The organism is Vibrio sp. 11-4(1), assembly GCF_013048625.1.
In the GTDB taxonomy this organism is placed as follows: domain Bacteria; phylum Pseudomonadota; class Gammaproteobacteria; order Enterobacterales; family Vibrionaceae; genus Vibrio; species Vibrio diabolicus.
This window is the reverse complement of the sequence record NZ_VHSY01000001.1, coordinates 115,344-173,014: the sequence shown is the minus strand read 5'-3', so window position 1 is coordinate 173,014 and position 57,671 is coordinate 115,344. Positions and strand designations below refer to the sequence as shown.

Annotated in this window: 53 protein-coding genes and 1 pseudogene (2 of these 54 cut by a window edge); 34 read left to right on the top strand and 20 right to left on the bottom strand. The window is 44.2% G+C overall.

Annotation, left to right across the window (positions count from 1 at the left end; genetic code table 11):
* The 7 genes from FKN16_RS00760 to yegS all read left to right on the top strand — a co-directional run.
* A protein-coding gene (locus FKN16_RS00760; RefSeq protein ID WP_170901759.1) for a DUF4381 domain-containing protein crosses the window boundary here: on the top strand, nucleotides 1-371 show its 3' portion. Its footprint begins 208 nt before the window's first position; 371 of the gene's 579 nt are visible here — the last part of the coding sequence; its start codon lies beyond the left edge, outside the window; it ends in the stop codon at nucleotides 369-371.
* Nucleotides 364-1,434 (top strand): VWA domain-containing protein, encoded by a 1,071-nt coding sequence (locus tag FKN16_RS00755; RefSeq protein ID WP_170901758.1) that lies wholly within the window; start codon nucleotides 364-366, stop codon nucleotides 1,432-1,434. The genes FKN16_RS00760 and FKN16_RS00755 overlap by 8 nt, the downstream gene beginning before the upstream one ends.
* Entirely contained in the window at nucleotides 1,427-3,157 is a 1,731-nt protein-coding gene (locus FKN16_RS00750) for a VWA domain-containing protein (RefSeq protein WP_170901757.1), read from the top strand. The genes FKN16_RS00755 and FKN16_RS00750 overlap by 8 nt, the downstream gene beginning before the upstream one ends.
* Nucleotides 3,154-4,470 carry a BatD family protein gene (locus tag FKN16_RS00745; protein WP_170901756.1) on the top strand — a complete coding sequence of 439 codons (1,317 nt, stop codon included), beginning with the start codon at nucleotides 3,154-3,156 and terminating at the stop codon, nucleotides 4,468-4,470. Before FKN16_RS00750 ends, FKN16_RS00745 begins: the two co-directional genes overlap by 4 nt.
* 49 nt (nucleotides 4,471-4,519) lie before the next feature.
* Complete coding sequence (locus FKN16_RS00740) at nucleotides 4,520-4,945, top strand: bifunctional diaminohydroxyphosphoribosylaminopyrimidine deaminase/5-amino-6-(5-phosphoribosylamino)uracil reductase RibD (RefSeq protein ID WP_005498583.1); 426 nt, start codon at nucleotides 4,520-4,522, stop codon at nucleotides 4,943-4,945.
* A gap of 173 nt (nucleotides 4,946-5,118) precedes the next feature.
* Complete coding sequence (locus tag FKN16_RS00735) at nucleotides 5,119-6,024, top strand: LysR family transcriptional regulator (protein ID WP_170901755.1); 906 nt, start codon at nucleotides 5,119-5,121, stop codon at nucleotides 6,022-6,024.
* An 8-nt stretch (nucleotides 6,025-6,032) separates the two neighbouring features.
* Nucleotides 6,033-6,935, top strand: coding sequence for a lipid kinase YegS (yegS, locus tag FKN16_RS00730; protein ID WP_048624961.1), 903 nt, complete (start codon nucleotides 6,033-6,035; stop codon nucleotides 6,933-6,935).
* Between the two features lie 77 nt (nucleotides 6,936-7,012).
* On the opposite strand, the gene FKN16_RS00725 is transcribed toward yegS, so the two are convergent.
* The 4 genes from FKN16_RS00725 to FKN16_RS00710 all read right to left on the bottom strand — a co-directional run bounded on the left by FKN16_RS00725 (nucleotide 7,013) and on the right by FKN16_RS00710 (nucleotide 11,077).
* A complete protein-coding gene (locus tag FKN16_RS00725) occupies nucleotides 7,013-7,348 on the bottom strand; it encodes a NirD/YgiW/YdeI family stress tolerance protein (RefSeq protein WP_170901754.1) in 336 nt (111 codons plus the stop codon).
* 15 nt (nucleotides 7,349-7,363) lie between these two features.
* Complete coding sequence (locus tag FKN16_RS00720) at nucleotides 7,364-8,011, bottom strand: AcfA family outer membrane beta-barrel protein (protein ID WP_170901753.1); 648 nt, start codon at nucleotides 8,009-8,011, stop codon at nucleotides 7,364-7,366.
* Nucleotides 8,012-8,163: 152 nt separating this feature from the next.
* On the bottom strand, nucleotides 8,164-9,777 hold the full coding sequence (locus FKN16_RS00715) for a VRR-NUC domain-containing protein (protein WP_170901752.1): 1,614 nt from the start codon (nucleotides 9,775-9,777) through the stop codon (nucleotides 8,164-8,166).
* Between the two features lie 67 nt (nucleotides 9,778-9,844).
* A complete protein-coding gene (locus tag FKN16_RS00710) occupies nucleotides 9,845-11,077 on the bottom strand; it encodes an OFA family MFS transporter (RefSeq protein ID WP_065645935.1) in 1,233 nt (410 codons plus the stop codon).
* Between the two features lie 577 nt (nucleotides 11,078-11,654).
* Here FKN16_RS00710 and FKN16_RS00705 point away from each other — a divergent pair.
* Entirely contained in the window at nucleotides 11,655-12,011 is a 357-nt protein-coding gene (locus FKN16_RS00705; protein ID WP_005398137.1) for a hypothetical protein, read from the top strand.
* Between the two features lie 68 nt (nucleotides 12,012-12,079).
* Here FKN16_RS00705 and FKN16_RS00700 read toward each other — a convergent pair whose 3' ends face one another.
* The 4 genes from FKN16_RS00700 to FKN16_RS00685 form a co-directional block, all read right to left on the bottom strand.
* Nucleotides 12,080-13,969 carry a M48 family metallopeptidase gene (locus tag FKN16_RS00700; protein WP_170901751.1) on the bottom strand — a complete coding sequence of 630 codons (1,890 nt, stop codon included), beginning with the start codon at nucleotides 13,967-13,969 and terminating at the stop codon, nucleotides 12,080-12,082.
* Nucleotides 13,969-14,559, bottom strand: a complete 591-nt coding sequence (locus tag FKN16_RS00695; protein WP_006742324.1) for a LemA family protein — start codon at nucleotides 14,557-14,559, stop codon at nucleotides 13,969-13,971. The genes FKN16_RS00700 and FKN16_RS00695 overlap by 1 nt, the downstream gene beginning before the upstream one ends.
* A gap of 226 nt (nucleotides 14,560-14,785) precedes the next feature.
* Nucleotides 14,786-16,153, bottom strand: a complete 1,368-nt coding sequence (gene dcuC / locus FKN16_RS00690; RefSeq protein ID WP_005398199.1) for an anaerobic C4-dicarboxylate transporter DcuC — start codon at nucleotides 16,151-16,153, stop codon at nucleotides 14,786-14,788.
* 355 nt (nucleotides 16,154-16,508) lie between these two features.
* Nucleotides 16,509-17,633: a fatty acid desaturase gene (locus FKN16_RS00685; protein WP_170901750.1), complete on the bottom strand. Its 1,125-nt coding sequence runs from the start codon at nucleotides 17,631-17,633 to the stop codon at nucleotides 16,509-16,511.
* Nucleotides 17,634-17,905: 272 nt separating this feature from the next.
* Here FKN16_RS00685 and FKN16_RS00680 point away from each other — a divergent pair, with 272 nt between their 5' ends.
* Nucleotides 17,906-18,454, top strand: a complete 549-nt coding sequence (locus FKN16_RS00680; RefSeq protein WP_005398196.1) for a GNAT family N-acetyltransferase — start codon at nucleotides 17,906-17,908, stop codon at nucleotides 18,452-18,454.
* Between the two features lie 87 nt (nucleotides 18,455-18,541).
* On the opposite strand, the gene FKN16_RS00675 is transcribed toward FKN16_RS00680, so the two are convergent.
* Nucleotides 18,542-19,159 carry an HAD family phosphatase gene (locus tag FKN16_RS00675; protein WP_114323677.1) on the bottom strand — a complete coding sequence of 206 codons (618 nt, stop codon included), beginning with the start codon at nucleotides 19,157-19,159 and terminating at the stop codon, nucleotides 18,542-18,544.
* Between the two features lie 367 nt (nucleotides 19,160-19,526).
* On the opposite strand from FKN16_RS00675, the gene FKN16_RS00670 reads away from it, so the two are divergent.
* Entirely contained in the window at nucleotides 19,527-21,572 is a 2,046-nt protein-coding gene (locus tag FKN16_RS00670) for a hybrid sensor histidine kinase/response regulator (protein WP_104972490.1), read from the top strand.
* A gap of 103 nt (nucleotides 21,573-21,675) precedes the next feature.
* Here FKN16_RS00670 and cqsA read toward each other — a convergent pair whose 3' ends face one another.
* Complete coding sequence (cqsA, locus tag FKN16_RS00665; protein WP_170901749.1) at nucleotides 21,676-22,857, bottom strand: alpha-hydroxyketone-type quorum-sensing autoinducer synthase; 1,182 nt, start codon at nucleotides 22,855-22,857, stop codon at nucleotides 21,676-21,678.
* A 340-nt stretch (nucleotides 22,858-23,197) separates the two neighbouring features.
* Entirely contained in the window at nucleotides 23,198-24,142 is a 945-nt protein-coding gene (gene ylqF, locus FKN16_RS00660; protein ID WP_005376521.1) for a ribosome biogenesis GTPase YlqF, read from the bottom strand.
* 678 nt (nucleotides 24,143-24,820) lie between these two features.
* On the opposite strand from ylqF, the pseudogene FKN16_RS00655 reads away from it, so the two are divergent.
* The 4 genes and pseudogenes from FKN16_RS00655 (at nucleotide 24,821) to FKN16_RS00640 (ending at nucleotide 28,521) form a co-directional block, all read left to right on the top strand.
* A pseudogene (locus FKN16_RS00655) lies at nucleotides 24,821-25,975 on the top strand (EAL domain-containing response regulator).
* A gap of 4 nt (nucleotides 25,976-25,979) precedes the next feature.
* Entirely contained in the window at nucleotides 25,980-26,129 is a 150-nt protein-coding gene (locus FKN16_RS00650) for a hypothetical protein (RefSeq protein ID WP_170901748.1), read from the top strand.
* 6 nt (nucleotides 26,130-26,135) lie between these two features.
* Nucleotides 26,136-27,497, top strand: a complete 1,362-nt coding sequence (locus FKN16_RS00645) for a GGDEF domain-containing protein (RefSeq protein WP_170901747.1) — start codon at nucleotides 26,136-26,138, stop codon at nucleotides 27,495-27,497.
* A gap of 136 nt (nucleotides 27,498-27,633) precedes the next feature.
* Entirely contained in the window at nucleotides 27,634-28,521 is an 888-nt protein-coding gene (locus tag FKN16_RS00640) for a LysR family transcriptional regulator (protein WP_046876026.1), read from the top strand.
* Here the strand turns inward: FKN16_RS00640 and FKN16_RS00635 are convergent.
* Nucleotides 28,518-29,126: a response regulator transcription factor gene (locus FKN16_RS00635; protein ID WP_168187758.1), complete on the bottom strand. Its 609-nt coding sequence runs from the start codon at nucleotides 29,124-29,126 to the stop codon at nucleotides 28,518-28,520. The genes FKN16_RS00640 and FKN16_RS00635 overlap by 4 nt on opposite strands.
* 478 nt (nucleotides 29,127-29,604) lie before the next feature.
* Here FKN16_RS00635 and FKN16_RS00630 point away from each other — a divergent pair, with 478 nt between their 5' ends.
* The gene (locus FKN16_RS00630) at nucleotides 29,605-30,585 is read left to right on the top strand and encodes a chemotaxis protein (RefSeq protein WP_025998672.1); all 981 of its coding nucleotides are present in this window, start codon (nucleotides 29,605-29,607) and stop codon (nucleotides 30,583-30,585) included.
* Between the two features lie 48 nt (nucleotides 30,586-30,633).
* On the opposite strand, the gene FKN16_RS00625 is transcribed toward FKN16_RS00630, so the two are convergent.
* The gene (locus FKN16_RS00625) at nucleotides 30,634-31,164 is read right to left on the bottom strand and encodes a prepilin-type N-terminal cleavage/methylation domain-containing protein (protein ID WP_046876029.1); all 531 of its coding nucleotides are present in this window, start codon (nucleotides 31,162-31,164) and stop codon (nucleotides 30,634-30,636) included.
* Nucleotides 31,165-31,610: 446 nt separating this feature from the next.
* Here FKN16_RS00625 and FKN16_RS00620 point away from each other — a divergent pair, with 446 nt between their 5' ends.
* The 4 genes from FKN16_RS00620 (at nucleotide 31,611) to FKN16_RS00605 (ending at nucleotide 34,482) form a co-directional block, all read left to right on the top strand.
* Complete coding sequence (locus tag FKN16_RS00620) at nucleotides 31,611-32,333, top strand: sulfite exporter TauE/SafE family protein (protein ID WP_005395248.1); 723 nt, start codon at nucleotides 31,611-31,613, stop codon at nucleotides 32,331-32,333.
* Nucleotides 32,334-32,434: 101 nt separating this feature from the next.
* Entirely contained in the window at nucleotides 32,435-33,361 is a 927-nt protein-coding gene (gene rarD / locus FKN16_RS00615; protein WP_170901746.1) for an EamA family transporter RarD, read from the top strand.
* Between the two features lie 207 nt (nucleotides 33,362-33,568).
* On the top strand, nucleotides 33,569-33,955 hold the full coding sequence (locus tag FKN16_RS00610; protein ID WP_170901745.1) for an MAPEG family protein: 387 nt from the start codon (nucleotides 33,569-33,571) through the stop codon (nucleotides 33,953-33,955).
* A complete protein-coding gene (locus FKN16_RS00605) occupies nucleotides 33,949-34,482 on the top strand; it encodes a DNA mismatch repair protein (RefSeq protein ID WP_170901744.1) in 534 nt (177 codons plus the stop codon). Before FKN16_RS00610 ends, FKN16_RS00605 begins: the two co-directional genes overlap by 7 nt.
* Before the next feature lie 292 nt (nucleotides 34,483-34,774).
* On the opposite strand, the gene FKN16_RS00600 is transcribed toward FKN16_RS00605, so the two are convergent.
* The gene (locus tag FKN16_RS00600) at nucleotides 34,775-36,139 is read right to left on the bottom strand and encodes an endonuclease/exonuclease/phosphatase family protein (RefSeq protein WP_170901743.1); all 1,365 of its coding nucleotides are present in this window, start codon (nucleotides 36,137-36,139) and stop codon (nucleotides 34,775-34,777) included.
* Between the two features lie 352 nt (nucleotides 36,140-36,491).
* Here FKN16_RS00600 and FKN16_RS00595 point away from each other — a divergent pair, with 352 nt between their 5' ends.
* Nucleotides 36,492-38,597, top strand: a complete 2,106-nt coding sequence (locus tag FKN16_RS00595; protein WP_170901742.1) for a M4 family metallopeptidase — start codon at nucleotides 36,492-36,494, stop codon at nucleotides 38,595-38,597.
* 150 nt (nucleotides 38,598-38,747) lie between these two features.
* On the top strand, nucleotides 38,748-39,062 hold the full coding sequence (locus FKN16_RS00590) for a multidrug efflux SMR transporter (protein ID WP_170901741.1): 315 nt from the start codon (nucleotides 38,748-38,750) through the stop codon (nucleotides 39,060-39,062).
* An 82-nt stretch (nucleotides 39,063-39,144) separates the two neighbouring features.
* On the opposite strand, the gene FKN16_RS00585 is transcribed toward FKN16_RS00590, so the two are convergent.
* Complete coding sequence (locus tag FKN16_RS00585; protein WP_005395238.1) at nucleotides 39,145-40,050, bottom strand: DMT family transporter; 906 nt, start codon at nucleotides 40,048-40,050, stop codon at nucleotides 39,145-39,147.
* Between the two features lie 184 nt (nucleotides 40,051-40,234).
* On the opposite strand from FKN16_RS00585, the gene FKN16_RS00580 reads away from it, so the two are divergent.
* From FKN16_RS00580 to FKN16_RS00570, 3 genes are all read left to right on the top strand, one after another.
* Nucleotides 40,235-40,693, top strand: a complete 459-nt coding sequence (locus FKN16_RS00580) for an NUDIX domain-containing protein (protein WP_170901740.1) — start codon at nucleotides 40,235-40,237, stop codon at nucleotides 40,691-40,693.
* Nucleotides 40,694-40,807: 114 nt separating this feature from the next.
* A complete protein-coding gene (locus tag FKN16_RS00575; protein WP_170902003.1) occupies nucleotides 40,808-41,380 on the top strand; it encodes a GNAT family protein in 573 nt (190 codons plus the stop codon).
* A 125-nt stretch (nucleotides 41,381-41,505) separates the two neighbouring features.
* Nucleotides 41,506-42,918 carry a coniferyl aldehyde dehydrogenase gene (locus tag FKN16_RS00570; protein ID WP_170901739.1) on the top strand — a complete coding sequence of 471 codons (1,413 nt, stop codon included), beginning with the start codon at nucleotides 41,506-41,508 and terminating at the stop codon, nucleotides 42,916-42,918.
* Nucleotides 42,919-43,088: 170 nt separating this feature from the next.
* Here FKN16_RS00570 and FKN16_RS00565 read toward each other — a convergent pair whose 3' ends face one another.
* On the bottom strand, nucleotides 43,089-43,568 hold the full coding sequence (locus FKN16_RS00565; protein WP_006742302.1) for a YbaK/EbsC family protein: 480 nt from the start codon (nucleotides 43,566-43,568) through the stop codon (nucleotides 43,089-43,091).
* Between the two features lie 157 nt (nucleotides 43,569-43,725).
* Here FKN16_RS00565 and FKN16_RS00560 point away from each other — a divergent pair, with 157 nt between their 5' ends.
* The 4 genes from FKN16_RS00560 (at nucleotide 43,726) to FKN16_RS00545 (ending at nucleotide 48,726) form a co-directional block, all read left to right on the top strand.
* Entirely contained in the window at nucleotides 43,726-45,267 is a 1,542-nt protein-coding gene (locus FKN16_RS00560) for a glutamate synthase-related protein (RefSeq protein WP_170901738.1), read from the top strand.
* A gap of 185 nt (nucleotides 45,268-45,452) precedes the next feature.
* Nucleotides 45,453-47,624: a catalase/peroxidase HPI gene (katG, locus tag FKN16_RS00555; protein WP_170901737.1), complete on the top strand. Its 2,172-nt coding sequence runs from the start codon at nucleotides 45,453-45,455 to the stop codon at nucleotides 47,622-47,624.
* Between the two features lie 177 nt (nucleotides 47,625-47,801).
* Entirely contained in the window at nucleotides 47,802-48,254 is a 453-nt protein-coding gene (locus FKN16_RS00550; RefSeq protein ID WP_006742299.1) for an antitoxin Xre/MbcA/ParS toxin-binding domain-containing protein, read from the top strand.
* 1 nt (nucleotide 48,255) lies between these two features.
* Entirely contained in the window at nucleotides 48,256-48,726 is a 471-nt protein-coding gene (locus FKN16_RS00545) for an RES family NAD+ phosphorylase (protein WP_005376497.1), read from the top strand.
* Between the two features lie 79 nt (nucleotides 48,727-48,805).
* On the opposite strand, the gene FKN16_RS00540 is transcribed toward FKN16_RS00545, so the two are convergent.
* Nucleotides 48,806-50,656, bottom strand: coding sequence for an acyltransferase family protein (locus tag FKN16_RS00540; protein ID WP_170901736.1), 1,851 nt, complete (start codon nucleotides 50,654-50,656; stop codon nucleotides 48,806-48,808).
* Nucleotides 50,657-50,897: 241 nt separating this feature from the next.
* Between FKN16_RS00540 and FKN16_RS00535 the strand changes: the two genes are divergently transcribed.
* Nucleotides 50,898-51,173, top strand: coding sequence for a nitrogenase-stabilizing/protective protein NifW (locus tag FKN16_RS00535; RefSeq protein WP_005498697.1), 276 nt, complete (start codon nucleotides 50,898-50,900; stop codon nucleotides 51,171-51,173).
* Nucleotides 51,174-51,291: 118 nt separating this feature from the next.
* Here FKN16_RS00535 and FKN16_RS00530 read toward each other — a convergent pair whose 3' ends face one another.
* The gene (locus FKN16_RS00530; RefSeq protein WP_170901735.1) at nucleotides 51,292-52,392 is read right to left on the bottom strand and encodes an alkene reductase; all 1,101 of its coding nucleotides are present in this window, start codon (nucleotides 52,390-52,392) and stop codon (nucleotides 51,292-51,294) included.
* A gap of 11 nt (nucleotides 52,393-52,403) precedes the next feature.
* Nucleotides 52,404-52,790, bottom strand: a complete 387-nt coding sequence (gloA, locus tag FKN16_RS00525) for a lactoylglutathione lyase (RefSeq protein WP_164665583.1) — start codon at nucleotides 52,788-52,790, stop codon at nucleotides 52,404-52,406.
* A 211-nt stretch (nucleotides 52,791-53,001) separates the two neighbouring features.
* Between gloA and FKN16_RS00520 the strand changes: the two genes are divergently transcribed.
* Nucleotides 53,002-53,430 carry a PaaI family thioesterase gene (locus FKN16_RS00520; RefSeq protein WP_170901734.1) on the top strand — a complete coding sequence of 143 codons (429 nt, stop codon included), beginning with the start codon at nucleotides 53,002-53,004 and terminating at the stop codon, nucleotides 53,428-53,430.
* A gap of 26 nt (nucleotides 53,431-53,456) precedes the next feature.
* Complete coding sequence (locus FKN16_RS00515) at nucleotides 53,457-53,846, top strand: MazG nucleotide pyrophosphohydrolase domain-containing protein (RefSeq protein ID WP_170901733.1); 390 nt, start codon at nucleotides 53,457-53,459, stop codon at nucleotides 53,844-53,846.
* A 45-nt stretch (nucleotides 53,847-53,891) separates the two neighbouring features.
* Here FKN16_RS00515 and FKN16_RS00510 read toward each other — a convergent pair whose 3' ends face one another.
* The gene (locus FKN16_RS00510) at nucleotides 53,892-54,767 is read right to left on the bottom strand and encodes a universal stress protein (RefSeq protein ID WP_005395202.1); all 876 of its coding nucleotides are present in this window, start codon (nucleotides 54,765-54,767) and stop codon (nucleotides 53,892-53,894) included.
* A gap of 212 nt (nucleotides 54,768-54,979) precedes the next feature.
* Between FKN16_RS00510 and FKN16_RS00505 the strand changes: the two genes are divergently transcribed.
* The 3 genes from FKN16_RS00505 to FKN16_RS00495 all read left to right on the top strand — a co-directional run.
* Nucleotides 54,980-56,326, top strand: coding sequence for a magnesium transporter (locus FKN16_RS00505; RefSeq protein WP_170901732.1), 1,347 nt, complete (start codon nucleotides 54,980-54,982; stop codon nucleotides 56,324-56,326).
* 288 nt (nucleotides 56,327-56,614) lie between these two features.
* Nucleotides 56,615-57,151: an AAA family ATPase gene (locus FKN16_RS00500; protein ID WP_170901731.1), complete on the top strand. Its 537-nt coding sequence runs from the start codon at nucleotides 56,615-56,617 to the stop codon at nucleotides 57,149-57,151.
* A 113-nt stretch (nucleotides 57,152-57,264) separates the two neighbouring features.
* Nucleotides 57,265-57,671, top strand: partial view of an N-acylglucosamine 2-epimerase gene (locus tag FKN16_RS00495; protein ID WP_170901730.1) — the 5' end (the start) only. Its footprint extends 1,039 nt past the window's final position; 407 of the gene's 1,446 nt are visible here — the first part of the coding sequence; it begins with the start codon at nucleotides 57,265-57,267; its stop codon lies beyond the right edge, outside the window.

Here is a 57,671-nt window from a genome sequence, read left to right as displayed (position 1 = left end):
CGCAAATCAAACCGAGCGACAAAGGCATGCCTAAAGCATTGTTCTCTGTGCTTAAAATTGTGTTGATTCATGTTGATAGCCGTAACGCGAAATTGTTTGATACCGCCTTTTTGCGCAAGCTCGATGCGCTATATCCGCAAACCGGGGATTCTCAAGCAAACTCGCAAGTGGTCTTTAACGATGAGCTTTCAAAGCGCTGGCTACAAAGTATTGTTGACCCAAGCGTTACGCTAACCAACGAAGAGCGAGTAACGCTTATTGCTCGTGCGAAAAACTGGGTGAGTGAACACCGCTGTGATGCTCAAAAAAGCGCGGCAAAGAAATCTCCATTATTGAAACGCAAAGCAAATCAGGGAGGTCAACATGAATGATCTTCTTGTATCGCTAACTGGTTTGTCTGGTTTTGAATTTGCTCACCCAATGTGGTTTCTGATTTTGCCGCTGCCATTGGTGGTGTACTACTTGGTGCCTGCATATCGCACTAAGCAAATGGCGATCAAAGTGCCGTTTTTTAGTCAGTTGGTGGAAGCGATTGGCGAGACGCCATCAGAAGGTGCAAGCCAGTTAACCCCAAGCTGGTGGCAACGAGCAACGTTAATTCTCTCATGGCTTTTGGTGGTGTGTGCGATGGCCAAACCCACCGTGTTAGGCGAGCCTCAAGTTCGCGAGAGTTTAGGGCGCGATGTGATGGTGGTGGTGGATCTTTCGGGTTCCATGGCTGAGCCTGATTTCACGTCTCGTACAGGTGAAAAAATTTCTCGCCTTGATGCGGCGAAAGAAGTGCTGACGGAGTTTGTTCAGTCTCGTAAAGGTGACCGATTAGGCTTGGTTCTTTTTGGTGATGCCGCTTTTGTACAAACGCCATTTACCGCAGACCAAAAAGTGTGGCTCGAACTTCTTAACCAAACCGATGTGGCGATGGCAGGGCAGAGTACCCATCTTGGTGATGCAATTGGCTTAGCGATTAAAGTTTTTGAGCAAAGCGATAAGTCGCGTGGTGCTTTAGAACAAGATCAAAACCGTGAAAAAGTCGCGATTGTATTAACCGATGGTAACGACACGGGCAGCTTTGTCGAACCGATTGATGCGGCGAAAGTTGCGAAAGCCAAAGGCGTGCGAGTGCACGTGATTGCGATGGGTGATCCGGAAACGATAGGTGAAACCGCGTTGGATATGGACACGATTCATCGCATTGCGAAAGAATCCGGCGGTGAAGCGTTTGAAGCACTCAACCGTGATGAACTGTCGGCTGCCTACGACGAGATTGGCAAACTGGAACCTCAACTTTACGAAAGCACCACATACCGGCCGAAACAAAGTCTTCACCATTACTTGATGGCGTTAGTGGTCATCATGCATTCACTCGCGTTCAGCGTCGCGACACTCAAAAGAAGGGCTGCAACACGATCATCATTAGGAGAGAGCGATGTTTGATTCTCTTAGTTGGACGCAATTCTTTACGCAGTTTCATTTTATCCGACCGCTGTGGTTACTGGCTTTGATCCCTATGTTTTGCTTGGTGTGGTTGCGCTGGCGAGAAGAAAGCAAACCAAGCTGGAAGGATATTCTGCCCGAACATTTACGCAATGCTTTGACGATAGGCGAGCGAGGTTGGCGTAAGCAACTGCCGCTTAAGCTCTTGATGCTGATTGTGCTAATCGCCATTGTGATTTGTGCAGGCCCAACGTGGCAACGTGAATCTTCTCCCTTTGGTGAAGATAAAGCCTCTCTGCTTGTGGTGCTTGATAATAGCGACTCGATGCTGCAAAAAGATCTCCCACCAAGCCGCCTTGAGCGTTCCAAACAGAAAATACGCGATTTGTTAGTTGCGCGAAAAGGCGGAAAAACGGGTTTAGTCGTGTTTGCGGGCAGTGCTCATGTGGCGATGCCTGTGACTCAAGACAGCAAAGTATTTGACCCATTCTTGGCGGCCATTACGCCAGAAATCATGCCCGTGCAAGGTAAGCTTGCTGAAAAAGCCTTGCCGTTAATTGATCAACAATTGCAAGGTCAACCAGGCTCCACCGTTTTGTTGGTGAGCGACGGCGTGAACCCGGCCACAATTAAGCAATACCAAGCGTATTTTGCAGGCAAACCTTATCAACTGTTAATTCTTGCTGCGGGGAATGCAGACATCGTGAGTAACAACCCGATGGATTTGGATTCTCTGCAAAAACTGGCCAGCCAGACCAACGGTCGATTGGTGGAAGTGACGGTCGATAACAGTGATATCGAACAACTGAATCGATACGTTGAGCGCAATATGCAGCTTAATGGCGAATCTTCAATGCCTTGGAAAGACATGGGTTATCAACTGCTGTTCCCAATCGCGTTGATCATGATGCTGTGGTTTAGAAAAGGGTGGTTAGTGCAGTGGTGCGTGATTGCAATGGTGAGCGGTACACTGTTGATGCCGACCAGTGCAATGGCAGAGAACATTTCTGTGAAAGCCGAACAGCCACAAGTTGTGCAAAAAGTGACGACCTTCGACAAGGTGGCGCAATGGTGGTGGGATTTGTGGCTGACGCCAGACCAACAAGGACAGCGTTTGTTCAACCAACAAGCGTATTTAGACGCTGCAAAACACTTTGTCGATCCATTACGCAAAGGCACGGCGTACTACTACGCTAGCGAGTTTGAGCTCGCGCACAGTGCGTTTTTGGAAATGCAAAACGACCCGTCCGAAGAGGTTAGAGATTACGGTCTTTACAATGCGGCGAGCGCATTGGCGCGCCAGCGTGAATATTTGGCTGCACGTGACTTGTTAAAATCCCTAGCCAGCAAGACAACGTTGAGCGAGTCGTTAAGACCTGATGTTGAGCACAACTTGAAAGTGATTGCTGGCATCGTCGATGAGATAAATCAGATGAGTGAAAGTCAAGCCGGAACAGAGCAAGAGGCGTCAACCGAGCTAGGCGACAACCCTCAAACCGCAGAAGGAGCGGATGAACAAACGTCAGCAGAGTTGATGATTAAAGAGACGTTAAGCGCAGACGACATCTTAGGTAGCCAAGAATTAGCCGACAAGTGGCTAAAGCGAGTCGAAGCGGATCCGAAGTATTTCTTACGCGCTAAATTTCAAATTCAATTACGCTCGCCAACAACGGGTAGCTCAACTACGACAACGGAAAACAATACAGAGGAGGCGGCCCAATGATGATGAATGTCCATCGCGTTACCTCTTTTGCACTTCCTGCAAGGATAGTGGCATGGTTAGTGGTTTGTTTGAGTCTGTTCGTAAGTCGTCACGTTTTTGCTCAGGATATTTACGATGTTCAACGCAATCATGGTGTTGAGTTGCAAGCGTGGGTTGGTCAACAACCAACGGCTGGGGAAAAGCGTAAAACGCCAAGTTTTAGTGTCAACGAGCAAGTCATTTTAACCATCGAAGTGGCAACGCCGCGCTGGTTTACGGGTGGAACGCGAATTGGCAGTATTGAAATGCCCAATGTTATCGCCAAACAGCGTAATCAGTTAGCCACTAACTTCACGGAGCACAAGGGCGGCCAAACTTGGTCGCGTCAACGCTGGGAAGTGACTTTGTATCCACAAGCATCTGGTGATTTTGTGATTCCACCTGTCGCTGTGGGCGTTCAGGTGTCGGCGCCGGACGGCGAGAAGGTGTCAGGCACACTTTACACGCAGCCGATTAAGTTCAAAACTGTCTTGCCATCGGGATTGTTGAGCGGTGACACGCCTTGGTTTTCTGCAACGTACGTAGACGTAAAACAAGAGTGGGAAACCTCCACTGAGTCACTCAAAGTTGGGGATGCAATCACGCGTAAAATCACCGTTTCAGCTCAAGATTCGCTATCTGTGTTGCTACCAGACTTGTTGAAAGGAGAATCAACAACCCGTTACCAAGCGTATCCTCAACCGCACCGTCTTACAGATACGCAAACACGTGGTGATTACCAGTCAACACGCACAGAAGAGAGCGTGTACGTGATTCAACAAGGTGGTGAACTAACCCTGCCAGATTATGAGTTCCGTTGGTGGAACAGTAAGACTCAACAAGTGGAAACGGTGGTGTTAGAGGGCAAAACATTTGCTGCGAAGCACACGTTGAAATCCTTCATCAATACGTACTTTGCATGGATTGTATCCACGCTTGTATTGCTGGGTTTTGTGACTGTTTCATTGGTAGCCATTAAACGTTACTACCGCAACAAACCGACACCAGCATGGTTGACGTTCCACCGTTTGTTAAAGGCTAAACGTTGGTCTGAAGCAAGGACCGTATTGTACAAACAATTGCGTTTAAATACGGCAGAGCTGGAAATGACCAAAGCCGATACGAGTGAATCGTGGCAAAAAAGTGCGTCGCGAATGCAAAATGGTGAAAATAGCGCTCATTTAATGAAGTCGATGTGGCGCAAGATCCAGACCAAACAACAACGCTTTAAATTCCGTATACCGCGAGCGTTACCAGATCTGGACAAAGTCATTGGAAGAGATGGCAATGAATAAAACGGGGCGCTAATATAGCGCCTCGTTTTTATTAGAGAATAGAGTTCAAATGAGCCAAGAGTTTATGCGCCGCGCATTGGAAGTGTCCAAGAATGCGCTTCCTGAATGTCAACCCAACCCGCCGGTTGGCTGCGTGTTAGTGAAAGATAATCAAATCGTTTCAGAAGGTCATACTCAAGCTATTGGTGGCAACCACGCGGAAGTAGAAGCGCTGAATGCATATCAAGGCTCGTTAGAATCGGTGACGGCATACGTTACGCTCGAACCGTGTTCGTTTGTAGGTCGCACGCCTGCTTGCGCGGTGACATTAGTAAAATCCGGTATTGGCAAAGTCGTCGTAGCCATGTTGGATCCAGATCCGCGCAACAGTGGTCGAGGTATCGAGATTCTAAAACAAGCCGGTATTGAGGTAGAAATTGGTTTATGCGGCGAGGAAGTCAGCGAGTTTCTTACCCCATATTTAGGCAAATCTTAATGTAAGTTTTGGCTTGCACGTTAGCTACTCACTTATGCGGTGAGTGGAGTACGTCAAAATTGAGTTAAAACTCATTAAAACAGGTCGTACCGCCCATTTCTTGTACTTGGTTGCGTTAACTATCATGCTGTTAGATTAAAATAGAAAAAGTGATTTTCGAAAAATTTAATAGCATGAAACCGACCGATCTTAATCTCATCCCCATCTTTATTGCCATTTATGAAGAGGGGAACTTATCTAAAGCGGCAGCACGTCTCAGTATCACGCAGCCCGCAGTCAGCAAAGCATTGGCACGCCTTCGTGATATTTATGACGAACCTTTATTTCATCGCTGTACCAAGGGGGTAGAACCTACCTCTTTTGCTATGGATATTTACCCTGCGCTGCTTACTTCGGTGCAAAACTTTACTTCAACTCTGGCGGCTTCTAGCGAATTTGACCCTAAAGTATCGAATCGAGTGTTTTCCATTGCTTGTGTGTCTGTTGCAAGTTTTGAGTTGCTCCCTCAAGTCATGAAACAGATCCGTGAGTTAGCACCACATATTGCTTTAGAGGTTCATCCACTCTTTACGGAAGATTTTGAAAGCGATCTACGTTTGCAACGTTACGACTTGATCATTGATATCGCGCCAAGAGCACGAACGGTTTTAAAAGTTGAAACTGTGCTTACTGAGCGCTTGGTGGTGGTGTGTAGCGAGGAGCACCCACGCTTAAAGGGCGAGATTACGGCTGAACAATTTTTTGAAGAAGAACATGTGGTGGTTTCGCAGTGGCAGAGTCGTAAAAGCTTGTTAAACGCCGATGATATTGTCGACTTGGACAAAAGAAAGATAAAGTATCGAGCTTCTGGCGTGTTGGAAATGCTACCTGTTATCTGCGGTAGTGAATATATTGGTTTAATGCCCGAGTCGATGATCAACTTGTTCAACAACACCTATCATGTTAAATCTTTATCTATGCCATTTGATGAACAAACCTATGAGCTCTGCACAATATGGCATCCTAGTCGGACAAACGACAGTGCCCATCAATGGTTGCGATCACAGATTAAACGAGCAGGGAAAACCATCAACCAATAGGAAGTGCAATGAAGAAGACAATACGTGCCATCCTTAACGGCAAAAAAGCTGGGAACCCAGAGTTAAGAGATGCAATCATGAAAATGAGAGACAAGGGCGTCGATGTGCAAGTGCGAGTGACTTGGGAATCTCAAGACATGCCGCGCTTGGTGAAAGAAGCGGTTGATGAAGGGATTGAACGTATTGTTGTCGCTGGTGGCGATGGGACCGTCAATGAGGCGGCTTCTGCGATTATCCAAATTGAAGAAGAAAAACGCCCTGAGTTAGCCATTATCCCTCTTGGTACCGCAAATGATTTTGCCACCGCGATTCAAGTGCCAGCTTCTATCAAGGCGTCTTTATCTCTCGCCGTAGAAGGGCAGTCTGCTTTGGTTGATTGTGTCAAGGCTAACGATCGCTACTTTATTAACGTGGCAACAGCAGGGTTTGGCGCAGAAGTTACGGCAGAAACGCCTGTTGAACTTAAAAACTTTCTTGGTGGCGGCGCTTATACACTAACTGGTGTTGTAAAAGCGCTCGGCTTTAAACCTTATGACGGAACAATAACAATTGAAGGCGGGGCTTATCAGGGAGAAATGTTGCTTGGCGCTTTTTGCAATGGTCGCTTAGCTGGAGGTGGGCAAGAGTTAGCATCGAAGGCGATGATTAATGATGGCTTGATGGATCTAACATTGGTGCGTCCATTCTTACCTCATGAACTGCCGAAAGTTATCGAAGAGATCAATAATCCTAGCGAGAAAGGTGAGTTTGTAAAACACACAAGAGCAAGCTGGTTGGAGATAGACTTTCCAAATCCACTTCCGCTCAATTTAGATGGCGAACCATATCATTCGAGAACAATACGGTTTGATGTTCAGCCTAAGAGTATACGATTAGTCTTGCCGCAAGATTGTCCTTGCTTGACCAGCTAAAGGAGTAGTTTCAAGGCCCATAAACAACACAGCCTCCAATATGTGGCTGTGTTGTTTGTGTTGAGGTGTCAGGCGAATTAAAGCTTTTGAATGGTTTCTACGTCAATCTGCGTGGTTGTCCACTTTGAGTCAACTTCGCCTCGAATCGTCACTTTATCGTTTGGACCAACGTCTAGCCCCATCCAATCTTCATTGTCGATTTCCACTTCGATTTCACCAGTCTCATCTTTGAACAAGTAAGTCTCGTTACCAAGAGATTGAACAATGTGCCCGGTTAACATGACGGCGCTGTCGTCGGTTGCGTTGTGCGCCTCTTTCACCGAATTAATTACGCTTATTTCTGGACCATTAAACGCGGCGAAAGCTGAGCTTGAAAGTAGGGCAAACATGGATGCTAAAATCATTTTTTTCATTATCGTCTCCTTAAATTAGAAGTAGTAAGTTGTGCCTATGTTAAAGGATGCCGTGTTTGCGTAGCTGTCTAGTTGATATTTTGCGTTTGCACCAATGGTGAACTGCGGGAAAATTCGGTATTCCGCACCCACTGAGAATATTGCGCCTAGCTCGTTGTTTTTCTCCGTGCTATGGAAAAGCGTGTTGTTCATTTCCACATCGTCATTCGCAACAAGCTCATATTGTTGATGTTTCGAAACTTTGGCGTCGTATTGCGTGTACGTTAGACCCGCTTTGAATTTTGTTGTCCATTTATCATTTAATGCATAGTTAAACACAGGTGCCAGCGACACTTGCTTGGCTTTGATTGACGCATCCCAATCCATTTCATGATGGTAATCTTTGCCATCAATTTGTTTGATACCAAGGTTCTTTGAACGATTATCATCAAGGTCAAATTGGCTGTAGCCCAACTCTAGCGCCCAGTTGTCATTGAACGCGTAACCGACAAAACCTGAGAAAATACCGTCTTCAAGCTCAGGGTTGAGTGTTACGTTGTCAGTTGAAAAGTGAGGTTCCAAATCATGGTCAGTGGTGCCTAGTCCATATTCCAGACCTACATAAGGAGCCGCAGATACCGAAACTGAGCAGGTAACAAGTAACGCAAGAAGTGTTTTGTTCATTTTATTTTGCCTCTTCAAATCAACTTAGTGAGTAGAAGCGCATTTTGTGTGAAGAAGCGTGAAGCGATCGTGAAGAAACGAAAAATATGTTTAGAAAAAAGAGCAAGGGGCGGTTTGAGTGAACAAACACCAAGCTCTTTATATAGAGTAAGTTAAGTTGCTGCGACGTAACACACCGCAAACGGGACATTAAGGCGAGTAAACTCTTTGATCCAACGCCATTGGTTATCCTGGATTTTATCGCCAGGGCCTTTCACTTCAATCCATTCGAACTCATTTTCTTTAAAAGCAATGAGATCCGGCATCCCATTACGGTAAAGCTTAAGGTCGCTCAATTGTATTTTGAACAGCGCCATCAGCATATTGGTTGGGATAGTGTTGAGCGCTGTTTCGAGTAGCTCTTTACTTATTAAATTCCAATGTACAAATGGATTACTAATGCCAAACTTCTCATCGTATTTTGTCAATAACGTCTGGGTGTTGCCCGCTTCTAGTTCGGCAAAAGCGGTGTATATCAAAGCTTGGCGCTTGGTAACAAAATCCGAGTGATATAAATCTAAAGGACGGTGTTGATAAGCGTTAATGAATGCCCCTTCAATAGGAGCAAAAATCGCATCCCAAAAAGTGAGGCCAAGTAATGCATTAAGCAGTGCATTTTCGGCGTAAAACACATTCCAGCCTAAGGACTCAAAATACGCTTTACTGGCAAGTTCGACTCGTTGTTGAGATAAATCCAGTTCAATATGGTATTCGGAGCAGAGTGGCTTCGCTACTCTTGGTACTTTCGCGCCTTGTTTTCGCTTCAACCGTTGCTCAAGTTTTTGTGCGACTTCGAGCTCAGACACATCAATTGGCGACTGCAGTATCTCTGTGACAATGTCACTAAATAAATCATCTTGGTTTAGTTTATCATAGATACGTGCACGTCGTTCTCGGCTCGGAGTGAGCTGAGTTTGGCTAAATAGAGATAGGGCGGTCTCTAGCTCATCAATCCGTTCGTAATCACGTGCTATGTCATTCAACATGTGTTCACGTTTACGATCCACGTAATGGTGATTAACGGGCTGAGGCATTGCCTCAATTAATAAGTCGAGATTGGCTTTGTCTTTTCGATCAAATTGCCAGTACAGGTTGCTCAGTTGGCTCAGTTCAATTAAGCGGTCTATTTGCTCACGTGAATCAAAGAAACGGCGCACTTTACTCAATTGGTATTGCTCGAACTGATGTAGACCTAAGTCATCAAGCACGAACTGATTTAAGTCTTGATGGGTGTTGGCAAAAAATAGGGTGAGTAAAACGTCGATCATGTGGGCGGAATTGAGTTTGATGATCGTAAACTCAAGCTGCTCAAAACGATCAAATTCCGTGTTGCTTAAACGCTCTACAAGGGCATCTTTCTTTAATGACTTCGGTAGCTCTGGGTAAAGTGCAGAGATCTCCGGTTTCGTCAGTAAGTTAGACGCTAACTCTTGATGAGAGAGTGTTGGGGAAAGGGCCACAAACTCATGTTGACTCAATTCTGCCAGTGCTTCATTGATAGAAGGTATTTCTTGATAACTCAGCTTATCACTTCGAAACCAACACCCTTTTCGGCTGTATAAACGCACCAATAGGCATTGGGCGTGTTTGCTCAAGGAATCAAACGAGCAAAGCCAAGCGTGTTCTTCCTCGGTCAGTAAATCGCTGTACCAGGTTACTGTGTGGTGAGTCAGCTTAAAGAAGTTTTCTAGATAGTAGTCTGGTGTAAGTTCGATAGGGCTTTCCATAAACGACCGATAACAAAAAAGGCTTAACCCATAGGTTAAGCCTTTTCGCTATCAAATCAATTCGCAATTATGCGTTTTTTAGCTGCGCTACTTTCGCTTCAGACAGTGGCTTAGTGATGAACGCAAGTACGATACATACTGCCATCATTGCTGAAGAAATAGTGTAAGCCAAGGTGTAGCCTTCGCCGTTCGTCATAGAGAAGCCAACAACTGCTGCGCCGATTGCACCACCGATACCCCATGCCGTGTAAAGCACACCGTAGTTAGTACCGTAGTTTTTCAAACCGTAGAACTCGGCCGTTAGCGTAGGGAATACCGCTAGAAGTGTACCGTAACCGACCGCTGCGATCGCAGTACCAATGATCAGAGTGAACTCAGAGTTGAACGTTGCGAACAGCACCATGTTTACGCCTTGTAGGACGAACGCAAGTAGAAGCGTACGAACACCGCCGATTTTATCTGCAAGCATACCCGCAGCAACACGACCGCCAGAGTTGAATACAGCAAGAATGGACGCTAGGTAAACCGCGTTTGGTAAGTTTGCTTGAACGCTTGCGATGGTCGTGATGTTACCGATGATCATTAGACCAACAGAAGCTGCGAATGCGTACATGATCCATAGAGAGTAGAACTGTGGCGTCTTCAGCATTGCTTTCCAAGTTAGATCATCTGACTTTTTAACCGCTTTAGGTGCTTGACCTTCTTTTACTTTCGGCTCTGCAGGCGTGTAGTCTGCTGGTGGGTTATTGATGGTTGCTGCAAGAGGAACTGCAATTGCCAGGATACCAACACCAAGAACCATAAAGCTCGTTTGAATGCCCATGCTGTCGATCAATGATGATGTTACTGGTGCTAGGTAGATAGCCGCTAGACCGAAACCAGCCGCAATAATGCCGTTAACCATGCCTTTCTTCGAAGCGTGGAACCATTTCATTGCAGAAGGTGATAGGCATGCGTAGCCAAAACCGATACCTGCACCTGTGATCACACCGAAGGTAATGTTCAGCATGAGTGGAGTGTCAACAAAGCCAGACGCGATCATGCCTAGACCTGTAAGAACAGTACCTAGGATAAGGATCATACGTGGACCCATGCGGTCTTGAAGAATACCTGCAACAAGAAGACAGATAGAGAAAGTGATGGTTGCAGTTGCATAAGGTGCAGAAGCTTCTGCAGCACTCCAGCCTGATTCAGTTACCAGTGCCTTGTTGAATACACTCCAAGCATACAGGATGCCAAGACAAAGGTTGATACAGAACCCTGCTAACAGGATGCGCATAGCTTTATCAATCTTGCTCATTTTCATTCTCAGTTTTTCCTCTTGTTGGCAATGCCGCAAAGAGGGTTGGTTTAAAGATGTTTTTTCTCAAAATTAGTTTGCGTTTTTCAACGATTAACGCAATGAGCGCGGATTATAACCAATAAATATGTGATTGGAATCTCTTTTTACCGTTACTGATAAAATAATTTGAAACATTAAAAGCGGATGTGAATTCATGGTTTTGTATGTGGTTGGAGTGTTATCAAAAAGTGATGATTTTTGTTGTAAGGAACGAGGAACTAGTCAAAACAGAGAATTCAGTGCGCAGTTGGGTGCACAGCTCACATTTCATATAAAAAATTTCAAAATGTTACCGTGTTAACTCTCTGTAACAAAAATGACTGAAATATCGTCTTATCGCCGTAAGTATTGGATGTAAAGGGTTTCTTAAATTTAAATTGTTAACCTTTTGTAATAACTAGAGCTGATTAGGTTTTTTGTGCATTAAGTGAACAAAAAAGTCACTTGTAATTGCAGATTATAGGAGCAGAATATAGCGAAAAATGAGATTTCATTTATGAAGGGATGCTTTTTTAGACTTGTTGTGAGGTGACTTATGAAACTGTTCCTATTACTCATGGCTTCGGTATCTGCTGGTGTCGCATCTGCAGACCACATCCATTCATTTATGTTGGGTCTATCTATTGCTTCTCTAGCGGTAGGGAGCTGTTATTTCTTTGCATTCCGTAGCTCGCGCTTTCCACAGCTTGCTTTATTCTTACTAATTTGCGGCATGCTTTCTAAGTTGACGATAACGGTTGTTGGTGTGATGTGGGGAATGTCGGCTGAATTAATTACGTCTCCAATCGTATTCGCACTTTCGTATTTATTCTTCTCTCTCGCCGTGACCTACTTATGGTTTAGTTATCGAGAGAGTATTACTAAGATCCCTGATCGATTTAAGTCAGCGTAAATCGTCAAATAAGAACACATAATGAAAAAACGCCAGCACTTTTGCTGGCGTTTTTGTTTAAAGCTAAGTCAGTTAGCTTGTTGTGTTTGGCTCGGTAGGGTTTGTCCAGTATTGACTGATACTGTTAGTGGCGGCTCTGGAACTTCTAAGAAGCAGGCGATTACTCTATAGAGTTCTCCTTCCGCAACGGTAACCTTTCCATCCGATTCAATCGCTAATCGACACGCTTTTACGAACAAGCGACGACTTTTCGGTTTGAGCTGCAGTAGGAGCTCTAAAGCGGCGCGATTTAGGCCCCAGTTCTTATTTGCGGGTTGTAACTCTGCATCATTAAAGCCCAAACAGGTTAGGGCGCTGCTAAATGCACGTTGAGCGTCTTCCGGTTGAGAGTGACTAACCCAAGCCAATTCGCGCAGTAGCCAAAACACACTCTCTTTTAATTGCTTTAAAGATTGGATCTGTTTTGTACATCCATACGATTCGAGTAGTTGCTTCTCCAATAAGTTGATGACACACCATTCTGCGAGTGAGTAGTGGTCATCAGTTTGAGAGAGTTCACGTAGCACCTGGCACAGTCTGTTTTTCTGACCCTCACTTAGCGATTTCAAGGCAGGAATGGAGAGTTCGAGTAATGGAAAGCGTAGATGAAGAGGCAAATCATAATCCAGCCATGGTAATAATTGTGCTTGAGACACATTTGGGATATGACTTTTTATCATCTCTCGCTGGAGTTCACTGCCATCAAATATCAAGGCAAAAGCAATAAAGCGCGCACTGTATGGTTCACGAGCGATGTCGACAAGTTCGGAAGGAAGTTGGTTAAGTAGTTGTTGACCTACTTCGCTGAGTTCTGCGGTGGTTGGTTTCTCAGGTTGTGTCGACGTCCCTGATGAGAATCCACTAACGTTATCATTCTCAAAGCTTGTCGTTGGACGATGCGAACTTTGAGAAAAACTTCCATCCCAACCAGGTTCAATTCGGCGAATCCGTTCTTCTAGTGGAGGGTGAGTAGCAAATAGGCCAGAAAAGCCGGAGAGTTTGCTTTGACCAAACATCATATGGCTCATCTCATCGCTTGCTTTTGTATTCAATGAAGAACCCGCCATATGGCTACCAATTTTCTTGAGTGCACCAGCAATGCCTTGATCGTTTCGAGTAAATTGAACGGCACTGGCATCAGCGAGAAATTCACGTTGACGAGAGATTGCAGCTTTGATCATCGAGCCAAACAAGGTGCCAATCCAGCCCAGAACCAAACAGATAATCGCAATCAGCATGATAACCGCAAAGCCTTTATCGGAATCGGAAGAACTTCTTGATACGCGGCTCGTATGATGAGTGTTATCTAAGACCAAGTGTCCAAAATGTGCAATGCAAGTGATGCCAAACAGTACGCCGATAAGACGTGTATTTAAACGCATATCTCCGTTTAAGATATGGCTGAATTCATGAGCAATGACACCTTGTAGTTCATCTCGCGTGAAGCTATCCAGTGCGCCTTGTGTGACGCCGATGACGGCATCATCAATGCTCATGCCTGCTGCGAAAGCATTGATACCGCGCTCTTCCTGCATCACATAGACGGGAGGAACCGGAATACCAGATGCAATTGCCATCTCTTCCACAACGTTGAGCAGTTGTCTATGTTTTGCATCTAAGGTGTTTGAGGAAATCAGCTTGCCGCCTATGCTCTCAGCAACACCTCGGCCTCCATTGGAGGTGAGGGCGGATAAGCGAACCGTTGAACTTATCGCAACAACCAGCAATACACCGGCAAAGCACAACAAGACGTAGGTAAGTGCGGTTTCTTGATCAAAGTGTTCGCCTGTTACTCCGTAATAGATACCAATCGATAATACGCTTACCAAACCAGTGATGGTGACAACTGCTAAGGAAAACAGGAACACCAAAAGCCCAGTGCGTTGACGTGCGGTATCTTGATGGTCAAAGAAATCCATTAGAACTCAACCTTCGGGGCCGCTTGTATTTCAGCACTGTCAGAAAACTCTAACAGTTTGCCATCTTGGAATCCGAATGCGTTGGAAAACAACACTGGCGGGAACGTTTGTTTGTATGTGTTGTAGCTGGTTACCGCATCATTAAATGCTTGGCGAGCAAACGCAACTTTGTTCTCAGTGCTGGTTAATTCTTCTTGAAGCTGACTCATGGTTTCATTCGCTTTAAGCTCAGGGTAGGCTTCCACTACAACATTAAGTTTGCCCAACGCACTTTGCAGCATGCCTTCTGCTTGGTTTAGTTGGCTAATTGCCGCATCACTACCAGGCGCGTCACTGGCTGCTTTCAGGCCAGCAATTGCTTGATTACGAGCTTGGATGACACGTTCAAATGTTTCTTTTTCGTGTTCCATATAGCCTTTTGCAGTATTAACTAAGTTCGGAATCAAATCGTATCGACGTTTTAATTGAACCTCTATTTGAGCGAAGCTGTTTTTGAAACGGTTTTGTAGAGTAACGAGCTTGTTGTAGATACTGACGGCGTACACCACAACGAGCAGGACAATAACGATAAAGACAATAAATGCAGTCATAACAAATCCCATTTTCTTAATGTATTCAGTTCTTATATAAACTGTTGAGATATTAAGCAAATGCTTCTGAAGAAGCGATGTAATAACCGAGAAATATGTCACGAGTTGAGTAACAATTAAAATGCATTTACAAAGCAATACAGAATGAATAATGGCACTGGAGAGATGAAAGAAAAAGGCCCAGCTAGAAGCCGGGCCTTGTCGATAAGCGATATTGGCGATGCCGTTAGGCACTCATTGGAACAAGCACCATAGTACCAATTATAACTGTGATAAGACCGGCAAGAACCGGAACAGATGTTCGTTTTACAACCTCAAACGGGCTGATGTTCGCCATACCGGATGTCGCAACGATTACGCCAGACACTGGTGAGATAGTACGACCTAGGTTTGATGCTTGAAGCATCGGGATAATTAGGAACGCTGGGTTTAGTCCCATTTTCGCAGCCAAAGATGGTGCCAACTCCACAAATGCATAGAAAGGTGCGTTACCAGACCCCGTTGCAATAGCTGCTGCAACTGTCAATGCTGTAAGGATAAGCATTAAAGCAACACCGCCTGCACCTGCATTGTCTGCAAGGTGAAGTAGGTTATCGATAGCGCCGATAGACATTAGACCTTGCGCAAAAACCCCCGCTGCAACCAAAAGCATCACAACGCCTTTGAACGCGTCAGCCATGCCAGCGTAACAAGAATCTAAATCTTCCAGTGATTTCTTACCATCAAACTTATTTACAACGTAATGGATCAGAGCGCCAAGGAAAATCGAACCGACCACAATAGTGTAAATGTCTAGGCTAAGTCCTGGAATGGTACGACCGTTGAATAGGAACACGCCGATGATAGGTAGAAATGGCAGTGCCGCATAAAACGCTGGTGCATCGGCTTTGATCTCTGATACGTCAATTTTTTCCATTGGCGTATTTTCTTTCTTATCTAAGTATTTGTTCCAGAAGAAAGCCGCGGCAGCCATCACGATGATTGCGCAAATAGAAACAGGCAACACTGTTTGTACCGCAAATACATCAAGCGCCAAGCCAGATTTTTCGGCGGCGATCACCACATCACCAGAGGTTGGAGAAAGAATGATTGCCGCAGGAGAGGCACAAACTGCAACCGCTGCTGGACGAGAGATCCCCATCGCGACCATCATTGGGAATAATGTCGCCATTAATAGTACGCCAAGGCCGGTTGCAGAACTTACTGCAAGAGACATCAAACACGCCACAATGTAAGCCGCTACCAAAAGGACATAAGGAGACTTGATAACAGAAAGCGGTTTAGAGAACTGTTTCACTACAACGTTATTCGCGCCGATGTGAGTCATATAGGAAGCGAAGCCACATAGCAACATGATTTGCATACCAAGGCCGCCGCCGCGGTATTGTAGCATGTATTTCACGTATTCTAGCGCGTCTGTCACCATGTTACCGGTTGAGGTGATTTTTGAGGGCAGCACGTCATGCCCCAATACGCCAGTCATAAGAAGTAAAGCAATACCAGCCGTCAGTAACACGCCCGCTGCTTTATAGCCTTTGACGATAAAGTAACCCACAGCAATGGTGACAACTAAGCCAATTAAGAGCTCTAACATAGGGATCTCCGAATGTTATGAAAAAAAGAAAGAAACTGTTTCAGTTTATGACAAGGAATTTACAGAATTCTTAACTGTGGCACGAGACAAATATGGGGCTTGCATGATCTGAGACAAATAATAATTTAATAATTAATTTCGTTAGATTGTATTGTTGGAATTTGGTTTTCTAAGTGTTATGTGCTGGTTTGAAGCTGTTTGCAGGAAGGAAAATATGACCAGAAATTTGAATAAATAGTGAGGGAATTGATTCAAAATGAGAAAAAGAAACAACTCAGTGAGTTGGAAGAGGGTAATAATCCTTGCAACAAAAAAGCTTCGCCGAAGCGAAGCTAAATCGTAAGGATGGGTTAAGTTAAGCGTATCGGCGCACCATGAGGTTCCAACTGCGTTGTTGCCGCTCGAACTTCGCTTTGATTTGCTGATACTTTATCTTGGTCACAGAGCACTCGTATTTTTTTACTACACTGGCTGTTTTTGCACCGAGTACTTCCTTTCGCATCTCATAATATTCCTGCATGTGATGAACTAGCGCATCAAACTCGTGTTGTAACTGATCGAGAATCGTCTGCGTATTCGGTTTTGCTCCCAGTTTTTCTTTTGCTTTCTTCAAGAGTTGAGTTGCGCGAGCTTTTTCAATTCTAAATGTAGGCGTTGTGCGCAACTTAGATGTGAGTCCAAGCCAAGAACAAGACTTAATCAACCACTTGGTCGGGTCGTAATGCCACCAATACACACCATTACGATAGTCATTCTCGAAGATATGATGGAAATTGTGGTAGCCCTCACCAAATGTGAAAAAGGCTAACACGCCGTTGTCGCGAGCGGTGTTTTTGTCCGTGAAAGTCTGTTTTCCCCAAACATGCGCAAGTGAGTTAATGAAAAAGGTCGTGTGGTGGCTCATAAAGAGTCGAGCGGCACCAACTACTAATAACATACCCCAAATATCGCCGTAGATAATACCAAGAGCGACCGGAAAGCCAATATTGGTGAGTAGAGCAAGTGGAACATAGTACTTATGTTGCCACATGACGATTTTGTCACGCTTTAAATCGCGGCAGTTGGTGTATTCGTTTTCCTGCGATTTGTTGTAGTCGCGTAACATCCAACCAATATGAGAATACCAAAAGCCACGTTTCGCTGAGTAAGGATCTTTGTCGTTATTGTCGACATGCTTGTGGTGTACACGATGATCAGAAGACCAGTGTAATGCACTATTTTGCAAAGAAAATGCTCCTCCAATCGCAAAAATAGCACGTAAAATTGGATGAGCTTCGTATGTTTTGTGGCTCCAGAGTCGGTGATAGCCTGCTGTAATAGAAAGATTCGTAAAACTGAATGCCATCACTCCCCAAACTAGATGCTCCCAACCCAGTCCAAAATGATATGCATACCAAGGCATTACAATAAAAGTCAGAACAAAACTGGAAGAAAATATCAATGTATTCAACCAGATAATGGGTGGTTTGTTTTGAGTCACAGGTGTATTCCTAACTTTGAGCTAACAACTGTTCGCCAGAATATCAGCGTACACGTGTAAGTCAAATTAAAGTTAGACAAATGTGACTGTTCCTTTGGATGTACATTAAGGAACTTGATGGGATATTTTGCTTTTAATTGAATAATGAGTAGTATTAAAAAATGAGCTCTGGCTTAAGGTGTATAAAATCTGCCAAGAAACAAGTGTTATAAAGGTGGAATATGCCGAGACTCTATAAAGAAGCAAAAAATGTAAGAAAATAGGAATACGTAATGGATTTACGATTAGCGGAATATAAGGACTACGAGCGCATTGCGCATCTTCATGCGGATAGTTGGAAGCGTCATTACCGTGGCATTCTTAGTGATAACTATCTTGATAAAGAGGCGATTGACGACAAACTACTGATCTGGCAAACCCGTCTGACCAACCCACCATTCAACCAGCACATTGTCTTGGCGGAAGAGGGTGGTTTGTTGCTCGGCTTCGTTTGTGTGTTTGGCAACCATGACTTCGAGCGTGGAACCTTTATTGACGCACTGCATGTTGATGACAGCTACCGTGGTCGTGGTATTGGCAAGCAGCTATTACTTGCTGTCGCAGAATGGCAGCAACAGTACTTTAAAGACACTGGTCTTTATCTAGAAGTCGTATCGCAAAACATTTCTGCAATTGAATTCTACCGCCATATTGGAGGTCAAGAATGTCAAGAGCGAACTTGGCGTGCGCCAGGTGGTACAGAAGTATTGGAGAAGGTATTCCGTTGGAAGAATGCTCAGTCATTAGTCAGTGGGATAGAAGAAAACGTTATTTACTCCTAGTCTGACGTTTTAGCTTAACAATAAGAGCAGCATCAACGCTGCTCTTTTTTGTGCCTGTACCTAAAGTATTGTGTTTCAGTGGGCGACTCAAAAGCAAAGCCCCATGGCTTTTAGCTCTGACTCGCATTGCTGAGCATTTTCAAATTGAATGGCAGCCATGCCTACCGCTCGGGCCCCTTCGACGTTGTATGGCATATCATCAAGAAATACCGTTTCCTTAGCCTGAAGCTGATATGTTGAAAGTAGGGCTTGGTAGATCTCAGCTTGTGGCTTTAGTAACTGCACTTCAGAAGAGATGATTGCACCGTCAAACAGCGGCCAGAATTCATAGGTAGCACGAAGATGCTCGACAATTTCGTTGACGTTGTCTGTGAGCGCATAAACGCGATATCCTGCACTTTTTATTTTTTTTAGCAGTTCGACACTGCCGTAAAGTAATATTTGTGTATGTTTGACGTAGTAAAAAAAGCGGTCCATTTCTTCCGCTGTCACTTTGTGCTCACGTTGATAGCACAGTTTGGCTTCCTTTTCGGAAATGATTCCTTTGTTTAAGTCTTTCCAGATTTGTGATGAAAACAGCAACTGAGCCATTTTTTCCGCTTCTACTGAGTGACCAAATGTTAAGCGAACAATCTCTACCGGAGACCAGCGTACTAATACATTTCCCACATCAAAAATTACGTTTTTTATTTGTAAAGGTTCCATAACACACCCCAAGCCAATTGTTCATCACCGCGTTACATCCACTGTGAGCGCTGTCGTTAAATCTTTGGAAGTTCGAGCCAAAGGCGCTGTTTAAATGTCTCGAACGTATATGAGATTAACATCCCTTAGGATACAGCGCGATTATCGCAAAATTACACTAAACTATATGCAACTTCATTTATTTGGTTGTAAATCAAGTGTCGCTATCTTAAAAGATTGAAATTAAAGACAAGCGTCGCGAAATATTTGCGCCATTTCGCGCTGCTTATAAGCGTTAAGTAATATATAATTACTTAATAATAAAACGATAAGAATGAATGCAAATCACACTATTGGGACGTCAGGCGGAGTAGGCAAAATAGATAATATGGACTCGATACGTAAGGTTTATCAATATGCAGAACCCAACCTGACTCTCGTTGGTTGGATGGGGTTTCTTGGCTTTCCGCTGTACTACTTTGTTTGGGATTTTGTTTTCCCACAGGCTTATGAAAACTTGCCGCTCAGATTGTTTTGTTCACTATTGTTCTTTGGCATCATTTTTAGAAATCGCCTGTCGTCAACGTGGCGAAAATATATCCATATTTACTACCAAGTGACGATAACGATCTGCTTACCGTTTTTCTTTTTCTATATGTTACTGATGAATGACTGGTCCAATGTTTGGGTCATGTCCTTTATGTCCGCGATTTTCTTGCACATTCTATTGGTTCATGTCACAAGAGTTATGTTCGCTCAAACTTTTGCCGGAATAGGTTTAGCGACGTTCTTTGCTTGGGTGGCGAAAGGGTTTCATCTCGATTTAACAATGGACTGGACGCATGTGCCAATCTTTCTCTTTATTTATGTATTTGGCAATTTATTCTACTTTCGGAACCAAGTAGAGCACGAAGCGAAAGTGTCGTTGGCCAAGTCATTCGGGGCCGGAATTGCGCATGAAATGCGTAACCCTTTAAGTGGCCTTTGCACGTCAATCGATGTTATCCAATCAGTCTTACCCAATAAAAAAGAAGCCGAGAAAGACCAATATCTGATGAGCGGAGAGGATGTCACCCTGCTGCGCGAAGTTAGTGAGGATGCGATGAACATCATCCAGTCGGGCAACGAGACGATAGATTTACTTCTGACATCGATAGACGAAAACCGTGTCTCGCGATCCAGTTTTCAAAAGCATTCTGCTCACTCTGTGGTTGAAAAAGCGATTGAAAGCTTTAGTTATAAGCGTGCGACGGATCGCTTTGCTATATCCCTAGATGCGAGAAGTGAGTTTGATTTTCTTGGTAGCGATACCTTACTTAAATACGTTATGTATAACCTTTTCAAGAACGCCTTCCATCACCGCACATCTGAAGACTTCCACATACATGTGTCCATGACGAGTACGGAGCTCTCAAACCAAATCGTTGTAACCGATAATGGTGCCGGTATTGCTCCTGATGTCCTACGTAATATATTTCAGGACTTTTACACAACAGGTAAGTCAGGCAGCTATGGTTTGGGTTTGCCATTTTGTAAAAAAGTGATGCGTTCTTTTGGAGGTAACATTGAATGCCAGTCTCAGCTAGGTGAGTGGTCTCAGTTCACGTTAACTTTCCCGCCGATCACATCTGATATCGTGACTGAAATTAAAAACGATTTGACCAAACTCAAAACCATCCTAACGGTGACTAATCAAGATATTCTTGTGTCGAAAGTGACGGACATTAGCCGTTTTATGGGTTTTGAATCAACGATCTTAGATGTTAATCAAGTGCTCAAAAAGAAAGAGTATGAGTTCGAATTCGACCTGATTTTTATCGATCTTGAGAGCTTGGATGCAAGAGCAAACCAATTAGATAGATTAGAATCTCTTCTGTCTTTCACGGAAGCTCGTATCGTTTATCTTTTTGAGCATCACCCGACACAGAGAGCACGCAAAGCGGCATATGAGCCTATTTGGGTCGAGACTCAAGCCTGGTTATTGAATACTAAGCCAACCATTGACCGTCTCTTGTATGATTCAAGCTATGTGTCGACACCAACGGCCTCAGTGGCTTTGGATACGTCAAATAAACGGACAATTATGGTCGTGGATGATAACGAATCTTTGCGAAAATTTACCGCGATGTTACTCGAAAAGCAGGGCTTTGAAGTGATTCAGAAAGAAGACGGGCAGCAAGCACTGGATACATTAGAGCAAGAGAACGTTGACCTCATTCTTATGGATATCGAGATGCCCATCATGGATGGTGTAGAAGCTTCAAGGCGAATTCGAAGCTCGGATAAAAACTATGCGTCGGTACCTATTATTGCGCATACTGGGGATAGCTCACCTGTTACGCTGGACAAAATAGGCTCTTCTGGCATGTCTGACTTTATCGTAAAACCAGCGGATAAAAATCGCTTATTCGACAAAATCGCAAACTGGATTTAATCACTCGCAACTGTGTTATCTTGAGACGAGTTGCTCATAATGCGAATCCGAATAAAGAGCTCAGCAAAACTGCTGAGCTCTTTATTTTTACCTACACTCTAGCTTATACAAAATCTAGATCAGGATGAACAAACGCTTGTTGGCAGGCGGAAAGAACGTGATCGACTTCGGCGGCAGTCATGTCCGCATTGACAGAAAAACGAATGATGTTCTTGTTTCTTCCTGTTGCAGGGCGACAGAAAACTGCACCAAAGACATTCCTTTCTTCTAGAAAGTCGCGAACTCGCTCAGTGTTTCTTTCGTTGCCACATTCTAGCGCGATAATTTGCGACTCACTGCGAATAGTAAACCCAATACGTTTTAAACCAATGGCTAGAGACCTCGCTCTTTTAAACAAAATTTCCCGTTTGTCATCGGCTTTTTTTATGACGTCCAGTGTTTTTTCTAACCGAATGATCTCTTGCGGTAACACGGTAGAACTGAAAATGGCAGGATACGCGACAAATGGAAGCGTCTTCGCCAGCTTTTCTGCCCCTAAAATTGCGCCAGCACGATAAGCAAATGTCTTTGCAAGACTTACGGTTACAAAATCCACCATATGAGTCAAATCCAGCTCTTGCAGTAGCCCAGCGCCTTGCGGACCGTGCGTACCTAACGAGTGCGATTCATCCACAACTAAGCCGCAGTCAAACTCCTGTGCTATTTCGTAGATATCACGTAGAGGAGCAATGGTTCCGATAGTACTGTAAACCGAATCCACAACAATAATCCCCGAACCATGGCGTGAAATCTGTTTTCGCAAGTGGTTGGTGTTGTTATGCATGAACGGATGAATTTGTGCTCCTGCGATACGTGCACCTTCCCATAAAGACATATGCGCAAAGAAGTCGATATACACAGGTATGTTCGGTGCACAAATAGTTTGTAATAAACCGACATTCGCAGCCCATCCCGATTGAGAAAGCAGACAGCTAGGCATGCCGACAAAACTGGCTAGTTGAGTTTCAAATGCAGGTTTCGACTCATCATCTTGCAAGAAAATCGCGGACATCACGACGTTGTCATCGTGTTGAGAAATCGCATCACGATGCGCGTTTTGAATCTCCTTGTTATGAGACAGTGCAAGGTAATCATTGCTTTGCATAACAATAGCATTACATGGTGGACGTTTACCAAGAACAAGGTGTTTTTTGTTCTCGTTCGGTTCAATTAGATCTTGAATATGAAAATCTAGGCGTTCCTCAATAAAGGAAGGAAGTGGTTTGCTTTGTATAGTTTCACTCATAATAAATCTCTTCTTCATATGGAAAAACGCCAGCGCTGACACTTATTCATATTGCGGATTTTGGGGAGAGTGTCACTAACCAGGTTGCATAAGTTTGCAGACCCTTGCAAACTCGACATTTGAGGGTTGGATGGTGGCTGTAACTCTATAGGGGCCCGGGGTCTAAACTAGTTTGTGCTTAAAGTTTATACGGCGATTTTGCGGTGTTTTTTTCGTGCTTCATATCTGGATTTTGTATGAGGAATATAAAGTTTGAAAAGTGAAAAAATGGGCGCATTAGATAACAAAAAAGGCGCGAAAATCGCGCCTTAAAATATGATTGGAAAAAGATAATATCAGTTTATCGCTTATTACGTAGATAGCGCTTGCGGCGCTCTTCTTTACGCTTCGCTTTTTCTTCTTCTTTACGAGCGGTTTCAATCTCGACTTCAATCAGCTCTTGAGTGATCATTTCTGGGCGCTCTAGTGTAATTTGGCCTAGTGTCCCTTGGCGAAGTTCGTGCAACAAAATCTCTGATACTTTGTGCAAGTCCACACGTCCACCTGCGCGTAGTGCACCACGGCGACGACCAATTTCTTCCATGATCTCGATATCTGATTCAGGAAGCTCTTCGATTTGGTAACGCTCTTTAAGCTTGTCTGCATAGTGGGCTGCTAGGTACTCAATGGTGTAAAACGCAACCTCGTCGTATTCCATTGCAGTATCTTTTACAGCGCCAGTAGCAGCTAAACGGAAGCCACTGTGTGGGTTTTCCACTTTTGGCCACAGAATCCCTGGTGTATCGGATAAAACGATGCCATTTTGCAGGTTGATGCGCTGTTGACGACGTGTTACCGCTGGCTGGTTACCTGTCACCGCGATCGTTCGACCAGCTAGAGTATTGATGATTGTCGATTTCCCAACGTTTGGGATGCCCATGATCATGGTACGAATGTTTTTACCGATCTCTTCACGGTGTGGGGCAAGTTTACGGCAAAGCTCCATGATTCGATGCACTTCTTGCGGTTCTGACGTCGTGATCGCCATTGCTTTTACGTGTTGCTCTTGCTCCAAGTGCTCAATCCATAATTGAGTTAACTCAGGATCGGCCAAATCACGCTTATTCAAGACTTTAACGACCGGCTTGTCACCACGGATTTGAGAAATCAAAGGGTTTTCACTACTGAAAGGAATACGAGCATCCAGTACTTCGATGATCACATCCACTTGTGGGATTGCTTCTTCGATCTCTTTACGTGCTTTGTGCATGTGGCCAGGAAACCACTGGATTGAGTTATTAACCATTTGAATTTAATACCTTAATTTTCTTACTGCTCCAACGGGCGTACGAGTAGTAATTTGAGCTTCGAGCAGCATAGTTTTAGACAGAGTGTGTTAAAACCGTACTTACTTTTGTGGCTCTGTACCGCAAAGTTGAGCGTTTCTTTCGTGTTAATGAGCTAGTTTATCACGGAATGAAGGCGAAGCATTCAAGATGTAGACAAAAAGCCACGGTTTACAAACGAGCAAGCAAACATTTGTTGAGTATGCTCGCCAACGGACTTACAACAAGTATTCACTTTGGTGAGATATTAAGCGCAAATATTGTGTAGTCAAAGGTGGATTGTTTTGTCGGTTTTTTCTGACTTATTTCAAATTTTTATCTTTATATCAGCAATTTATATTTCATTTCGCTATTAGTCGAAATTTGACTTTTAGCCGACACAAATTAATCTGACTGCCCAGTCCGAGTAAGGCTTTATGCTCAGTACGATAAGTCGTATTACAGCGTTGTCCGTTGCCACATTTTTGCCAGTAGTTTCTTTTTTAACTCATTGATAGTGACAGTTATTGAGAACAGACAAGCAGACTGAGTTTTACATTGAGGCTGAGTAATGCTGGTCGATTTTGATCAGCGAGTGGCAGGATTAATTTAACCAATCGAGCAGGAGATCGAAAATATAGACTATTGGATAGAGATAAATGAATACACAGCTTAATGTGATGGTGATTGATGGTCATCCTCTACAAACCAAGATACTTACCCAAATATTGGGTCATAGTGGCGCTTCAGTCAGTACATTCAATTGTGTGGACACTGCTAGTCAATGTGCACAAGAGCAATATTTTGATGTGATCTTTTGCGATCTCCAGATGCCGGGAAAAGGCGGTATCGACATCTTGGAAGTATTCGACCAAATTCAGTATCACGGGCAAGTCGTGCTAGTCAGTTTGTTGGAGCAGAGCATCATCTCGGCAGTACGAGAAATGTGCGAAGGGTTTAGTTTTGAGATATTAGGAGAACTGCCTAAGCCGTACGACGAAATGCAAGTGGTTAAACTCCTCAACCAAATAAAAGATGAAAGAACGCGAAAAACAGCGTTTGCTCAACCTATCGTACTGCAAGACCAAGAGTTTTTATTTGCTTTGGGTGAAGGGCGAGTGAAGAATTATTACCAACCTTTGGTAGACGCACACAGTGGTGAGCTTTTAGGTTATGAAGCGTTAGCGCGTTGGGTGCATCCTATTTATGGCGTGTTGTTACCAAACCACTTTCTTCCGATCGTAAAACGATGCCATTTGTCTTCTGAACTTTTTCAATCAGTGCTGATTAATACAATCTATGACATCAACAATAGGGGATTAACCCAAAAGGTCTCGATTAATGTCGACCACGAAAACTTGAACGACCCTGACTTCTCGCATCGTTTTATTCAACAATGCTCGGAAAGTGGTGTCGACCCGTCACAAATCACCATTGAGATTACAGAGCGGGAAGCTTTCCAAGCTAGCACGTCTATCTACAAAAACCTCATCAAACTCAGAATGAAAGGTGTCACGGTATCAATTGATGATTTTGGTACGGGCTCATCTACATTTGAAAAGTTGGCAAAGTTACCTTTTAACGAGATCAAACTTGACCGCGTTTTTGTATACGGAGCGAGTGAAGACCTGAAAAAGAAAAGCATTGTCATCGCTATTTGTGCTTTAGCGAAAAGCCTCAATATTCGTATTGTTGCATAAGGTATCGAAGACGAAGTAACCTATAAAACCATGCGCGAATGTGGAATAGACATCTGCCAAGGCTTTTACATTTATAAGCCCATGCCGTTAGAGGTAATCACTATTTTGAAGTAAAGATATGAAAAAATTGAACTGTTTGATCTTTGATGATCAGATGCTTATCTGTGTGGCTATCAGTGATAAAACCGAGAGTACCAACAAACGTCGATTTCTAGACAAGTTTAATGTGAATAATGTTATTGAACTTGCAAAAGTAGTAGGAACATAAAGTGTTATGAATGTAAGAAGTTTTGGTTCTTCTTTTGCGGTTGCGATGTTGTTATTTATTGTATCGGTGACCATGATTGGTGCTGTTCTCATCTCTTATGAGGAGAAGCAATTTAATACGTACGCTAACAATTTAGCAAAAACAAAGCAGAAGGTTATTCTGCTAGGCTTGTTGACCGAAGCTCAATTAGCGCAGTATGAAAACTTCAGCATCGAACAAATAGAAGTACTGACTGACTTCAGTTTTCAAGATGCAATTTATGCTTTAAGGCCGTATAAAAACCTAGATTATGTAGAAACTGTTGCTCGTAAAGCCCTACACCAAGCAGAAGCTCATTTGTCCAATGTCTACGATAGAGAAGACGCCATATTGTACTTTCGGTCTTACACTAGTGACAAACTCATCTTAGAACGACCAATCCCAGATCTAGAGGGCTCTAAAGAGACGTTTGATATAGAATGGTGCAGAGTGAATTACGCTTGTATTCTTGCCGCGTGGAAAGAGCAGCTCTCCGACCGAGTTCTTATCTCTAAGCCCTTCAAAACCACGTATTCAGATGAGATGGCATTAAGTATCATGAGTCCCGTCTACTATAGAGGGAAGCTTGTCGGCGAATTTTCGGAACAACTGTATTTATCATCGCTTTATAATGAAGGCAAAGCCGTTGACGTAGAGGTTAGTAACGGAAATAAGCAGATAATTATTTACTTTCCGAGCTACCCCTTGGCTCATTTTGCTTACACTCAATCCTATGTTGCCGACAATAATAATCTTGTTATTTACCAATATCCGTTTAGTAAAATAGTGGTGGACTACAGCTTTATTCTTGTCATCTATTCTGTCGTAGCGTTCGCTTATTATCGAAAAGCCAATGAATCTAAACAGAGCAAAATTCAATTAGAAAATGCTCTGAGTGATGTAACGCAAGATGACTTGACCGGATTATTAAATCGGCGAGTATTTAAAGAAGAGCGGTTTAAACATCGAATGGAGGTTGAACCATACTCTATCATTGCGATTGACGGAAATCGTATCAAGAAGATTAATGATCGTTACGGACACCATGTTGGCGATGAAGTCATTGTTATTATTGCAGACTCAATGAGAAAGGTTTTTCGGAACAGTGACTACTTAGTCAGGACTGGTGGTGATGAGTTTATTGTCATTTTGCCCGGATGCAGCATGAGCAAAGCTTCCATGTTAGCGAAAAAGCTCCGTAGCGTTGTTAAACACAATCGTTTAAATACATTAGATATAGAGATCAGCGTTAGTACAGGTGTTGCTGTGCGCGGAGAGGATGAAACGCTGCAAGAGGTGATCGTGAGAGCAGATGAAGAGTTATATGAAATGAAAAAACAGCGTGTTTGAGGACAACAATACATAACCATGACATAACTGTTTGATAAATTTGACCAAGCAGTACCCTTGGTCTTTTATATTAGTCGAGCAATGCATAATGCTCCTTTGATTGCTGATTATCATAAGACCCAACTGGTACTGTATCGTGAACAAAGACCTTGATCTAAACCTATTAAAAATACTGGTTCTGTTAGAAAAGCATCGTCAGCTTAAACCCGTAGCGAAAGCCTTGGGCAAGAGTGAGGCGTCGATCAGTAAATATCTTGCTCGCTTACGCATCCAACTTGGTGATGAACTATTCATTCGTCACCCACATCATTTAGAACCCACCAACTTTCTGATGCGTCAGCTACCCAAAATTGCAGATGCATTAGATAACTTAGAAACATGCTTAGTTCGATCAGAATTCAAACCAGAAAAATACAGTAAGGATATAACGGTCTGTTTACCCCAAACGGCTCAGTACTCATTTGGACACTTGTTGGCGATGGATTTAATGACGCTGTTTCCTAAAGCTCATATTACTGTCGCAACCATTACTGAATATACGGTGGACGAAATCCTTTTAGGCAAAGTGGATGCCCAGCTTCATTACTTCAATGATGAATTGCCAAAATCTATCCATCAGAAATTTATTGGCTACGCGCCTGCTGTGGTTGTTGTTCCGGAAGAGCTTGGGATCACCACTCTTGAAGAGGCTGCCAAACTACCATTTATTATGCTTGAAATTATCGGTTGGAAAGAGAAAGAGCAGCTTGCAAAACGAGCAATGGAGAATCACGGTATGGTGATCAATCGAATTGCAGCGCTAGATAACGTGAGCAGTGTGCTAAAGCTGCTCAAACAAAAAAAGGCGGCGACGGTTTTTCTGGAGTATCAGGCGCCAATCGAAGGATACCGTTTTATTCGTATTCCTGAATCTTATTACCCCAACGGCTGGCCAAAGGTTGTACTTCAGATGAAGCAAAGCCATCGTCACGATGCAATGCACCAGATATTAACCGATGCCATTGCAAAATATATGAAGAACTAACGATCGCATTGAATGTTTTCAGCGCTTGGGATCGTATGCAGTAATTCAATCAATGAATTTGCATGGTATTTTTTCAAAATACGAGTTTTGTAAGTGCTGATGGTTTTAGCGCTGAGCGATAGTTGTTCTGAGACACGTTTATTTGAATAGCCCTGAGCTAAGTAGTGGAACACCATGGCTTCGCGATTGGATAGCGTGACATCACCAGTAGAAGGAGCGTGAGTAGACTTAAACATAGAGTACCCACGTGAGACGCTCACAATCGCGTCAGCAATCGCTTCTTTTGTCTCGTTTTTATTCAAGAAACCATGAGCTCCCATCTCGTAAGCCGCTTTAGAAAGGCTGGAATAGTCGCGTGAAGAAATGAAAAGTAATTTACCTTGATAGCCCGTTGCTAAAATATTCTTCGCCAAACGCATACCATCTCGATCACCAAGGACAACGTCTAGAATAATAAAATCAATTTTTGTATTTCGAACTAAGTCCATTACTTCTGCGCTGTCTTTTGACTGAATGACTTCGGCTGTGTTGATTACGCTCTCAACAAGAGAAGTCAGTGCTTCGCTGTAAAGTGGTTGGTCATCAATGATAAGAACATTATTCAAATGGAGCCTCACTACTATCCGAACTGTCATACCGCCCAACGCAATATGATTGTATTAAGAGGGATTGTAGGAAAAACCTTGCTGATGGAAAGGAAAATGACATTTTCTATAATTGAAATTCACTGAGCACAATTGAATAAGATACTGTCGAATACGCCAATACACGAGGGATTTCATATGTGTGGGAATAGTGATAGGCCAACGAAAAACATCAATATTAACCCTAAACTTTTTATCGAAATGGCCGCTAAAAGTGGGAAGGTAAGCTCGCACTAAGTTAACTCATGTTATCCTGTTCAAAAATGAGACATTTTTTCACAGTTTGATATGGAAATGTGCGTTGGCCGTCCTTTTGGTGGTTTACAAACTTTGTTGTAACGACTAAAAAGGATGCTTGGATTTTTAGCCTGAGAATGGCTTCTCATGGCGTTTGCATCAAACTTTTTCTGATGCGTATTTTGGTTGGATAATTGGCTTTATGAGTAACGTAACCAGCACCATTTTGACAGAAAGTGGTACCAATGAGCTTGAAATCATCGAGTTTCATTTAGAAAAAACATTGCCGGATGGCAGCACAAAAACTTGTTATTACGGCATCAACGTTGCGAAAGTACGAGAAGTGATTCGCGTACCAGAGACAACCGATTATCCAAACGCACAACCTCACATGATCGGGGTGTTTTCGTCCAGAGATGTATTGACGCCTTTAGTAGATTTAGCTGGTTGGTTAGGTGTACCAACACGCCAGGACCTAGAGCGTAAGTTTGTTATCGTTACTGATTTCAACAAAATGACCAATGGCTTTCTGATTGATAGTATTTCACGTATTCATCGTATCTCTTGGAATGATGTGGAATCACCAAGTCAGTTTTTGGAAGCGGGCGAACAAGATTGTGTAGTGGCCGTTGTTCGCAAAGAAGGCAACCTGATCATGATTCTCGACTTTGAAAAAATCATCGCGGATATTAACCCAGAGCTGAGTATGGAAAAATACGATGTGAAAGGGGATAAGTCGGTAGATCTAAACCAGAGAATGGTGGGTAAGCGTAATGCTAAAACGATCATGGTGGTGGATGACTCAGCATTTATTCGCTCTTTGATTCAAGATACATTAGCTTCTTCAGGTTACAATGTGATCACTTGTAAAGACGGTGGTGAGGCTCATGAGAAATTAATGAGCTTAATCGAGGTCGCGAAAGAAGAAAACTTGCCAGTTAAAGAGCTGTTAGATGCGGTGGTTACAGACGTAGAAATGCCTCGAATGGATGGTATGCACTTAGTGAAGAGACTACGCGATACTGAAGCGTTTCATGAAATGCCGATCATTATGTTCTCATCATTGATGAGTGAGGATAACCGAGCGAAAGCACTGTCTCTTGGCGCAAATGATACGATTACCAAGCCAGAGATTGGCCGTATGGTGAATATGATGGATAAATACGTATTTAACTTTGCGTAAACAAACCCGATAAGATTAAAAATAAGGCTGCCGATGGGCAGCCTTATCTTATTGTGGGCATGGAAGAATTTTTAAGGTGTAACTTTCGTTTGGAGCCTGCGGTGGTCCATATAAAATCCCGCATTGTGTCAGGCTTGCTCTTTTTTCGTCTACTGCTGCAATGACCATTTCTCGTGTTGTTGAACCCGCTGGGTGATGAAATGTTTTCCAATCTGAGCCTTCTTCGTTCAGCCCTTGCACAAGCAATTTCATCGACTCGCTATCAGAATCAGGATACCCATATAAGAAAACACAGCGTTTTGAACCACCAATATTACAACCGTCAAATGGTAAATCGGCCATTAAAGCACTGTCTACGAAGTTTGAAACGTAAGATTTGCTCTCCAACCCTGCAATCGCCATTTTCCCATAACCGACACCGAGCGCTGATGCAATCGCGCCCTTCATGCCTTCTAAACGCGCTTCACGCGCATCACTTTGAAGGTTTAAAAAGCGTGGTGCGGCAGTGACAGCAAGAATGCCAAGCACGACAATAACTACGACTAACTCTATTAGAGTAAATCCAGTTTGTTTTCTCATATTATTTTCACAGCAAGTTAAAGGTAGAAAAAGTAACACTGACCGTACACTTGTTGTTGTGTAAATAAGTACGGTAATGACAAAATGATCAATAGTATAAAGCGATGAGTCATAAAGTGCTATACCGACGTAGTGAGAATCGATTACGCCTATATAGAGCGGGAGGAGGGTTCAAAGATCTAATGCGGCCGTTTTTGAGCAGTCATTAATTCCGTGGAAGAAATGCTGCATGAACAGTCGAGCATGAATTCGCCTAGATATAAGCATACGCGTACATCGGCTGAATGAAAGACGAAAAGAAGTGACGGCAAACCGCACAAATGGATTGTCTTTTTGTTCACTTTGATGAATGCTACGCGAGATTAATATCACAACACACTCGACGCATTCATTGTGCGAATGTGCTTTGCTTTCGTGTTTGGCTTTCAAATATAAGAATAATCTAAATGGAATTCGATTCGATAAACTTGCTTGCGATAGGGCTAATATTTCTTGGCTCTTATGTACAAACCGCAATAGGCTTTGGCTTGGCAATTGTTGCCGCACCTTTACTGATTCTTTGGGCGCCGGAGTATGTGCCTGCACCAATCTGTTTAGTCGCGTTATTTATTTCGTTGATGAATGCGATGAAGCACCGCAGTAGTGTTGAAATCGGCGGTTTAAAAATGGCATTGATTGGGCGTGTGCCCGGATCGGTCGCTGGCGGCTTGCTACTGTTTTTTGTCTCGACTCAAGCTCTTACACTTTGGATTGGTTTTTTGGTGTTATTCGCGGTTGTGGTGAGTGTTTTACCGTTTCGGGTTGAACCCACACCAGCGCGTATGACATTAGCAGGATTCTTTTCTGGATTGTTTGGTACCAGTTCGGCGATTGGAGGCCCACCGATGGCGCTGTTGTTGCAACATCAAGAAGCGAATCAGTTACGTGGTAACCTATCGGCATTTTTTGTTTTCAGTTCCATCATTTCGCTCGTTGTTCAAATTCCTGCTGGTTTCTTCACATTACACCATTTGGTGATTACTATTCCGCTATTACCTGCGGCAGCGCTTGGGTATTGGCTCGCGATGAAAACCACCCAATCGTTACCAAAAGAAAAAATTCGGTTTGGAGCACTTATGTTGTGTTTTGTGAGTGGGTTTACAGCAGTAGTACAAGCGTTGAACCAGTAATGCCCTCAGCATCTTAAACTCACAGGGATATCGATCTCCTTTTATTATGCATAGCGCCATTTGTTTGCGCTGACTTATTCGTTTAGATGAGCGATAGTTTTATGAATAACACTCGTTATGGCACTTTTATGGCAGCATTCTCCTTTGTAATTTGGGGGCTGCTACCCATTTATTATCGTTATTTACCGAATGCTTCAATGGATGAGTTGCTGGCATGGCGAATCATCGGCTCAGTTCCTGTAGGTTTTTTAATTGTGCTTGGTATAACCCGTCGAGGACCGAATTGGAAAGAAATCTGGTGTGACAAAAAATCTTTGTGGTATACGTTTGTCGCGAGCAGTTTGATGTGTATTTCATGGAGTGCGTTCACTTGGGCCTTGACTCACCATCGAGTCATTGATGCAAGCTTAGGCTTTTTTATTGGACCGTTAGTGTCAGTGGCACTAGGCGTGTTTATTCTTGGAGATAAGCTTTCAAAAGGTAAACTCATCGCAATTGTGCTAGCAACAATTGGCGTGATGTATCAAGTGATTCATTATGGCCAGTTGCCTGTTATCGCACTAACGATGGGGTTGTTCTTTGCTTTGTATGGGTTGTTCTTTGCTTTGTATGGGTTGTACAAGAAGAAGATAAAATATGACTGGAGCACCACCTTGTTTGTTGAGGCCCTGCTATTGACTCCTGTTGCCGTGGCGTATTTGTTTTACAAACAATGGACAGTGGGTGAGCTGGCTTCAGGCGTAGATATCACAACATTGCTTTTGTACTTTGGCAGCGCACCGATCACGCTTTTACCACTGATTTTTTATTCTATAGCGATACGTATAACAAACTTATCGACAGTTGGTTTAATGCAATACATTGAACCAAGCTTGCAGTTTGTTTTGGCTGTCATGTTTTTCGGTGAACTGTTTGACGAAGTTAAAGCAGTGACCTTTGCCTTTATTTGGGTGGGGCTGTTATTTACAATCTTTGAAAGTATTGTCAAAGGGCATAAGCGTAAAAAGCTGGCCAATCATCCTTTATAGTGCACCATTCTTGAATATTCACGATTTCACTCTCACGCCCTCTATTCGAGGGCGTTTTTAGTTCCATAAGGTATTCTCTTACTCGTTTTCTTATATTCGAGTCAAAGCATAATTTGAGGTTAACTGACGCATTATCATTAGGATACCGCTATATTTATAGCCAAGTAACACGCTATATAATGAAAACCGGATTAAAAAGGACGACATATGATCACAGCTCTATACGCTAGCATTCTTGCAATACTGATTATTTGGTTGGCCGTTCAAGTGATTAAGCAGCGTCGCTTAAATCAGATTGCTTATGCTGACGGAGGAGTGGAGGCTCTCCAAATCGCTCGTAGTGCACAGAGTAACGCGACAGAATATATCCCCATTACTCTGATTCTAATGGCACTATTAGAATCCAATAGTGCTTACCCAACCTGGATACATCTCACAGGCATTATTTTCGTGATCGGTCGAATTATCCATGCTCGAGGTATATTGAAAGAGGACTTAAAAAGGCGTGTTAGGGGCATGCAGGTGACATTCCTAGTGATACTTTCGCTGGTTGTGTTGAATATGATTTATCTTCCGTACGATAAGTTATGGTAAGTCTTCGTAGCTATATCCCGCCGCCATGGGTACTCGTTCTGATTGGGTTAGTACTGAATATTGGCGCGATCGTTCTTACTAGCTTGGTCCTTGATAGGCTTGGCAAACAGTATTCGCAACTCGCAGAGCAAAAGGCGGAAAACTTGTATTCCATCCAACTCGCGTGGAATAGCGTTGAAACTCTAGAAAGAAAAAGAGAGGCGTTGCTGCTTCACTTGCACATAGGTCAGAGCGCAGCGATACCTTCGGAGATAGAACAGATATTGGAAGGGCACTTATCCTCTTGGACTCATCACGAATCGGATGAAATACAAATAGATAAACTCCCTCAGCTAATGTCAAAGATAAACCACGCACAAGCTTCGTATAGAGATCGCATTGATGACTATTACATTGAGAATGTAGAGCTCAATGAGGTAATGGCAAAGCAAGATGAAAAGATCGCTTGGTACAAGAATATCGGGCTCTTCTTGCAAGTATTCGGACTCGCATTAATCCTCGCACGTGATTTGGCTAGGACGCCATAGAACAAAAGTTAATGGTAGGGTCTATTGCGAAATGCCAATTATAATTTGCAAATTGCAATTCATTGCGTGAGCAAACAGTGGCTATTGGTGAAGTTTTAATGAAAGTGGTTAAATAACAACCTGTTTTGTGCGCTACAAAGTTGGCACGTCTCATGCTTTAGTATGAGTGACCCTTTCTAAGCCGAGGGTCACCTAGCCAACTGACGTTGTTAGTGAACTACTTTGTTCACAAATATATACAGCCAATCACGAATCCTTGTGGTTGGCTTTTTTTTTATTTAAATGGCACAGTTTAGAACTGTGCTTTAATCCAGATCATGCGATGGTCGGAAGACACATCTTTGCCATCACCATACTTACCAATACGCGCATCGTTAAATAGCTTACGACCTTCTTCATAAGAAGCTGACCAGTATACGCCAGAGTCCACCACATTTAGGTTTGCAGAAGGCAAGGAATAATCTACACCTAAGCCAAACGTCGAAGTGATGCGATTCGGATATGGGTGAGCTGAGCTGCGGTCAACAGCGTGTTCGGCTGCACCAAAGCTTGTCGGGTAAAGATCGCCATTCATCACGGTTTGGTTAACCAATGGATCATTATGCAGTTCTTGCATTACAGAGCTAATACCGTCACCGGCCACGGGATCAAGGTTTTGATCGCCCATCATTACGAATTTAGCCCCGCTCGCTAAGCCGCCTTTCTTACCTGCATCGTCGTAGAAATAGTCTTTACCTTGAATGTAGTGATGCCAGAACTCTACTTCGGCTGCGTTTTGCGCTTTGTTTTTACCTGGATCGAATACTGGTGGAGTAGGGTGCGACATCAGTAGATGCACAACTTCCTCGCCATTGCGAGTCGGAATGATAATTGGTGCATCTACGTGGTTTTTAGAAGATAGGCGTACTTGATCCCATTCTTCTGCAGAGTACCACTCATCACCACACTTCATGCCATCTGGAATCTTTTGTGAGCCGTCACAGATAGTAATGGTTGGAATCTTCGCACCTTCCATATCTTTCCATTTAAACGCTTGGAACGTGCGCGTATTTGCCGTATCAATCTTGTATTTAGACATTAGGGCAAAGGCGTATTGACCGTGGTACATGCCAAAGCCCCATGCATCGCCCGGCATTTGACTTGCTGTTCCATTGTTGTCGAGGTCAAACTCGCTTAGCAAACCTGTGTTGGTAGAGTAAGACTCCGCGTAAGGATATTCGATAGGTTCAAGATTCGCTTCACCGCCTGCACCATTGATGCTTTGCGCGACAGACAGGTAGTTCTTCTGGAAGCCTTCAAGGGCAGCTTTGTTTTCGCCTGTTCCGTCGTTGTTGTATTCCGCCATCATAAGAACGTCAGGGCGATTCTTCTGAATAATCGCAGCAACGTTTCGAATTTGAATGACTTTTTCCGCAGTGGTTTTGTCTTCAGCGGCGATAGAACCGTCTAAATAGGCAGTAACCAATACAGTTTGCTGCGCTGGTTCAATTTGCATTTCACTCACTAAAGCTTCAAAAGTTGCACGGTCAAAAGAGAGGTTGTAAGTCGCTACTTTTACTTCTTTAGGCTGAACATTGACGTATTCAGTGTCGTCATTACATCCAGATAATAGAGCGGCGCCAACAAGGAGAGCGATAGAGGTTTTGATTGTTTTCATGGGTACGTCATACCTTATAATTGATTCGGCTGAATATTAAAGTCATCAGTAATTGTTTTAAGCGATATCAATCACACAAACGTTTTCATATTTACATGTTCAATTAGTTTTTGTGTGATTTGTGCAATAAACGCAACACTTTCAACACCAAAAGGTTATATGCAAATTGTTAAAAAACGGTGTCGCTTTTAATAGATGAAATGGCACTAAAACATAAGCTGTATGATTGTGTGTGCTAAAATCAATGAGCGGGATGATTACGATAAGTTTGACTTCACTTTCGGGTGAGAAACAAACAAATAAGAACTGGTCAGTTTGGCTTTGCTATTGATGCAAAATAGGGGGCTAACCGATGGGTTCAGTATCAAGCTATCAGAGCAGGCTATTTGTCACGGCAATGCTTGCTTCACCACTTCTTTTTTCAACACCTTTATCCGCCGCTCAGTCCGAACGGTTAGAGCAAAACCATGGTCTTGTTGTTGCTTTAGAAAAACGCAACCTTGCAGCCACACAAAATATAGATCGTGTGTTAGGTTTACAAAATGGAAATCGTGTACAAAAGTTGAAAACCAACCAAGGTAAAAACGGCGGTACGCATAGTCGTTATCAGCAGATGTTTAAAGGCGTCCCGATTTGGGGCAAGCAAATTGTCGTACATCGTGATAAACAGGGCCAAATCAAGCATATCAACGGCACTCTTGTAAAGGATATTGCCCGAGATATCAATGATATGGTGCCTAGATTGTCGCTTTCTCAAGTAATGTCTTCAACGCAAAAGCCGTACCGTGAAAACGGATACCAAATAGAGAATCAGCGCCAAGGTTTGCGTATTTATGTCGATAAAAGTGACGTGGCGCACTTAGCTTATATTGTCCAGTTTTTTGCTGATAATGAGCATGGTGGTAAGCCTACGCGTCCCACCTTTCTTGTTGATGCTAAAACAGGAAACATTTTGCTGCAATATGGAGGGTTAGCGCACGTAGAAGCGAATGGTCCGGGAGGAAACCAAAAAATTGGTCGTTATCATTATGGTGTGGACTTTGAGTCTCTATTAGTCCAGCAATCTGGTGATACGTGTTTGATGGATATTCCTGGCGTGGTCAAAACCATCAACTTGAATGGTAGGACGTCTGCTAATACACATACGTTCGTTTGTCCAACCAATAGTGTTAAAGAAATTAATGGAGCGTACAGCCCGTTAAATGATGCGCATTACTTTGGCAAAGTGGTGTACGACATGTACAAAGATTGGCTGAATACTGCTCCCTTAACGTTTCAGCTTCAAATGCGAGTGCATTACCGCAAACGCTATGAAAACGCCTTTTGGAATGGCTCGAGTATGACTTTTGGCGACGGTGCGAGTTATTTCTATCCTTTAGTGAGTTTAGATGTCTCAGCGCACGAAGTTAGCCATGGATTTACAGAACAAAACTCTGATCTGATTTATTCAGAGCAATCTGGCGGAATCAATGAGGCTTTCTCAGATATGGCAGGTGAGGCGGCTGAATTCTATTCACGTGGTTCTAACGACTGGAAAGTTGGGTACGATATTAGAAAGGCTGCCAATGCGGCGCTGCGCTACATGGATAATCCGCCCCTTGATGGTCGTTCAATTGATCACGCGTCTCAGTATGTGAGTGGCATGGATGTGCATTATTCAAGTGGTGTGTTTAACAAAGCGTTTTATCTATTGGCGGTTGAGTACAATTGGGGAACGCGACAAGCGTTCGAGGTTTTTGCGTACGCTAACCAGAACTACTGGACGCCAAGCGAAACGTTTGACTCTGCAGCTGCGGGTGTATTGGCGGCCGCCCAAAGCTTAAACGTGGCGGCGAATGATGTAGCCGACGCTTTTGCTCAGGTCGGTGTTTCAGTTGATGGCGGAGTCGTCGAGCCACCGTCTAGCACGTGTGAAGCTATCGCCCTAAACAATGGTGTTTCCAGCAACATAGACTCTTCATCTACTGGTGAGTGGCATTGTTTTACGATTGATGTGCCTACCAACAGTTCAGATTTTACTGTTACCACATCGGGAGCAAACGGCGATGCGGATCTTTACGTTAAGCTGGGAAGTGAACCAAGTTTAACCAGCTACGATTGTCGCTCATACAGTAGCAACAGTAATGAAGCATGTAGTATTACTTCTCCGAATGAAGGAACGTGGCACATTGGCGTGTACGCTTACAGCAGTTACAGTAACTTGAATGTGGAAGCAAGTTATGTAGGACAAGAAGCGCCACCAACATCTGATGAAGTTACTACACAATCAATCAACAATGGTAAAACGTGGACGGCGATTATTACTGGTTCTGGCTTGATGAATGGCGTGTGGAATGTTATTTCAAATACGCCGTGTGATAACGATAACGAGTGCAGTTTATCCGGTATCGGAAAGAAAACCAGTGAGGTTAGCTTTACGTTGACGGATGGTACCGTATTCATCATCGCTAAGCCCTAGCGATTTTTATGTAAAGAGGCCCTGAAATATCAGGGCCTTATTTTTTTACGTTCAATTTTCTGTATATAATAGCGAGTCACAAAGAAGTGAGGACGACCTCACCGCTCTATCTTTTCTCGGGGACGACCCCATCTCGTTGGGAAATATGACATGGCTTGGGGAATTCTCTTCATTGCTGGCTTATGCGAAGTGGCATGGGCTGTCGGACTAAAATACTCACAAGGTTTTACCAAATTGGCGGCATCTGGCTTTACCGTTACGTTTATGGTGTTGAGCTTTTGGTTACTTGGAATTGCATTAAGGACGCTACCACTCGGTATCGCTTACGGCGTTTGGGTAGGTATAGGAGCGATTGGAACGGCAATCGTCAGTATCTACATATTTGACGAGCCCGCGACGCTGATAAAATTGCTGAGTTTACTGCTTATTGTTGCCGGTATCGCTGGATTAAAATTATCCGCTTAACGTCAGGTTAAACATAAAAAGAAAGCCAGAGTCGACTCTGGCTTTTTACGTTTTAGTGTTGTCTCGCTTTGGGGCTGAAGGGTTAAGCGCTGCGCTTAACGAATGGCAATCGCAAATGGTGGCCAAATACGTTAATGAGTGCGCCCGCTACAATTAGTGCACCACCGATGTACGTCCAGATGAGCGGGATTTCGCCGAAGAAAATGATGCCTAACAACACAGAAAATACGATCTGAATATACGAGTAAGCAGACGCTTTGCCCGCTTGCTGAGTTTGCATTGCTTTGGTTAATCCCAATTGCCCAACTTGGGTAAATACACCAACCAAAACCAACATGAAAGTCAGATACAGGTCGGGCATAACAAAATCATCGCCAATCAGTAAGAGTGAAGCGGGTAGAGCAACCAGAGGGAAATAGAAAATGATCACTGAACTATCTTCAGTTTGGCTAAGTTTTCTAACAATGACATAAGCAATTGAGCTACCAAATGCGCCCAAGATTGCAATCATTACGCTAAACATAGGTAAAGTGCGCTCTGCTTCTTGTCCTGTTTCTGGACTTACCATTATATAGATGCCGAGTAAGCACAAGGCAATGCAAAGGAACGTCGATGGTTGAATGCGTTCCTTCAAGAAAAAGACGGCTAGGAGCGCAGTAAATACTGGGTGAATGTATTGGAAGATGGTCGCTTCTGCCAAAGGTAAGGTAGTCACCGAATAATATACGCACATCAATGCCATGGTGCCCACTGCGCCACGCGCAAACAGTAATGGCTTATTATTGCCCCATACAGAAATTCGTTTTCGCTTAACATCTAAATAGCTGATAACAAGTGAGACGAGTGCCCTCGCTGCAACAATCTCAAATACAGGGATACCATGAAGACTGACATGCTTTACTGTGGCAGACATTAGCGCGAAACCGAATGCGGAGAGCACCATAAAGCGCACACCAATGGGAACCAGAGTGTTGAATGAATTAGACATTTTACTGCTCATTTGTTGCGACAGATCGCACTTTAGCATACTCAGCTCACAAAATGATCCGTGATATTTAAACACATCTGCCGAGAGTGAGAATAAGCAGTAGACTATGGGTTCTCAAGCAACCCTATCTTTCATTCGCGCATGGAGCGCATCTAGGAAATATCTAGATATTTAAGGAGCATACATGATCCCAGTACAAGCTACGCATACTTCTGGCGTTGTCATTTCTAAAATTGATGGCGTCGATAAAATACTGTTGCTCAAACGTGTTAATGGTGGTTATTGGTGCCATGTTGCTGGTGGTGTAGAGGCCGGTGAAACCGGATGGCAAACTATTCTCAGAGAACTGAAAGAAGAGACGCAAATTGACGATGTTGAGTTACATACTGCAGACTTTCTAGAACAGTTCTACGAAGCAAAAAATAACCGCATCATGGTTATTCCATGCTTCGTATTATTTTGTCCACCTAACCAATCGGTTGTACTTAACGAAGAACACACAGAGTATTGTTGGTGTACGCTTGAAGAAGCAAAGCGACTAGCCCCGTTTGCAAATCAACACCACCTTTACGAACATGTGTGGAGGCATTACGTGGATGTGGAATCGTTGACGCCATTTACGTTGATTGAACAAACAGACTAGACGAGAACGCCATCCTTTTAAGCACGTTTGACATAACGAATATGGAAGTTTGTTCTCAACGCAATGAGGCGGTAGGATTTGTGAGTAGTGTTTACTGAAAAAGGGATAATGTGGATGGATGAGGTCATGTGCCAAAAGGCGTATCAAGGAAATAGCATGCAGGCCAGTTTTTCTGTTTCAGAAAGGGTCTCAATTGAGCCTCTCACCACCAAACACGCGACTGTTTTACTGGAAGTGGTGAACACGTATCGAAACAGCCTCTCTGGCTATTTGCCTTGGACGGACTTTGTGACCAACCGCAGAGAAGCGGTGAAATACATCTCTCAGCGCGTGAACAGCAAAGCGTTAGATGCCCACTGGTGCGCTATTTATTTTGATGGGCAGTTTACGGGTGTTATTGGCATTAAAGGTGTGGATTCGCACACACGCGTCACTGAGATTGGCTATTGGCTTGCCAACAATGGGCGAGGACACCGAGTGATCGACCAAGTACTCGCGGTGTTGATTCCTTTTTTGAAGCAGAAAGGGCACGCGCAATTCATCCAATTCCACTGTATGGAAGACAACATTGCCAGCATCAATATTGCTGAGCGTGCTGGTGCTACATTAAAAGAATACATTGATCACGAGTTCGAGACGCTTGACCGCTCTCAACGGCTCGGCATTTATGAGTTGCGTCTGACTTAGCTCCAAACCCACTGATATTTTAATCAGAGTTCGAACTCTAATTTCGCGAACGCTACAATAGTAACATTGTTGCGCTCGTGTTAATTTGGAGCGTCATTGGTTGAAACTAGGTTAGGAGAAGCATCATGAACGCAATCGCAGAGGTTGAAGTGGACAACCTGTTACAACAAAGCCTTGATCGCTTAAAAGCGGCGTATGCCGCCGAACCTTATCCTAGTTTGGATGAGCGTAAGCAGCGCCTTGTCTTGCTAAAACAAGCTCTGATAGCGAATAAACAAGCATTGGTGGAAGCGCTGAGTGACGATTTTGGTTATCGTTCCGAATTTGATACCGCCATGACCGACGTTTTGCCGACGGTCTCGCACATCAATTACACCATCAAGCAGCTAAAAAAGTGGTGCAAACCAAGTAAGCGTGAATCCGGTCTGTTGCTTGCTCCGTCGAAAGTGACTGTTCAGTATCAGCCACTCGGCGTGGTCGGGATCATTTCGCCGTGGAATTTTCCTGTCATTTTGAGCCTTGCGCCTTTAGTTACTGCTTTGGCCGCAGGTAACCGTGTGATGATGAAGCTCAGCGAATTTACGCCCAAAACCAATAAAGTCATCGTCAATATTTGTCGCGAGTTGTCTGAATATGTCGAAGTATTTGAAGGTGAAGCGGACGTTGCACGATCATTCAGCCAACTGCCATTCGATCATCTTTTGTTTACTGGCTCGACAAATGTTGGTCGCGCTGTGGCAAAAGCAGCGGCTGAAAACCTGACTCCAGTGACGTTAGAACTGGGTGGAAAATCTCCGGTGATCATTGCAGAAGATGCAGACATGAAGAAAACCGTTGATGCGATTTTGTTTGGTAAATGCATCAATGCCGGTCAGATTTGTGTCGCGCCAGATTACGCGTTTGTACCACAAGAACGCGTCGAAGAGTTCATTGCGCTGTTCTTAAAACGTTTTGAAAAACTCTATTTGAAATCCAACAAGAATCAAAAGCTGACCCATATTATTAATCAACGACAGTATGATCGTTTGACTGCGCTACTTGAGGACGCCAAAGCTCAGGGCGCAAGCATCCATACTGTTGAAGCGTCACCTCAACAGGAAAGGCTTTTGTATCCTCATTTGATCACAGACGTGTCGACAGATATGCGCATCATGCAAGAGGAAATATTTGGGCCATTTCTACCCATCAAGCCTTACAAAGCGATAGACGAAGCGATTGACTACATTAATCAGCACCAGCGACCTCTTGCGCTGTATGTTATGTCGGACAACAAATCGACCATCAGACATATTGTACGCAACACACACAGTGGCGGCGTCGGCATTAACGACACGGTATTACACGTTGGCGCTGAGGATGCGCCTTTCGGTGGCGTTGGTGAATCAGGCATTGGTCATTATCACGGAGTGGAAGGATTCAGAACCTTTAGCCACGCGAAAACCGTACTCCACACGCCGAAATGGCTACCAAGGACGGGGGCATTAATGCGTCGCAGAGCTATGGCGATAAAAGCGATTCAAAAGATTTTTGTTCGATAGTGGTTGGATTGAAAAAAAAACGCCCAAACGGGCGGTTTTTTTGGTTTCTATGCGTTCTAAATTGCGGATTACTAAAAGCCGAGAAGCTTCCGACATGCACCGCCAATAGAAAAAGAAAGGCTCTTTTTGAAAGAGCCTTTTTCACGAAATGTCGACAGATTTTTGGAAGTTTAATGCAGAACTTCACTGCTGAATCTTAAGTATTTGCAGTCGTTCATTAGCTCTTTAAATGCCTTTCTATCTAGCTTAATCAGAGTTTCATGATCGCCGGCTTCAAGATAGACATGTTCCAAGTTTGCTAATCTTTCATCACAAACGGTCGACATGTGGTAAGGACTACCAATCGGTGGAATTGCGCCGTGCTCACAATCAGTGAAGAGTCGGTAAACCATACGCTCTTTCACCAAGTGGAAAGTAGCGTTAAATTCATCGTTTAATCTCGACAAACTGATTTTGTTGTTGGCAGGTAAGACCGCCATCATATGATGCCCTTCATGATCCTCAAGAATGACGCCTTTTGCGATATTCATTAAAGGCACACCTGCGGCAACACCACTTTGTAGCGAGCTATGACTGTGACTGTGATTCACGGTTTGAAAGTGAATGTTATGCTCAGTCAAATATTCATCTAATCGGGTTGCAATCGTCATATAGCCTCCACGTGTATGAGACCCATAAAGAGTATAGGTGAGGCAAGCGACAATCGCGTATTTTACTCTGGTTTCGCTGACGCTCTTTCCGCTCCTGTTCTACGCTTATTGCAAGCCAGCGAGAAAGCGTGGTTAACAATAATAAACAGGGGGCAACATGAACAAGCCAATCATCGCCGATAATAAGCCGATTAAAGTGAATCTAACCGAAGGGCAAGAATATTACTTTTGCCGATGTGGACGTTCTAAAAATCAACCTTATTGCGATGGGTCGCATTCGGGAACAGGCTTAAAGCCAATGAGCTTTACTGCGGAAAAAGATGAAGAAGCGTATCTCTGCCAGTGCAAGCATACCTCTAATGCCCCATTTTGTGATGGAACACATAAGCGTTTTTCTTCTGAGCAAGTCGGCAAAGAAGGCCCTGAGAAAAAACGAGAGAAAAGTGACAAACCGACTGCGTCCGCTACTCAAGAAGAACCAACCCTAGAGTTTATCCACCAATTAGCGAGAGAAGGGCTCTCTAAACTCGGTCATCATGGTCCGATGGCTGCAATGGGGGTTCCTAGGCATTTGCTACCACATTGGGATGCTATACAAATCATGGTGGCGCAAATGGCGACACAACCGTTGTTAGAAGACGTTCCCGTGTCTACCGAGTTGATTGTGGGGCCAAACGCGCGTAAGCCGCTCAAGCTCGCTATTCCTTTGTTGGTGTCGGACATGAGTTTTGGCGCACTTTCGGAAGAGGCGAAAATTGCGCTAGCAAAAGGTGCTGAGTTGGCAGGGACTGGGATTTGCTCCGGTGAAGGGGGGATGTTACCTGAAGAACAAGCTGCAAATTCGCGGTATTTCTATGAGCTTGCCAGTGCTCAGTTTGGCTACGATGAATCTAAGCTTCTTAATGTTCAGGCTTTTCATTTTAAAGGTGGGCAGGGCGCCAAAACAGGCACGGGTGGTCATCTTCCAGCAAATAAAAATGTGGGTAAGATCTCTCAGGTGAGAGGTATCCCCGAAGGCCAACCAGCAATCTCACCGCCAACATTTAAAGACCTTCATACTACTCACGATTTCAGAAAGTTTGCTGACAGAGTCCGTGGCATCACTGGCGGCATTCCAATTGGCTTTAAACTCAGTGCAAACCATATTGAGCAAGACATACAATTTGCGCTCGATGCGGGTGCCGATTACATCATCTTAGATGGTCGCGGTGGTGGCACGGGCGCGGCGCCAACTATGTTCCGTGATCATATTAGCGTGCCAACCATTCCTGCGCTAGCTCGTGCGCGTAAGTACTTAGATGAAAAAGGCGCAAGTGACCGCGTCACATTAATCATCACTGGTGGGTTGCGAGTTCCTATGGATTTTGTCAAAGCGTTGGCACTTGGGGCAGACGGAGTGGCGATAGCCAACAGTGCGATGCAATCGATCGGTTGCGTCGCGGCCCGGATTTGTAACACCAATAATTGCCCTGCGGGGATCGCAACGCAAAATGCCGATTTGAGGCAGCGTCTCGATATCGAAAAATCATCTCAGCAACTGAAAAATTTCTTCGAATCCTCGGTCGAGCTCATGCAAGTTATGGCAAGGGCATGTGGTCACCACGCTCTGAATGAATTTAGTCGCCATGATTTAGCGACCTGGGATCACAACATGGCGAGGCTGTCTGGAATCAAGTATTCAGGTATGGACTTAAACTGATCTCTATCCATATTTTCTGCATATAGGTACATGTTTGATAACAATTATTTATTAGCCGAGATATGGAAATTTTGACTTGGCGTTAACTAAAAATTCAGTGTATGAACTACGCTGTTTGAGGTGGATATTAGATTTGTTGAATAACAAAGAGTGGTTACCACAACCACGATACGAAGGAGCATTATATGAGCAACACAAACGGCGGTTCGGTAGGTAAATGTCCAGTTATGCATGGTGGGCAAACATCTACAGATAAGTCGGTGATGGATTGGTGGCCGAATGCCTTAAACTTAGACATCCTGCATCAACACGACTCCAAAACCAACCCATTTGGCCAGGACTTTAATTACAAAGAAGAACTGAAAAAGCTAGATGTCGAAGCACTTAAAAAAGACTTAAAAGACTTAATGACTGATAGCCAAGACTGGTGGCCTGCCGACTGGGGACATTACGGCGGTTTAATGATCCGAATGGCATGGCACGCCGCGGGTAGTTATCGTATCGCGGATGGACGTGGCGGCGCTGCGACAGGCAACCAGCGTTTTGCTCCTCTTAACTCTTGGCCAGATAACGCAAACCTCGATAAGGCTCGCCGCCTTTTATGGCCCATCAAGAAAAAATATGGCAACAAATTAAGTTGGGCCGATCTGATTGTCCTTGCCGGTAACATGGCGTATGAATCCATGGGCTTTAAGACCTTTGGTTTTGGCTTTGGGCGAGAAGACATTTGGCATCCCGAAAAAGACACCTACTGGGGTTCCGAGCAAGAATGGTTAGCCACAAGTGACGCTGATAACAGCCGCTATTCTGGTGAGCGAGATTTAGAAAATCCACTTGCCGCAGTAATGATGGGGCTTATCTACGTGAACCCAGAAGGGGTGGACGGGAACCCAGATCCTCTCAAAACAGCACATGACATGCGTGTGACCTTTGCGCGAATGGCAATGAACGATGAAGAAACTGTCGCGCTCACAGCGGGTGGTCACACGGTCGGTAAGTGTCATGGTAATGGTGATGCCGCAAACCTTGGTCCAGAGCCCGAAGCCGCAGACGTTCATGAACAAGGTCTTGGCTGGATTAACCACAAAATACGTGGTATTGGACGTGACACGGTAACGAGCGGTATTGAAGGTGCTTGGACGACACACCCTACACAATGGGACTACGGATACTTCCACCTACTATTTAAGTACGATTGGGAACTGAAGAAGAGCCCAGCAGGTGCGTGGCAGTGGGAGCCAATCGACATTGAAGAAGAAGACAAGCCTGTCGATGTTGAAGACGGTTCTAAGCGCTACAATCCAATCATGACTGACGCCGATATGGCGCTCAAAATGGACCCTGAATATCGCAAGATTGCAGAAAAGTTCCAAAATGACCCAGCGTACTTTGATGACGTTTTTGCTCGTGCCTGGTTTAAGTTGACACACCGCGATCTAGGACCAAAATCATGTTATTTCGGACCTGATGTGCCAAGCGAAGATCTTATTTGGCAAGACCCAACCCCTGCAGGTAAGACAGACTACGATGTCGATTTAGTGAAAACAAAAATCGAAGCAAGTGGCCTATCCATTAGTGAGCTAGTAAGTACGGCGTGGGATAGTGCGCGTACTTACCGTGGCTCTGATCGCCGAGGCGGCGCAAATGGTGCGAGAATTCGTTTGGCTCCGCAAAAAGATTGGCAAGGAAACGAGCCAGAGCGTCTAAGTCGTGTTCTTGCTGTGCTAGAAAAAATAGCAGCAGAAGAGGGCTGTAGTGTTGCTGACGCTATCGTGCTTGCTGGTAATGTAGGTATTGAACTGGCTGCGCGTGCCGCAGGTCATGATGTTTCCGTACCATTCGCGCCAGGCCGAGGTGATGCCACTCAAGAGATGACGGATGTTGAATCGTTCGAAGTTCTTGAGCCTGTTGCTGACGGTTTCCGAAATTGGTTGAAGAAAGACTACGCGGTTAAGCCGGAAGAGCTTTTATTAGATCGTGCTCAGCTTATGGGGCTAACGGCGCCAGAAATGACGGTACTTATCGGTGGTATGCGCGTTTTAGGCAGTAACTACGGCGGTGGAAAAGAGGGCGTATTTACTGACCGAGTCGGCACTTTGTCGAATGATTTCTTCGTGAACCTTACTGACATGTCATATATGTGGCAACCGGTAAGTGCTAATCAGTACGAAATCCGTGATCGTAAAACAGACCAAGTGAAATGGACGGCGACTCGAGTGGATCTTGTCTTTGGCTCAAACTCGATTCTACGTTCGTACGCGGAAGTGTATGCGCAAGATGATAATCAGGAAAAATTCATCCACGATTTCATCGCTGCATGGACGAAAGTCATGAACGCCGACCGTTTTGACTTGTAGTAAGTGAAACGATGCAAATCGGTAGATGCGTAAACAAAGTTGATGAATAAGTAAGAGAGGCGGGCGCAAAGCTCGCCTTTTTCTTTACCTGTCTTTTTACTTTGATTGTTACTTTGATTGAAAGTTGAGCTCATTTGAACCATAATAACTAGACCATATGAACCATAGGAGCTTGATATGGCAACTGCAGCATTAAAAAGCTTTAAGCCGAAACAATCTCATAAAGCCAATTTCTGGCTTATGCTAGGTATTGAAGATGCTGAAACGGGTCGTATTGATGCGGTTCACAAAGGCTTTGAGCCCAAGGTATACCGGAACATTGTTGATCGAGTAAAGCTTTCTCAAAGTGAATTCCAACATGTGACACTGATTCCTGTTAGTACAATTAAGCGTCGTCTTAAAAATGATGAGCGTTTTAATACTCAAGAGAGTGATGCAATCTATCGATTAGCGATGTTATTGAAACTCGCGACAGAGTTGTTTGACGACGAAGAGCGCGCGTTAAAATGGATGAGAGAGAATGTGTACGGCTTAGGTGGAAAAAGGCCGCTAGACATGGTCTCGACCACAGTGGATTTTGAAATCGTAAAAGATTTGATCGGCCGTTTAGAGCACGGGGTGTTCTCGTAATATGAAGCTCTATCGTCTCACACAAAAGAAATTTGCTGACACGCCATTCAGCCCCGTTGGCGCAAAGTTGTTTGGAGGGCGATGGAACTCAAAAGGAACCGAAGCCCTCTACTTCTCTGAATCGGAATCCCTTTGCTCGTTGGAAGTGTTTGTTCACGTAAATAACGATCCAGCTATCACCAAACTGTACGATTTATATCGTATTGAGATGCCCGAATATCTCATCGCCACCTTAGATGAAGAAGATCTCCCTGTGACGTGGCGAGCAATACCGGCGAGCGAGTCTACACAGTACATAGGTGACCAGTTTCTCAATGATCCTCATCCTGAGTTTGCCGCGCTGCAAGTGCCTTCAACGATTTCACCTCGTGATAAAAACTACGTGGTGAACCCAAATCATCCCAAAATGAAAGAGATCATCAAGAAAGCCGAAAAGCTCGATTTCGCGTTTGACCCACGCATTTTCAAATAAACGCGCTGGCTTTCCTCGCTTTAAAATATTCAGCGCTTACCTGAGATAAGCGCTGAAGCATAAAAGTTTATTCTCTTGGTTATTGTCGGTCGTAAGTGAACTGTTGCGCTTCATTCGCACTGCTGTGGTAATGCCCAAGCACCAACTCAGCACCTTTGTAAGATAAATGGCTGTCATCGGTATACATGGCGTTGTTCGCACCAACTTTCATTCGACATACGCCATTTCTGCAAATGGCATCGGTCAAGTCGACAAACTCAACGTGCTCAAATTGATCAAAGTAGTTCACTAACTTCGCCACGTTTTGAGGGTGATGTCGCTTGGGAGAGAAATCGCATGCGGACTCTTCCGTCTCGCCAAACAAACGCGCTTTCCAAAGGCATTCACCCACCGCAAACGGTGCAGAAGGGGTTGGGCCGAAAACGACCACTTCTTTCCCTTCCAGTTCATTTAACAAACCAGTCAATGATGCCTCATAATCTGCTTGTGAAAGCTCTTTATTGAAGTTGGAAGAGATAACGACGCGACGAATAGAAGGGGTACGCAAAATGGTATCGACTGCCTGTTTGAAGAACTGTCGGCAAGAAATTGAGCCAGCAGCTTCGAGGATGTCGACATAACCGACTGCACAGGAATCTTGAGTAAGTTGCACCACGCCAGTTGGTGTTACTTCGGACAGACGCTTTACGTAAACCATGCTGTGGCTATTACCTAACACAGCGATGGTGGGCTGCGGCGCAGACGAGCACACATCGTTAACGTCGGTGTTGCCGTTGCAATCTAAACCGTAACCGTTGTTAACGCGCATGGCCTCGAAAAATGCACTTCTTTCTGGAAAACCACCGTTTTGATGACCAATAACGCCGAACGTCAGCAAGGGCAGCGTCAGCAACACAACAACCGCAGACACAGTGCGCATGCTCATGGCTTTTCGGCTGCGGAACGGCTTTTCCACAAAGCGCCAAGTGAAGTAAGACAGTACAAAAAGAGCGGCAATGTAAAGCGAGATATTGACGTCTTGAGTTGCGTCCAGCATGTAGCGGTAAAACACAAATAGCGGAATATGCCACAAGTACAAGCTGTAGCTGATTAAGCCGACGAACACGACCCATTTTAGGCTCAGTAATCTACCGCAGACATTGTCTTTAGAGGCAAACAAAATCACCAACGCGCTACCGATGACCGGCACCAGCAGCGTAATGCCCGCGCCATCTTGCGATTTTTCAAACAAAAGCGCGGAAGCCAATATCAAAACGATGCCAATGGTTGCCAGCGTATCGTTGGATTGAACTTGAGCTTTTCTCATTACTAAGGCGAGTAATGAACCGGTTGCCAGCTCCCAAGCACGAGAGAAGATCATGTAGAAGGCGAAATCAGGATCGTTGCTCGCATAGACAATAGTCATCAAACTCAGCGCAAATACCGCGATGAAAAAAGTCAGGTAAAACGCGTTTTTGCCACGAGCGAGTAGCATGAGTAGCAAAGGAATGACAATGTAGTATTGTTCTTCAACGCCCAAGCTCCAAGTGTGAAACAGCGGATTGGCTTGATCTTCTAAACCGAAGTAATTGTGGCCTTTTAAATACAGAAGAATGTTGGATGAAGAAAGAATAGAAGACACTGCGAACTGACCAACGTCTTTGTGTGCTTGTGGCAAAAATAGCCACCAAGACATCAAATAGCTTACGGCAATCACCACCAGTAGCAGGGGAAGTATGCGGCGAATGCGTCGCTCATAAAAATCACCGAGGTTGAACTTCTGGTTTTCCAAATCGTTAATCACGATGGTGGTGATCAAATAGCCACTGATAACAAAAAATACGTCGACGCCAATAAAGCCACCAGCGAACTGCTCAACTCCTGCATGAAACAAAATCACTAACGTGACAGCAATCGCCCTTAATCCGTCTACTTCCGCTCTATAAGTCATATCGTGTCCCTCCAACATTCCGTTTAACGAAGTAGAGCAAAATATGAACCAGAAATAATATTGTTTTAAATCAGATTCTTAAGGTGATTGTCAAAATTAAAAGGCTGGGGGAAATAACGAATTCCCAAATTGAATTTCAATATGGAAATCCCAGAAAGAGTGATGTTAAGAAGCGCTAAATCAAAGAACGTAAAGCGCGAGGCTCTTAGACTTCATTGAAAATGATAACGCTAAAGAAACAATGACAGAGAATACGATTCAGGAAAAAATTGCCAGCTTTACTTGTATCGAAGAAGCGTTGGATTACTTCGAAATCGAGTTTGATAGCCGATTTATCGAAAACAATCGAACCGAGTTGGTTAAGAGGTTTAACGGCTACTTAATCCTCACTAAACCGGATGATTGGTTTTCAGGCCGCCGCGCACTGAAAAATGCCTACTGTAAAGTACAACGCAGTTTACTAAGTAAAACGACGCGCTCTGCGTGCCGAGGTTGTACATCTTGTCAAAGACGTTAACCCTTGGTGGCTTGCCTAAAAAGAACCCTGCATCTTGGCCTCACAGGGGGAAGAGCAAGGTTCTTTTGGGTTAGCTATTGGTTTGTCGCGAGTTGCGAATCAGCTTTACGTAGATGAATTAACCCGCGTGATACGCAGGGTAGTCCACTAAACCTTTTTCACCGCCGCCGAACAATGTGGCAGGGTCATGTTCTGCCAGTGGATAGCCATGCTTGATGCGGCTTGGTAAGTCTGGGTTTGCAACAAACGGACGACCAAAACCGATCATGTCGGCTAAACCACTTTCAATCGCGTGTTGCGCCTTTTCTGCGTTGTAACGACCGGCATAGATCAGTGTGCCTTTATACGCCTCACGAACTGCGGTTTTAAAGTCATGCGGAGTGTCAGGCGCGTCATCCCAATCCACTTCTGCAATGTGAATGTAAACCACATTGAGTTTATCAAGCAGCGCAGCAGCAGCGGTGTAGGTGTCGACAGGTGTGCTATCAACGGTGCCGTTTAACGAAGTGAATGGTGCAAGGCGAACACCAACACGCTCTGCGCCAATGGCTTGCGTCATCGCTTCGACCACTTCACCAAGAAAACGCAGACGGTTTTCAGTTGAGCCGCCGTATTCATCAGTGCGGTTGTTCGCTTCAGAATCGATAAACTGGTTAACCAAGTAGCCATTTGCTGCGTGAAGTTCGACACCATCAAACCCAGCTTTTATCGCGTTTAATGCGGCTTGGCGGTATTCTTCAATAACATTCTTGATGTCTTGCTTGGTCATTTCACGCGGCTCAACCACGTCGACAAAGCCAGGTTCGTCAGTGCCATTGTCGATAAATACTTTCACGTTTTCTGCTTTGAGCGCAGAAGAAGAAATAGGTTGCTCGCCGCCGATGTTGTCAGGGTGAGTCACACGACCAACGTGCCATAATTGCGCGAAGATAACGCCGCCTTTCTCGTGCACTGCATCAGTTACTTTTTTCCAGCCAGCAATTTGTTCTGGGCTATAAATACCCGGTGTCCACGCGTAGCCTTGACCCATTGGTGAAATTTGCGTGCCTTCAGCAACAATTAATCCCGCTTCGGCGCGTTGAGCGTAGTAGGTCGCCATCATGTCGTTAGCGACATTACCCGGTTGAGAGGCTCGAGAGCGCGTCATCGGAGGCATAACGATGCGGTTTTTTAATGAGAGAGAGCCAAGTTGAATCGGTTGAAATAATGCGTCTATCATAGGAAACCTCGTTATTGTTTAGTTTGAATCAGTTCGATTGGGTAGCCGTCGGGATCTTTAATGAAGGCGATGTGCGTTTCTCCTCCTTTCATTGGACCGGGTTCGCGAGTGACGTTGCCACCAAGCGCTTTGATTTGTTCGCAAGCTGCGTAAATGTCTTCACACCCAAGCGCCATGTGTCCGAATGCGTTACCTAAGTCGTAACTGCCGGCATCCCAGTTATAAGTTAGCTCGATGGTCGCGCCATCTGGTTGATCAGGGCTACCAACAAACACCAGTGAGTAACGGTATTCTTGGTTTTCAAAACGATCCAAAACGCTCATTCCCAGAACGTTTGTATAAAATTCGATAGATTTGTCTAGGTCAACAACACGGATCATCGTGTGGAGAAACTTCATAAGTCGCCTTTCATAACGTTGCGTAATCACGATGCAAACCTTATCGCCACTCTAAATAAACTGGAAATTATCGTTAATTATGAAAATGATTATTTAACTTTATGGATAATGAGGTTGTTGGCCCTACAACGTGCAAACAAAGATTACTCGCCGTTTCTTTTTAATAATTGGCATATGCTAATTACTCCTTTTTACAAGCCGAGTACTTAACATGTCCGCAAATAGTCACTTTCATTCCACTCACGAAGCTCATTATCAATGTGCGGTTTGTTCTTCCATCGATGCGAATCCGAACTCTTTGGCTGTGAACTACCAGTGTCTAGCCGATGGTTCTGTTGTCGGAGAGTTTCACGTTTTACCTCGTCATCAAGGTTACACAGACCTGTTGCATGGTGGCATTGCGAGTTCGCTGCTCGATGGTGCAATGACACACTGTTTGTTATTTAGAAACATTCAAGCCCTTACAGCGCAGTTGGATGTGCGCTACCATGCACCTATTGAGCTAGATGAGCACGTCACGATTACTGCACACTGTGAAGGTGAACGCCGCGGTATATATCAATTGGTGGCTCAATTGCTGGTCAATAATGAAGTTAGAGTGACGGCAAAAGGGAAGTTTATTCGTCCTAAAGAGGCGTAAATAAAAACTCGTTCTACGGAGAGATAATGAAGAAATTTGATGAGTTGTACGCAATTGCGACGAGAAAATCTCAATATGACCAAACCAACACTTGGTTTAAAGGCGTAGAGACTTATCTGGAGGCCATTGGCAAAGAAGTCGATGAAGTCCGTGAAGAGATTCGTGAGGACCGCCTTTGTCATTTGGAAGACGAGTTAGGCGATGTGTTGTGGAACTATCTTAACGTATTAAAAGCGTTGGAAAGAGAAAAGGGTATAGATCCTGAGAAAGTACTCGAAAGAGCCTGCAACAAATACGATCAGCGTGTATCTGCGATTGAATCGGGACGCAGTTGGGATGAGGTTAAACAGCAGCAGAAACAAGCCTTGAACGCGGAACATGAAGCCGCGCAGTTAGAGGCCATGAAGAGCCAATAACTGCGCGTGATATTATTTAAGACGCGGCGGAATGGGGAAGCCTGATCAATCCTTCGTGCTATTGACCAACAGCAGGTCACAAGGCGGTTGATCAAGTAACGTGTCTACAGTGCTGCCAGACCAAAATTGGGATGACATGCTTCGCTTACACGCGCCCATAATCAGAATTGCCGCTTGTGATTGCTTAACTGCTTTTGGTAACGCCGTTTCAGGGTTTCCTTCTGGCAGCAGTAGTGGTACTCGAGTTAACTTTTGCGCAGTAATAAAGTCCGTAATGCCTGCTTTTTGGTTGCTCAAAATCTCTGCACGATAGCGAGACAGATAAGGTGCAACGTAGCGGCAGTAAACTAACGTCATTTTTCCGCTCAAGGTTTTTTCTAGCTTTGAGCCTCGCGATACGATGGCTTTATCTACGACCGACTTTGCATCTCCGCGATGAAGCGGATCTATCGCGCAAAGCATGTTGGCGTGAGAAGGCCATGAACGCTCACTTAATAGCAATAAATCACAATCGTTTTTTGCTAGCTCGGTGAGTAAGGTTTGAATGTCGTGCTTGTTAAAATGCCCCACGAGCAGTAAATCTGTGTGGTCGACAAGCCGTTTCGCGACTTGAGCAATCCAATGACTCCCTTTGAAATGCTCGTAAGAGAGTGTTGGCGTTTCAACTTCCTCTTCTTCACAAAGTTCGATAACGAAGTCTTTAAATTTTGATGTCCAAGCTTCAAACTCAGCTTGTCTCTTTTCTATATGGTCAGAGTTGAAACTAAGGAAATGCGCGAACGCGTGATCTTCACTTCGGCGGTGATCTTCCACCAATACCACGATGGGTTGAGCCAGCGCTGTCGCAAACTGAATCACTTTACGAAGCACCTTACGACTTGGTAAGGCGGCTTGCTGAGTCAGAAAAAATACTGGTGCCATTGATTACTCCATTATCAAACGAGGCAAATGCGCCTAATGCACACTAAAAGTTTATACCATCCCCTTATGCAAAGACGTTCTGTTTCTGCGAGCAAAATATAAATTCCGCAATTGTGCGCGCCATTGCCTAGAATTTTAACATCAGGATCTCATGCCTTTAGGTAATAGACATCGTGTTGACACTAACGTGATGCCCAAGGAAATCGGTGACAATGATGATAGATTCCAGCCAATTACAAATTAATCGCAAAGTGCCTCATTTGCTTGCCGAGATCATTAAAGCGATAGAGTCGACCGAAGACCTCAGTTTTTTGAAAGACTATCAGGAAGCGCAAATCGCGAACATTTTGGAGTCGGTCAACATTGCTTATCGTAAACGCGTGATAGAAGCGGTGCCGCCAGAGAAGTACTGGACGGTATTAAATTTGCTGCGATACGACACCGCCAAGCACATTCATCAATCACTCAACAAAGAGCTGCAACATGAACGCTTAGCGTACATCACGGATTCGGAACTGATCATCTTTGCAGACTTTCTGCCGACCGAGTTTGTGGATGAGTACCTTATCGACCAAAGCGAAGAGTCGGTCGCGCACATTCAACAAGCGCTGTCGTATGAAGATAACAAAGTGGGAAGATATGCCGAGCCGAATTTTTTGGTCGCAAATCCTAAAAACAGCGTAGGAGGCATCAAAACCGAGTTGTTAAAACGTGGACAAAGCCCGGTGCGATTGATCATTGTGCGCGATGTCGGAGGCGTTATTGGGACGATAGAACCTCAAACCCTGTTGCTGCATGAGAACCATACCAAACTCACAGACTTGACCGTGGTCACGCCAATTCTGGAAGATATCCAAACGATTCAAAGCGTCAGTAAACAGGTCTCGATTGATGGTGGCGCGCATTGGTTTCCTATCATGGCTGGTGGCAAAATTATGGGCGTTTTGTCGATGGCGACCATCGCGATTACTTTGCGTGAACTCAGCTTACAAGCTGTAGTGGCAGAAAACGTACGAAGCGAAGAGGATTTGTTTACACCATTAACTGTGGCGACAAGGCTAAGAGTACTTTGGTTGGTGATTAACTTGCTGACCGCTTTTGTTGCCTCTGCAATCATTGGTATTTTTGATAATGTGGTCGAGCAAGTCGTTGCGCTTGCGATCTTAATGCCCGTGGTGGCGAGTATGGGCGGCATCGCAGGTAGCCAAACCTTAGCGGTGGCCATTCGGGGTATCGCACTCAACCATTTGCACCAAAGTAACTTGAAGCTATTGGTGAATAAGGAATTAAAAATCGCCACCATTAATGGCTTGATCATGGGATTAGTCATCGCGGGTGTCGTCTACATGGTGTTTGACTCTTGGCCATTGGCGCTTATTATCTGCTGCGCAATTTTTCTCAATAGTCTGGCGGCTGCGGCATCGGGTACGCTGATACCATTCACGTTGAAGAAGTTTAACATTGACCCCGCCGTAGCTGGCTCGGTAGTATTAACAACCGTTACCGATGTCGTCGGTTTCTTTGCGTTCTTGGGCTTAGGTGCCATCTTCTTGATATAGAAAGCCAATTGACGCGTTAACCTGATGATCCAATCTCTCCATTTTCCAACCCAATTTTTGGGCAAGTTTGTTTCGCTCAAAATTCCTCCGCTTTTCATAAACACTGAACACGCAGTTTAAGCTTTCATTTCATCAATATTTTTCACTGCTCATTTCTATCCCAAAACTTTCCACTGCCGATCTCGCTTAACGCTGGCGTGCCAAATTACAATTTCTAACGCCAGATCATGCCAATTATCTTGGCTGTACACGCATTACTTCACTCAAACAAAAAATAAGGAAAAGATTTTGAACAAACTCATCGTATTCACTGGTGGTCCCGGTGCAGGAAAAACCTCGGTAATCGAACAACTAAAAACACAAGGCTTTATCTGCTCGCCAGAAACAGGTCGTCACGTAATACAAAGGCAGGTTACTAATCACGGTTCAGCATTACCTTGGAATGACAAACAAGCCTTTCGAGACGAAATGATGAAGGCAGAAGTGAGCAATTACCGAGCTTTCAATGTCCGCCAAGGGGACGTGTTTTTTGATCGCAGTATTGTGGACGTATATGGCTACAGCAAGTTGGAACAATTGCCAATCTCGCATGAGCTCATCACGCATTGCCAGACGCTTCGTTATCATTCTCAAGTGTTCATTTTTCCACCGTGGTCGTCGATATTCAGCAACGATGAAGAGCGAAAGCAAGATTTTTCTGAAGCGGTCGCCACGCATAAACAGATGGTCAACGCTTATCACAAGTTTGGTTATCAATTGATCGAAGTGCCCAAAATGTCAGTCGAAGACAGAGTGGCGTTTATTCTCGACTCAGTCATCGAATAAGGCAGACAGATGAATAATGCAAACAAATGCGTAAGGCGATTGTGACCACGACGACAATATGCGTAAAGGGAGTTATTTATACTGGATAAAATTCAATAACTTAATTGAGCATTATGTCTTTTAAATATCTTACCTTATTGCTCGCAACGACGAGCATGAACAGCTTTGCTGATGTGGAGCTGCCTTCGGGGGATGATTGGTTAAACCATGTGACGAATGGCCTAGCCCCATATTGGATGATGGAAAGCGCGCATGGGCAACCTGCGGGGAATTTTCCGACATTTCGTTGTGATAACGGTGTCATTCTCGACCCACAAAAGCCGTGTGAAGAATTAAACAAAGGGTGGATTAGCCCGCACTTCGATCGCGAATACACACGCATGAAATCGCGCCAAACTTACGCTTATGGCGTGCTTTTTCATCTTACGGGTGACAAACAAGCATTAGAGCTGGCAAAGAAAGGGGCTTATTACCTGATTGATCATCTACAAGATGAGAAAAACGGCGGCTTCGTGAGCTT

Bases quoted from the DNA above. Each gene is read 5' to 3' on its own strand.
- FKN16_RS00755 (WP_170901758.1), top strand. From the start codon at position 364: ATGAATGATCTTCTTGTATCGCTAACTGGTTTGTCTGGTTTTGAATTT.
- FKN16_RS00750 (WP_170901757.1), top strand. From the start codon at position 1,427: ATGTTTGATTCTCTTAGTTGGACGCAATTCTTTACGCAGTTTCATTTT.
- FKN16_RS00745 (WP_170901756.1), top strand. From the start codon at position 3,154: ATGATGATGAATGTCCATCGCGTTACCTCTTTTGCACTTCCTGCAAGG.
- FKN16_RS00740 (WP_005498583.1), top strand. From the start codon at position 4,520: ATGAGCCAAGAGTTTATGCGCCGCGCATTGGAAGTGTCCAAGAATGCG.
- FKN16_RS00735 (WP_170901755.1), top strand. From the start codon at position 5,119: ATGAAACCGACCGATCTTAATCTCATCCCCATCTTTATTGCCATTTAT.
- yegS (WP_048624961.1), top strand. From the start codon at position 6,033: ATGAAGAAGACAATACGTGCCATCCTTAACGGCAAAAAAGCTGGGAAC.
- FKN16_RS00725 (WP_170901754.1), bottom strand. From the start codon at position 7,348: ATGAAAAAAATGATTTTAGCATCCATGTTTGCCCTACTTTCAAGCTCA.
- FKN16_RS00720 (WP_170901753.1), bottom strand. From the start codon at position 8,011: ATGAACAAAACACTTCTTGCGTTACTTGTTACCTGCTCAGTTTCGGTA.
- FKN16_RS00715 (WP_170901752.1), bottom strand. From the start codon at position 9,777: ATGGAAAGCCCTATCGAACTTACACCAGACTACTATCTAGAAAACTTC.
- FKN16_RS00710 (WP_065645935.1), bottom strand. From the start codon at position 11,077: ATGAGCAAGATTGATAAAGCTATGCGCATCCTGTTAGCAGGGTTCTGT.
- FKN16_RS00705 (WP_005398137.1), top strand. From the start codon at position 11,655: ATGAAACTGTTCCTATTACTCATGGCTTCGGTATCTGCTGGTGTCGCA.
- FKN16_RS00700 (WP_170901751.1), bottom strand. From the start codon at position 13,969: ATGGATTTCTTTGACCATCAAGATACCGCACGTCAACGCACTGGGCTT.
- FKN16_RS00695 (WP_006742324.1), bottom strand. From the start codon at position 14,559: ATGACTGCATTTATTGTCTTTATCGTTATTGTCCTGCTCGTTGTGGTG.
- dcuC (WP_005398199.1), bottom strand. From the start codon at position 16,153: ATGTTAGAGCTCTTAATTGGCTTAGTTGTCACCATTGCTGTGGGTTAC.
- FKN16_RS00680 (WP_005398196.1), top strand. From the start codon at position 17,906: ATGGATTTACGATTAGCGGAATATAAGGACTACGAGCGCATTGCGCAT.
- FKN16_RS00675 (WP_114323677.1), bottom strand. From the start codon at position 19,159: ATGGAACCTTTACAAATAAAAAACGTAATTTTTGATGTGGGAAATGTA.
- FKN16_RS00670 (WP_104972490.1), top strand. From the start codon at position 19,527: ATGGACTCGATACGTAAGGTTTATCAATATGCAGAACCCAACCTGACT.
- cqsA (WP_170901749.1), bottom strand. From the start codon at position 22,857: ATGAGTGAAACTATACAAAGCAAACCACTTCCTTCCTTTATTGAGGAA.
- ylqF (WP_005376521.1), bottom strand. From the start codon at position 24,142: ATGGTTAATAACTCAATCCAGTGGTTTCCTGGCCACATGCACAAAGCA.
- FKN16_RS00650 (WP_170901748.1), top strand. From the start codon at position 25,980: ATGAAAAAATTGAACTGTTTGATCTTTGATGATCAGATGCTTATCTGT.
- FKN16_RS00645 (WP_170901747.1), top strand. From the start codon at position 26,136: ATGAATGTAAGAAGTTTTGGTTCTTCTTTTGCGGTTGCGATGTTGTTA.
- FKN16_RS00630 (WP_025998672.1), top strand. From the start codon at position 29,605: ATGAGTAACGTAACCAGCACCATTTTGACAGAAAGTGGTACCAATGAG.
- FKN16_RS00625 (WP_046876029.1), bottom strand. From the start codon at position 31,164: ATGAGAAAACAAACTGGATTTACTCTAATAGAGTTAGTCGTAGTTATT.
- FKN16_RS00620 (WP_005395248.1), top strand. From the start codon at position 31,611: ATGGAATTCGATTCGATAAACTTGCTTGCGATAGGGCTAATATTTCTT.
- rarD (WP_170901746.1), top strand. From the start codon at position 32,435: ATGAATAACACTCGTTATGGCACTTTTATGGCAGCATTCTCCTTTGTA.
- FKN16_RS00610 (WP_170901745.1), top strand. From the start codon at position 33,569: ATGATCACAGCTCTATACGCTAGCATTCTTGCAATACTGATTATTTGG.
- FKN16_RS00605 (WP_170901744.1), top strand. From the start codon at position 33,949: ATGGTAAGTCTTCGTAGCTATATCCCGCCGCCATGGGTACTCGTTCTG.
- FKN16_RS00600 (WP_170901743.1), bottom strand. From the start codon at position 36,139: ATGAAAACAATCAAAACCTCTATCGCTCTCCTTGTTGGCGCCGCTCTA.
- FKN16_RS00595 (WP_170901742.1), top strand. From the start codon at position 36,492: ATGGGTTCAGTATCAAGCTATCAGAGCAGGCTATTTGTCACGGCAATG.
- FKN16_RS00590 (WP_170901741.1), top strand. From the start codon at position 38,748: ATGGCTTGGGGAATTCTCTTCATTGCTGGCTTATGCGAAGTGGCATGG.
- FKN16_RS00585 (WP_005395238.1), bottom strand. From the start codon at position 40,050: ATGTCTAATTCATTCAACACTCTGGTTCCCATTGGTGTGCGCTTTATG.
- FKN16_RS00580 (WP_170901740.1), top strand. From the start codon at position 40,235: ATGATCCCAGTACAAGCTACGCATACTTCTGGCGTTGTCATTTCTAAA.
- FKN16_RS00575 (WP_170902003.1), top strand. From the start codon at position 40,808: ATGGATGAGGTCATGTGCCAAAAGGCGTATCAAGGAAATAGCATGCAG.
- FKN16_RS00570 (WP_170901739.1), top strand. From the start codon at position 41,506: ATGAACGCAATCGCAGAGGTTGAAGTGGACAACCTGTTACAACAAAGC.
- FKN16_RS00565 (WP_006742302.1), bottom strand. From the start codon at position 43,568: ATGACGATTGCAACCCGATTAGATGAATATTTGACTGAGCATAACATT.
- FKN16_RS00560 (WP_170901738.1), top strand. From the start codon at position 43,726: ATGAACAAGCCAATCATCGCCGATAATAAGCCGATTAAAGTGAATCTA.
- katG (WP_170901737.1), top strand. From the start codon at position 45,453: ATGAGCAACACAAACGGCGGTTCGGTAGGTAAATGTCCAGTTATGCAT.
- FKN16_RS00550 (WP_006742299.1), top strand. From the start codon at position 47,802: ATGGCAACTGCAGCATTAAAAAGCTTTAAGCCGAAACAATCTCATAAA.
- FKN16_RS00545 (WP_005376497.1), top strand. From the start codon at position 48,256: ATGAAGCTCTATCGTCTCACACAAAAGAAATTTGCTGACACGCCATTC.
- FKN16_RS00540 (WP_170901736.1), bottom strand. From the start codon at position 50,656: ATGACTTATAGAGCGGAAGTAGACGGATTAAGGGCGATTGCTGTCACG.
- FKN16_RS00535 (WP_005498697.1), top strand. From the start codon at position 50,898: ATGACAGAGAATACGATTCAGGAAAAAATTGCCAGCTTTACTTGTATC.
- FKN16_RS00530 (WP_170901735.1), bottom strand. From the start codon at position 52,392: ATGATAGACGCATTATTTCAACCGATTCAACTTGGCTCTCTCTCATTA.
- gloA (WP_164665583.1), bottom strand. From the start codon at position 52,790: ATGAAGTTTCTCCACACGATGATCCGTGTTGTTGACCTAGACAAATCT.
- FKN16_RS00520 (WP_170901734.1), top strand. From the start codon at position 53,002: ATGTCCGCAAATAGTCACTTTCATTCCACTCACGAAGCTCATTATCAA.
- FKN16_RS00515 (WP_170901733.1), top strand. From the start codon at position 53,457: ATGAAGAAATTTGATGAGTTGTACGCAATTGCGACGAGAAAATCTCAA.
- FKN16_RS00510 (WP_005395202.1), bottom strand. From the start codon at position 54,767: ATGGCACCAGTATTTTTTCTGACTCAGCAAGCCGCCTTACCAAGTCGT.
- FKN16_RS00505 (WP_170901732.1), top strand. From the start codon at position 54,980: ATGATGATAGATTCCAGCCAATTACAAATTAATCGCAAAGTGCCTCAT.